Genomic DNA, 40,527 nt, shown 5'->3' on the forward strand with positions numbered 1-40,527 from the left:
CAATCAGATCGTATTATTCGCGGACACCGCTTTATGGGTGAACAAGAATTTACCATTGATAATGCTGACCAATATCCTGAAATCCTTGAACAACGAGGCAAAGTTATTGCTGACTATAACAAGCGAAAATCAATCATTAAGCAGCAAGCTCAAGAAGCTGCTGAAAAACTTAATGGTAAAGCAGATTTAACTGAAAGCTTACTTGAGGAAGTTTCATCATTGGTTGAATGGCCTGTAGTATTAACAGCAAAATTTGAAGAAAGATTTTTAGAAGTTCCAGCTGAATCATTGGTATATACGATGAAAGGCGATCAAAAATATTTCCCTGTCTATGATAAACAAGGAAAACTATTACCAAACTTTATTTTCGTTGCCAATATTGAATCGAAAGATCCTCAAGTTGTTATTTCTGGTAATGAAAAAGTAGTTCGTCCACGCTTAGCTGATGCCGAATTTTTTTATAGAACAGACTTAAAACAACGTTTGGAAGATCGCCTTCCTCGCCTTGAGACGGTTTTATTTCAACAACAACTTGGTACAGTTAAAGATAAAGCACTTCGTATTGAGGCCTTATCTGGATTCATCGCTGAAAAAATTGGTGCTAACACTGAACAAGCCAAACGTGCAGGGAAATTAACTAAATGTGATTTAGTTACTAACACGGTGTTTGAATTTCCTGAAACACAAGGCATCATAGGTCGATATATAGCGATTAAAGATGGTGAAAGTATTGAAGTCGCTACCGCTATTGAAGAACAATATAAACCTCGTTTTTCAGGCGATGAACTACCAAGTACTCCTGTGTCTAGTGCGGTATCTATTGCCGAAAAAATGGATACATTAGCTGGTATTTTTGGTATTGGTCAACATCCTAAAGGTGATAAAGATCCATTTGCACTTCGCCGTGCAGCTATTGGTGTATTACGTATTATTGTTGAAAAAAGCTTACCTCTTGATTTAGTTGAGCTAGCAAGTTTTGCCACATCTTTATATGGAAATAAATTAACCAACAACAATGTTGTTATAGATATTGTTAATTTTATGCAAGGTCGATTCCGAGCATGGTATCAAGAAAAAGGATTTGCGATAGATACCATTCAGGCTGTCTTGGCAATTAATTCAACCAAGCCTGCAGATTTTGATACCCGCGTTAATGCGGTAACACATTTTAGAACGTTACCTGAAGCTTCTTCATTAGCAGAAGCAAATAAACGTGTATCAAATATTTTGTCTAAAACTGAAAATGCTATCCCTGAAAATATTAACGCTTCACTTCTTGAAACGGGTGCAGAAAGCGAATTAGCTATGCAAATAGCAATATTGACAGATAAGTTAGCACCTTACTTTACTGAAGGTCGATATCAAGATGCCTTAATTGAATTAGCATCACTTAAAGCACCTATTGATACTTTTTTTGAGAAAGTAATGGTAATGGTTGATGACGAAAAAATTAAACTAAACCGATTGGCTCTTTTGAAAAAATTACAAAATTTATTTTTAAAGGTTGCCGATATTTCTATACTACAATCATAACTTTTGAATTAAATATAAAGACCGTGGTAATACTAGTATTACCACCCATAAGGAAAAACGATGGACTCACAAAACAATTTATCATTTTTAGTTACTTTTGAAAAAACAGTTAACTTTATTCGCAATAGATTCCCACTAATCGCAATCGCAAGCGTAGTGCTTGCATTAGCTAGTTCATTATTATCGTATCTTATTTTTGATCCAGCTGCTCTTGTAGCTAGCATGGTCTATTACTCAAATCCAGCTCAAGTTCTTGGTGCATTATTTGGAAGATTATTGCTTTTAACAATTGTCTTCATCTTTATTGGTGCCGTGGCAATTGGTATTATTTATAATTTAACTGCTAGTGACAAATTAGATACGAAATTAGTGTCACAACGCATATTACCTGCTTTTCTAAATCTTGCAGGATTTACCGCTATTTATTTTATTATATTTATTATAGCAGGAATTTTGCTTTCTTTAATTATGTGGATTATCGGAATGATATTACCCCAAAAGTTAGTTGTATTATTAACTATATTGATAGGTTTTGCTATATATCTTATCATAAGCATCATTGTGAATTACTTTTGTGCTTCATTAATAGTTCCAGATTCAATAGGATTTTTTCAAAGATTTGCTGGAAGCCATAAATTAGCTGTAACAAAATGGAAAGCACCTTTACTAATGGTATTAATTTCTTTTGGGATTACTATCGTTCTAGGGCTTATTAATTATTTATTGGGTAATAATATTATTGTAGCGACTATTACTTCAATAGTATCTATGTTTATTAGTTTCTTTGTATATAGCTTCTTCTATCGCTTATACAACGTATCTAATAATGTTGAATTACCGAAACTAGATGATAATAATCAAAACAATCAACAAATCATCTCTTAATTTTTTTATGTAGTATAGTTTAGTTTAATCCTAAAAATCCCTATTAATGGCAATTAATAGGGATCATCATTCTCACTTATAATAATTCTTACTATTATGACGCCAGCCATTAGATTGCTCAAAAAGCATAAAATTAAATTTAATATCCATCAATATCAACATGACGCACAACAAACCCATTATGGACAAGAAGCTGCGGATAAACTTGGATTAGAACTAAATGTTGTTTCAGGTCAGATATTTAAAACACTGATTGTATGCATAAATGGGGACAATAAATCATTAGCAGTCTGTGTATTACCGGTTGATTGTACATTGGATCTTAAACAAGCCGCTAAAATTCTTGATTGCAAAAAAGTAGCATTAGCTGACCCGAATCTAGCACAAAAAACAACAGGTTATTTAGTCGGTGGGATAAGTCCTCTCGGGCAAAAAAAGCTATTACCTACACTTATTGATGATAGTGCTAAACAATATGCAACGATGATGGTATCAGGGGGTAAAAGAGGATTAGAAATCGAAATATCACCGCAAGATTTAGCTGATCAATTAAATGCTAAATTTGCTAAATTAACGGTTTAGATAATAAGTAAAATCGTTTCTAAAAACTCAAGAAAAAATAGATTAAAAAGTTGGAGTTAAAAATAAAGCCATAACGATTAGTTATGGCCTTAAAAAATTCTCTAATAGAAAGCAATAAAATTATTTGATTGCTTCTTTTAAGCTTTTACCAGAAACAAATGCTGGTACTTTGCTTGCTGCAATTTTGATTTCTTTACCAGTTTTTGGGTTACGACCAGTACGAGCTTTACGAGCATTAACTTTAAATGTACCGAAACCAACTAATTGAACTGGCTCACCAGATTTTAATGATTCAGTGATTGAAGCTAAAGTTGCTTCTAAAGCAGTTTTTGCTGCAACTTTAGTAATATTAGCTTTGCTAGCAATAGCATCTACAAGTTCTGTTTTATTCATGGAATATCCTTACATATTTATTTTATTGTTAAAGTTAACATTAATAAACAAAGTTAAAACCCAACTTTGCTTCTGTAAACTTGATTTAGATTACATTGTTGTTAAATGTAGTCTATATTTGCCTAATGTTAAAGAAAAATTTAATAAAAATTAAAAAAATCACGCTTTAACCGATTTAATTGCTCAAAAAAACACCAATATTGCTAGTTTCTGCAGACCGAATGTCCATTTTCAAGCCTTTAATCAAGTCTAACATTTCATTATTTTCATCACTCAATAAGCGAAAAATTTCCCACTGCAAATCAAATTCATCAATTACACTAGGCAAAGTTACTTGTTCATCTTCTGAAAGTTCAATATTATCTTTTGTCATTTCAAATTCAGCTACAGTAGTTGCGGAAATAGAGCTAACTTTGGCTGAGTGTTCATCCATCTCACCACTTATATAAGAGTGTAGAATTTCACTAAGAGCCTGACAAGCATCAATAGCAGGGTAAACCATATATGGGCTATCTTCCTTAATGACTGGAATTAACGATTCAAGTTTCTCAAGTTGTAAATCAAAATTAATTTTCACATTCTCAATCAATAGTGATTCCCAAATAAGATCTAGAATTTTTTTATATCCTATTGCTGATTGTTCATCTTGTTGTAAATTGCAATAATAAATAAAATTTGGATACATTCGTTCGCATAGACAAACCATAAATAAACGCTGCTTCCAAACTGGCAATTTTGCTATTCTTAATTGAATAGGATTTTTAATCATGAATGAAACCTTTTTGACCGTGTGTGTACTGATTCAACTAAATATTGTACATGCTCAATGGGAATATCTTGGTGAATACCATGTCCTAAATTAAAGACATGACCATTATAATAGCCAAATTCACATAGAACTGACTCAACGTTAGACTCAATCGTTTCCTTATTGGCATACAATATAGAAGGATCTAAATTACCTTGTATGGCAATCTTACCTTTTTGTTCTATCTGATTCAAATCCACTGTCCAATCAACACCGATGGCATCAGCCCTTGATTTAGAAATCGTATCGAGCCATAAACCGCCACCTTTTGTAAATAGCGTCACAGGAACATAAGAAGTGATATTCTGGCTTTTCTTACCCCTTTTTAGTTGAGATAAGATAAGTTCCATATAATGCAAAGAAAACGCTCGATAACTTTCATGGCTAAGCACCCCGCCCCAAGTATCAAATATCATAATCGATTGGGCGCCAGCTTCAATTTGAGCATTTAAATACAATATTACACTGTTAGCTAATTTTTCTAGCAGCAAATGTAATGCTTTAGGTTCACAATAAAGCATCTTTTTTATTTTAGTAAAGGTTTTACTACTACCGCCTTCAACCATATAAGTTGCCAAAGTCCATGGACTACCAGAAAAGCCAATTAATGGAACTTTGCCACCTAACTCTTTTTTCGTTAACCCAATAGCATCCATTACATATTTGAGAGATTGTCCTGGATCAGGTATAGGCAATTGTGCAATATCATCTAAACAAGAAATCGTTTTTTTAAATTTAGGCCCTTCGCCTGTTTCAAAATATAAACCAAGTCCCATTGCATCGGGAATGGTTAAAATATCTGAAAAAATAATGGCAGCATCAAGATCAAATCGCCGAATGGGTTGTAAAGTTGCTTCACAGGCAAGTTCTGGTGTTTGGCACATCGTCATAAAATCACCAGCTTTAGCCCTAAGCTGCCGATATTCAGGTAAGTATCGACCGGCTTGGCGCATCATCCAAATTGGCGTGTAATCCACAGGTAAACATTGTAATGCACGTAAATAACGATCGTTTTTCAATTGGCTCATCTTTTTAGCTCTATAAATTATGAGATAGGGTAAATGGGACAGTTCTACATTTAGCTCAAAATAGCTAATTTGACAATTATTTCCGATCTTGAGGCTGCGACAATATACGTTGAGCGTAACAAATCAATGTTTCAGAAATATTTTGCATCACGCTACTTTCTGGAGCAAAGCGATGCCAATACAGCATACGTCTTTGAAATAAGCCTTCCGTTAAATTAACCAATTCACCATTTTTTAACTCTTGTTCAACTTGTAACATTGGTATCATACAACATGCAGAACCTTGTTTAGCCAATTGGACAAAAGCTTCAGATGAACTAGTAATATGGCAAATAACACTACCTGGTGTAAGACTAAAATTTTCTTGCAAAAAGGCTTGGTGCATATCATCCAAATGGTCAAATGCCACTGCAGGCGCTTTTAAAAGCGATGAACGAGTAACACCATTAGGAAAGTATTTTTTAGCAAACTCGGGAGAAGCAACAAAAATATAATCCAATGCACCTAATAAATCAGATAAACATCCCGGTAAAGGATTGGGTTGAATGCTAATTGCAGCAACGACAGTACCTAAGCGTAGAAGTTCTAACGTATGCTCTTCATCTTTGACTTGAATATCAAAGCGTAAAATATTTTTATCTAAAACTGGTTTTAAAGCGGGTAAAAACCAAGTTGCTAAAGAGTCAGCATTAATTGCAATTGATAATGACAATGGCGTAGTATTTTGCTCATTGTCACCTAACCATTGTTGTTCTAATAATTCAACTTGATGCAATAATCCTAAAAGATGTTCACCTTGTTTAGTCGCTTTTGGAGGAATCGTTCTTACTAATAGTTGCTGACCAAAAAAGCTTTCTAATTGCTTAATGCGTTGCGATACTGCTGGTTGCGTAATACACAATTTGTCAGCTGCTCGTTCAAATCCTCGTTCTTTTATCACTGCATCTAATGCTTGTAATGCTCTATAATCTGGACGCTTCATAATCTCTTTACTAATGATTTGATCTTCGCTTGGTCATTCAAGCTATTTTAATTTTGCAAAAAATTTGAAATAGATCTAAAACCTTATAGATTTTCTTAAAATACTAATGATTTTTGCTTCCCAATTGGGTACTATGCCATATCTTAAACAATTTTGCTTTTAAAATTTTAATTTTTTGATCAAAATTATATTTACACACGGTGATATCATGACACAAGATGAACTAAAAAAAGCAGTAGGTTGGTCAGCCCTTAAATTTGTTAAACCAGATTCATTAGTAGGCGTAGGCACAGGTTCTACTGCGGCTCACTTTATTGATGCTCTTGCAACAATAAAAGATCAGATAAAAGGAACTGTCTCTAGTTCAGAAGCGTCAACCCAAAAATTAAAAAGCTATGGTATTCCAGTTTTAGACTGTAATGACGTTGATAGCTTAGATATTTATGTCGATGGAGCAGATGAAATTAATCATAATATGCAAATGATTAAAGGCGGAGGAGCCGCGTTAACACGTGAAAAAATAGTATCGGCTCTGGCAAAACAATTTATCTGTATCGTTGATGAGTCAAAAGTGGTCGACGTTCTCGGGAAATTTCCACTTCCAGTAGAAGTCATTCCGATGGCCCGCTCTTATGTTGCTCGAGAATTATTCAAACTTGGCGGCAAACCTATCTATCGTCAAGGAGTGGTTACTGACAATGGCAATGTTATTTTAGATGTTCACGACCTTGTAATTGCAAAACCAATGGAATTAGAAGATAGGATTAATAGTATCGCCGGTGTAGTCACAGTAGGGTTATTCGCTAATAAAGGCGCTGATATCGCTTTGGTAGGCACGAGTTCTGGTGTGAAAGAAATAAAAAAATAATAAATTACTTTTTTAATTAATAACTTTGCATGACAAATTGTTTTAAATATTAAAGATAGAGAGGAAGAAATGGTTGTTCAAGCGTTAACCAAAGATGAAAACAAGTTTCTATTACTTGAAGGTGTCCACCCTAGCGCGATTGAAACACTTAAATCGGCAGGCTTTAACAACATTGAATATCATAAAGGTGCGCTATCCAAATCCGAACTTGAAGCGGCAATTAAAGATGCAAGATTTATTGGTATTCGCTCAAGAACACATTTAACAAAAGATATAATCGATGCAGCCCCAAAACTTGCAGGAATTGGTTGTTTCTGTATTGGAACCAATCAAGTTGAACTTGATGCAGCAACCGTTAAAGGAATTCCTGTTTTCAATGCACCGTTTTCTAATACGCGTTCTGTTGCAGAGCTAGTATTGGCTGAAGCGATTTTATTACTTCGCCGAGTACCTGAAGCTAATGCCAAAGCTCACCAGGGGAAATGGAATAAATTAGCCACAGGTTCTCATGAAGCGCGTGGTAAAAATTTAGGTATCATTGGTTATGGCCATATCGGTAGTCAATTAAGCGTATTGGCTGAATCATTAGGCATGAATGTTTATTTTTATGATATCGAAACTAAATTACCATTAGGCAATGCCAAACAAATTTCATCCATGAAAGAATTACTTGCCATGAGTGATATTGTAAGTATGCATGTTCCAGAAAACTCAACCACAATTAAAATGATTGGCAAATCAGAAATCGACATGATGAAATCAGGCTCTATATTGATTAATGCCTCTCGCGGTAGTGTGATTGATATTGAAGCCTTAACTCAAGCGTTGGAAAACAATAAACTTAGTGGAGCAGCTATTGACGTTTTCCCTAGTGAACCGGCAACTAATAGCGATCCATTCGAATCACCACTGTGTAAATTTGATAATGTCATTATTACCCCACATATCGGCGGTTCAACTACTGAAGCTCAAGAAAATATCGGTATTGAAGTTGCAACCAAGTTGGCAAAATATTCTGATACAGGCGCAACACTTTCAGCGGTTAACTTCCCTGAAGCATCATTACCGATTCCGGCAAAAGGATCTAGTCGATTTATTAATATTCATCACAATCAACCCGGCGTGTTGACTGCAATAAATACGCTATTTGCAGAACAAGGTCTAAACATTTCAGCTCAGTATTTACAGACTGATTCTAAAATTGGTTATGTTGTGATTGATATTGATAGAGTAGAACAAAATAAAGCAGAAGAGTTATTAGTTAAACTAAAAAATGTCGCTGGTACAATTCGAGCAAGATTATTGTTCTAATCCACTTTGCTAAGGCGTTCGGGCAATTATTTCCATGTCCGAACGCATAATATTAGGTTTAGAAATTATTCAAGTGTTTCAGATAGATCGTTAATATCAAACCAATTTTAATAAAATTACCACTATTATTAACGTCAAAAACCCCGTTCCTCAACTTTTTTTATATTTTAATGTCTTTTTACTTATCTAAAGGTTTTACTTTTATAACTTTAATACCTTTTTGAATTAATGCGTCGTAATATTTATCATCTAAATTATTGTCTGTAATAATCGTATCAACTGATTCTATATCACAAACGACATTTGGGCTACGTCGCCCAAATTTGGTTGAGTCAACGAGTAAAATCAATTTTGCAGCGGCTTTACTCATCGCCACACTACCATGATAGCTTTCGTTGAATGTTGTCACACCACCAACTACATCAACACCATCAGCACCCATAAATAATTTATCAAAAGTATAAGATTCAAAGGCCGCAATTGCTGATGCATGATTACTATGGAAGGAAGCTGATTTTCGGCGAAAAGTGCCACCTGTTAAAATAATGGTTTGATCGTTATCATTAGCTACCAGTTCATTAACCATATGTAAACTATTGGTCATAATAGTTAAATTATTAAACTGGGCTAACATTGGAATCATCTGTGCGACAGTACTGCCTGCATCGAAAATAATTGAATCACCTTCATGGATCAATTTAGCGGCTTCTTGAGCAATCGCTTTTTTAGCAGCAGTATTAATGTAGGTTTTATGATCAATAGCTCTGTCACCGATTTCTCGATTTAGCATTGCTCCACCATAAGTCCTTAAAACTAATCCACTCTCATTAAGTTGAGTAAGATCTTTCCTTATAGTGGTTCCAGTAGTCCGAAAATGTGCGACTAATTCATCTACACTAACCTGTCCATGATTTTGTAAATATTCTAAAATTGCGGTTTGCCTTTGTTTAACTTTCATGCCAAGATTCCATTATTTTCACAGTAAATAAGATCATTTACTTTGCAAGATAGTATACTTCAATATAAAAGAAAATACTTTTCAAAATAAAAGTTAAATACTATTTATTGCTCGCGGTTAACGCAACTGATAATGCACTTCGCGAAGCAGGATCATTTGGGTAAATCGTTTCAGGTATAATCTCTTTTGCATTAAGTCCATGTAATTGAGGAATAGCTTTAGGTAATGCAAATACTGTAATGCCCTTCATTTTTACTGAATCAATTACATTTTGGTTTTCATCTAATGAGATAGCAATTAAGACTCTTGGCTTAAACCATTTAGTTTGACTACGACCAACCCCCAAATATCGCCCTTTTTTCATCGCTAAAAAGGTTTGATTAAATCGGCGAATTTGCAACCAACTAAATATGATTTGGACACACCAAGCCATAAGCGCAAAAATAATTAAAGTTGTCGTCATGTTCATGGCTATCTCCATTAATAATTTAGGCTAAATAAAAATGCGAAAGTGATAACAAACACTTTCGCACTTTAATTTTAATTAGAACATTACTTGGCCACCAGTAATATTAATTGATTGTCCAGTACAATATGAAGCCTTATCACTTGCATAAAATAATAAGACATTAAGCACATCTTGATAATCACAACCACGTTTAAGTGGCACCTTATCAATATAAACTTGCTCAACTTCGTTTTCTGGAATACCTAATTTTTTAGCGTATTGAGGAATTAATGATTGGAACATTGGTGATTTTAATAAATTACCCAACATTAATGAATTGACAGTAATACCATAATCTGCAAGATCAAGTGCTAATGATTGAGTTAAACCAACACCACCAAATTTAGCAGCACTATAACCAGAATTATGTTTACTACCAACTTTACCTGATTTTGAATTTATTTGAATAATTCGTCCAGCCGTTTTATGTTTGAGCATTAATTTAGCAAACTCGCGAGCACACAAAAAGTAACCAGTAAGATTAACATTTACTGATAATTGAAAATCGCTTAAAGCAAAGTTTGTAATAGGAGCTGCTTTAGCAACACCTGCACTATAAACCATTAAATCAGCTCGGTTAAATGTATTATCAACATCTTGTGCAAGTTTAATCACACTCTCTTCATTTGTTGCATCAACACCAAAGCCTTTTGCGGTACCGGCTCCATGTTTCTGATTGATAGCATCTGCTACTTTATTTGCATTTTCAATATTTAAATCAGCAACAGCTACATTATAACCAGCATCAGCAATCCCTTTACATAAAAACTCACCTAAAGTTTGTCCTCCACCTACAACAACTGCAACTTTTTTCATTCTTTGTTCCTTAATTAGTTAAAATTTTAATTTCATCACCCACAAAAAGTTGATTTGGAATGTCACCTTTTACATGGATAGTTCCCGGTAATTCTGCTTGGCTACTACCGTCAAACCTTAATGTGATATGCCCTAATTCACGAAAATTAGTGCTAGCAACATCGCCAACGGAGGTAATTTGAAAAGTATATTTGCCAATTTGAAATACTTGCCCTACTTGTAGATCTTGTTTTAAATCATCATGACTATGTAAAAAACAGTAATCAGCTAAGTCTGATGGCGCGCCATTTTTAAATAGTATTAGCATGCCATCAGCCAATGCATCTGGGGCAAACTCACCAATTTGATTAATTTTTGATTGATAGATAACATTCGACATCGTTAACCTTCTTTAATTTTTAGTTGAAGCGAAATTTTCAAATTTCACTGTTTGCTAAAGAGGGATGATGTTCATCCCTAAATACTTAAATATGTCTATTGATAGATAAATAATGACACTGCCCAAGCGATTAATACGGTTGGTGCACCAGTTAAAAATCGACTTACTAGAACCGAAGGAACACCTACACGAACAGTATCTTGTTTTGCTTCTGCTAGTGATAAACCGACAGGGATAAAGTCACATGCAGCTTGAGCATTTATGGCAAACAATGCTGGTAGTGCTAAATGAGGTGGAATATTACCTAACCCAATTTGTACACCAACTAATGTACCGATAACTTGCGCGATTACCGCGCCAGGACCTAAGAACGGTGAAAGTAATGGGAAAGAACAAATTAATGCTAATATTACTAAACCAAGTGGATTATCTGCTAAAGGGACTAATCCATGGGCAATGAAGTCACCTAATCCAGATGCAATAATGATCCCGATTAAGGCTGAAACAAATGCCATGAAAGGTAAAATCGTTTTGAGAACAGTATCAATAGTATCTCGGCCAGCTTGGAAAAAAACTGCTACACCAGACCCCATACCGATACCAATTTTGGCTAATAAGCCATCACTTTGTTCAGTGATTTTTTTACTACTGTCATAATCTTTAAATTCTGACGCTTTAGTATTTGCTTGAGCTGTTTCTCCTACAACATCACCCTCTTTTTCAATTAGTTTGATATTATTTGGCTTAACAGCAGAAACATAAATGTCTTCGACAATATATTGTGCAAGTGGTCCTGATTTACCAGTTGCGTGAATGTTGATAGTTGGTATTCGATTTTTTGGATAAATACCACAACGGAGAGTACCACCACAGTCAATTACAGCAACGCCTATTTCGTCTTTTGGTGGTTCACCTTCTTTAAAACCATCAATTGCTTCCCAACCAGTTAGTTCAACTAAAGTATCGACTATTGCTGGTCTAGTACCAGCTGCAATGTAAACAATTTTTTTACCAGCAACAATTGGAAGCTCTAATGGACCACCCCAACCTGCTTCACCTTTTTCAATATGAATATATTTAGCCATTTTATTTTCCTTATATCGTGATAGATAATTGTTATAAATGAACTTTTCTATCTAGTTTAATTCCCATTTTTTTCTCAAAAATGGCTGTACAAAAGTCAGTAATCCAACCTCTAAAGAAGTTAGTAACTAAACCGACAAGGAAATAACTAACAGCTAATGGACCTAATGGTAAATTTAATGTAGTTAATCCAGCAGCAACCCCTAAATAAACAAAAAGTTCGCCAGGATTTACATGTGGAAATAAACCATTCATTGAGTGGCAGCTATAAGAGGATGCTGCATAATAGCTAGGTTTGTAAAACTCTGGCATAAAGCGGCCTAAGCTTAGTGTCATCGGATTACAAAATACAAATGTACCAATTAAAGGAAGTAATAAATAACGTGAAACAGGGTTACCCGCACAAGCTTGAGCTAAACGTTCAATGCGGTCTTGTCCAATAAATTTAATGACCGCATTCATAACTACTAACAATGAAATTAATAAAGGTAAAATCGAGGTGACCATCCCGACTAACACTTTACCGCCTTCTTGGAATAAACCGATAAACCACTCGGCTCCAAATGAAATTGTATCAATCATATTTTCTCCTATTGATTTAAATTGCAAAGAAATATTAACAATTATGAAATAAAAAAACTTTAACTAGATCACAATTTGAAACATTTTCTTTTATTTTGAAAGAAATATTTTAAACAATAGAAAAAAATAGGGTAATTAATCATTCATAGATAGTTGATATAGCAGTAATAGTTAAAAATAGCTCATTTTGATTGGACTTTAATAAAGAGTTGGCGTAATTTGGTGTTAGTTAAATAATCATTTAATTCACCTATAGGAGAATATTACATGGCTAAAAGTACTACAAAAAAAAGCACAACGGCTTCGAAATCATCAACAGCTCCAAAAGTTTTAAAAAATGTAAGTTCTGCCAAAAGATTACAGCAATCTGCAATTTTATTTCCAACTGATTTAGGCCAAAAAGCTTCAAAAGATATTTCTGGCGCAATGAACTCTGTATTAGCAGATGTGTTTGCTCTATATTTAAAAACTAAAAACTTCCACTGGCATGTCAGCGGTCCACATTTCCGTGATTATCATTTAATGTTAGATGACCATGGTGAAGAACTATTTGCAATGACAGATCCAATTGCTGAACGTGTACGTAAATTAGGTGGAACGACTTTACGTTCAATTGGTCATATTTCTAAATTACAAAGTATTTCAGACAACAATGCTGATTTTGTTGAACCATCAGATATGCTTGCTGAACTTTGTCAAGATAACATCAAACTTACAGAACGTATGCGCGTAGCACATGATATCTGTGACAAATATAACGATACCGCAACAGCTAGTTTAATTGAAGAGTGGATTGATCAAACTGAAAGACGCGCATGGTTCCTATTTGAAACAGGTCGTAGAATGGACTCATCAGGACACTAAAGCTCTGTGAAGTTCTGTAATTATCATAAATAAGAGACATTCATGGTGTCTCTTATTTTCAATTTAAGAGGAACCAAAAATGAGTAAAAAAATTGCAGTACTTGTTGGTAGTTTACGTAAAGATTCCTATAACTTAAAAGTAGCCAAAGTTTTTCAACAAATTGCGCCATCATCACTTTCACTAAATATCATCCAAATCGGTGATTTACCTTTATACAACGAAGATATTGATACTGATACACCGCCACAATCCTATAATCGTTTTCGCCAAGAAATTGCCAATTGTGATGGTGTGATTTTTGTTACACCAGAATACAATCGCGGGTTACCCGCTGTCATAAAAAATGCACTTGATGTTGGATCACGCCCTTATGGTAAAAGTGTTTGGTCTAAAAAACCAGCTGCTGTGGTCTCTGTATCACAAGGCGCTATTGGTGGCTTTGGTGCAAATCATCATTTACGACAATCTTTAGTTTTTCTTGATATGCCTACCCTACAACAACCGGAAGCTTATATCGGTAATATTGGTACAGCTTTTGATGAAAGTGGCAATATTAACGAAAAAACCAAGTCTTTTCTTTCATCAATCATTGAAAGTTATGCTAAATGGGTTGAACAGCTAAGTTAATAATGATTTATTTTAATATCCACAACCAATATAATTGATTGTGGATATTATTAAATTTATTCGAAACAGATGCTAAACTTTTATCCTTCTAATGAACAAGAGTTATTGAATCGAGCAGAAATGGCCGCTGGCTATAGCTTTGCTGAGATAGCTAAATATGTCAATATTCCTATCCCTGCTAATCTTAATAAACAAAAAGGATGGGTAGGCAATCTGATTGAAACTTATCTTGGTGCGAATGCCGGCAGTAAAGCAGAACAAGACTTTTCTAATTTAGGCATTGAACTAAAAACAATTCCAGTCAATAAAGAAGGTAAACCATTAGAAACTACCTTTGTTAGTGTTATTCCTTTAATGGCAAATCACGGTGTGATTTGGGAAACCAGCCATGTTAAATACAAGCTTAGCAAAGTACTTTGGATCCCGATTGAAGGGGAAAGAAGTATACCTCTTGCAGAAAGAAAAGTTGGAAAACCAATACTTTGGACACCAACTTTAGAACAAGAGCAACAACTTAAACAAGATTGGCAAGAATTAATGGATATGATAGCACTTGGTCAAGTTGAAAAAATCACCGCGCGGTATGGCACCTATTTACAGATCAGACCTAAAGCTGCCAATGGAAAAGCTTTAACTGAAGCCATTGGTGAAAATGGCGAGATTATTTTAACTCGCCCAAGAGGGTTCTATCTTAAAAAGTCATTTACTTCACAAATCCTACAGAATTCCATTGATCATTTAAGTTAAGAAGAAATGATCATTTAATTTCGATCACCCTTATTTTTTTAGCCTTACAAAATACTCCTTTTTTCGTTAAGAAAAAAACCATTTCTTTTATTTTGCAAGAAAATCAAATCTACGTCACATTTTTGCACATTAGTGATTTACTTTGAGCATTTGTGCATATAAATTCATTTAAACATTTGTGAAGAAACAAGAGAATTTGTGAAAGAGGTGTGAGATGAACTTTATATTAGCGGGTCATGGAAACATTGCCGTGGAAATGAAAAATAGCATTGAAATGATAGCTGGTGAGTATCCAAATGTACGGGCTATCACTTTTCAGTTAGGTGATGGTATTGAGACATTAAAAGACAAATATCTAAAAATTATTAATCAATCAACTGAGCAACCATTCATCATTATTACTGATATTTTTTCAGGTAGCCCTTATAACGCAGCGGCAATGTTGGCAATGCAATCAGAAAACATCGAAGTCATCAGTGGTTTATCTTTACCACTTTGTTTAGCGTTATTACATCTTGATTACTCTTCAATTAGCCTTGAAGAAACTTTTGAACAACTTAATGACATGAAATCCGATTTCATCAAATCTTTCAAAAAAATAGCTAAAAATATCGCTGAAGAAGAGGAACTCTAAATGATTATAAATTTAGTACGCATTGATGACCGTTTAATACATGGTCAAGTCACAACAGTTTGGACCAAAGAAGCAAAAGCAGAAAGAATCATTGTTGTTAGTGATGAAGTTGCTAATGACGAAATCCGAGCCACATTAGTTAAACAAGCTGCACCTCCTGGAATTAAAGTTTCTGTTGTGAGTATTGAAAAAGCGGCAGCGGTTTATAAAAACCCAAAATATGAAAACGATACCGTGTTTTATCTTTTTACCAATCCAACCGATATTCTGCGATTAATCGAACAAGGTATACCAATTAAGAGTATCAATATTGGTGGTATGTCTTTCAAAGCAGGTAAAAAGCAGATTACTAAAGCGGTGTCAGTGGATGAAAACGATGTATCGGCATTTAGAAAGATGCATGAGATGGGAGTTGATCTTTGCTTAAAAGTGGTAATTACCGATCCTAACGTCGATTTTATCAAGCTGCTTGAACAAGAATTCCCTATTAATTAATAGGAATAAACAAGGAGGCAAAAAATGGAAATTTCATTATTTCAAATTGTATTAATATTCATCTTCTCTTGTATAGCAGGTATGGGAAGTGTGCTTGATGAGTTTCAAACTCATCGCCCATTAATTGCCTGTACCGTCATAGGCTTAATATTAGGTGATATAAAAACAGGTATCATTTTAGGTGGTACGCTTGAATTGATTGCACTAGGCTGGATGAATATTGGTGCGGCACAATCACCTGATTCAGCACTGGCTAGTGTTATATCCGCGATATTAGTTGTAGTAGGTAAACAAGATATTCAAACTGGAATCGCAATCGCCCTCCCCGTTGCAGCAGCGGGTCAAGTTCTAACGGTATTTGCAAGAACAATCACGGTTGTCTTCCAACATGAAGCTGATAATGCCGCAGAAAAAGTTCAATTCAAAAAAATAGAACTTTTACATTATAGCGCGCTTTTTGTACAAGCTTTACGAGTAGCAATACCAGCAACATTGGTCGCCATTTATGTTGATGCCAATACCGTTAACACCTTATTAAGCATGTTGCCAGATATTGTTACTGGTGGTCTTGCTGTTGCGGGTGGATTTATTGTGGTAGTTGGTTATGCAATGGTATTAAACATGATGATGGTTAAATATTTAGCACCTTTCTTCTATTTAGGCTTTGTTCTTGGAGGTTACTTAAACTTCAGTTTACTCTCATTCGGTATTTTAGGTGTTATTTTTGCCACCATTTATGTCCAATTAAATTCAAAGTTTAACACGACTAAAAATAGCGAAAAAAGTATTGTGGCAAATTCAATCATTGCTGATGACGAGTTAGACGATTAATAAATAAGGATTCTATTATGAAAGAAATGTTAAATACCATTCAAAAGAAAGATATTGTTAGTACATTTATTCGATCTAATTTTCAACAAGCATCTTTCAACTATGAACGAATTCATGCCTTAGCTTTTTGTGTGGATATGATTCCTACAATCAAACGAGTATACAAAACCAAAGAGGAGCAACGTGAAGCATTAAAAAGACATCTAACGTTTTTCAATACGACTCCAGCAATGTGTGGACCCGTTATAGGCGTTACCATGGCAATGGAAGAAGCTCGAGCAAATGGTGCTGATATCTCTGATGGCACAATTAACAGTTTAAAAGTTGGTTTAATGGGACCGTTAGCGGGAGTGGGTGATCCATTAGTATGGGGAACCTTACGTCCAATAACTGCAGCGCTTGGGGCATCACTAGCACTAACCGGAAATATAGCTGGGCCATTACTGTTTTTTATCTTATTTAACTTAATTCGACTTGCCATGAAATGGTATGGATTAACGTATGGATTATCTAAAGGAATCGGAATTGTTAAAGATCTTTCAGGTAATATTCTTCCAAAATTAACAGAAGGCGCAACAATTTTAGGCCTATTTATCATGGGTGTCTTAGTCACAAAATGGACCTCCATAAATGTCCCACTTATTGTATCACAAACGACCGGCATGAATGGAGAAGCGGTCATTATGACAGTACAAGGTATTCTCAATGACCTTGTACCAGGATTATTGCCATTAGCGTTAACACTTTTGATGATGAAATTGTTAAGGAAAAAAGTCAGTCCAATAATTTTAATCTTTGCATTATTTGCGGTAGGTATTATTGGCTATGGTTTAGGTATTCTTGCTAAAGGTTAAAGCGTTAAAGAAATAAAAAATTGACCGTTGAAAATGAATAAAAAGGTTTAAAGCAATTACCGAGAACTTTATTGATAGTAATTTGATTTCTTGAAATAAAAACGCTTTAAACCTTTTCCTAAATAAATTTAACCAAATTAGAGAATTAGAGGAATATATGAAAACTCAAGCAGTTAGACTGTATGGAAAAAATGATTTGCGATTGGAGTCATTTCAACTTCCTGAAATTACTGATGATGAAATTCTAGTTACAGTCATTGTAGATAGTATGTGTATGTCTTCATTAAAATTAGTCAATCAAGGTGAAAATCATAAGAAAACGCCACCCGACTTAAAAAATAACCCCATTATTATTGGGCACGAGTGCTGCGGCGAAATTATAAAAGTTGGAAAAAAATGGCAACATAAATTCAAACCAGGACAAAAATATGTCGTTCAGGCCAATTTACAACTTTCTGATAGCCCATATTGCGTAGGTTATTCTTATCCTTATACTGGTGGTTGTGCAACTTACATGATAATTAACCATGATGTACTAAAACAAGACTGTTTGATTCCTTATGATGGACAAACTTATTTCGAAGGTGCATTAATTGAACCATTGTCGTGTATCATTGGGGCATTCAATGCTAATTTTCATTTAAAGCCAAATAGTTATGAACATATTATGGGCATAAAGCCTAATGGTAATCTGATTATTTTAGGTGGTACGGGCCCTATGGGTATGCTAGCAATAGATTATGCATTAGGGGGACCCATCGCACCTAAAAAGGTTGTCGTAACTGGTCGTAGCAAAGAGAAAATAGAACATCTAAAAACCCTTTATCAATCTCGTAATGGTATTGAATTAGAATTTGTGGATATTTCTAATGTCGATGATCAAGCGAAATTATTAAAAGATAAATCCACCACAGGAAGTTTTGATGATGTTTTTGTTTTCTTACCTTCTCAAGAGTTAATTCAACTCGCCTCTCAACTATTAGCGATTGACGGTTGCCTTAACTTTTTTGCTGGACCCCAAGATAAAAACTTTTCGGCTGAAATTAATTTCTACGATGTTCATTATAACTTTACCCATATCGTTGGCACTTCAGGCGGTAATACTAATGATATGCGAGAAGCGGTGAAACTAATCGAATCAGGTTCGGTAGATGTGGCAAAAATCGTAACTCATATTATGGGTATAGACCAAGCAAGTAAAGTCACTCAAATACAGGATCAGATTAAAGGTGGAAAAAAATTAGTTTATACCCACAAAAAGTTTGATCTTAAATGCATAGAATCATTAGATAAAAATGCGGATGATATTACTTTACAAAAAATACTCTCTAAAAATAATGGTATTTGGTCAAAAGAAGCTGAAGATTATGTTTTAAATTATTTTCCTGATATTGATTCTTGATTTATACTCTATTCAAATCAAGATGACATTTATTTGTGACATCTTGATTTGAATAAAAATATGGAGTTTTTTAATAACTAAAGATAATAAGATAACGCTACTATGATTAATCAAAATTTTAGCAACGACGAGTTTGAACAGCATAAGATGTTAATTAAGATTGCTCAATTGTATTATGAAGAGAATAAAACACAGTCCGAAATAGCAAAAATAGTTAACATACATCGTTCAAGCATTAGTCGAATGTTAAAAACAATACGCGAGCTAGGCATTGTTTCAATTTCGATTAATTATAATCTGTTACCTGATATAGCGTTAGAAGAAAAAATTTGTAATAAATATCATTTAAAACAAGTCATTGTTGTACCCGTCAACACTGATATAGACAATGAAAGTAAAAATCAGATTGTTTGTAATGTGGCAGCAAGTGTCCTACTCAAAAATATTACCGATAATGATGTGATTGGTGTGTCCTGGGGACGCTCGATCAATTATATTGTGAATAGTCTAAAAAATGATAATGCTACATTTGAAAATGTTACCATCGTACCAATGATTGGTGGCCCTTCTGGCAAGATCGAAACAAAATACCACGTAAATAATATAGCTTGTAAACTTTCCGATAAACTTAAAAGTAAAGCAATATTAATTGATTACCCCGCTATCGTTGATACCGCTAATTTAAAAACTGAAATTGAAAAAACTCAGCACATGAAAGAACTCAATGATTGGTGGAATAAGATCACAATTGCTTTATTTAGTATTGGTTGTCCAGCTATATCCAAAAGCTCAATTTGGTATGGTTTTTATGGTGAACTTTTTCAAAAAATTACTAACAGAAAAATTGTCGGCGACATTTTATCGCGATTTTACGACAAAAATGGTAAAGAATTACAAACACCATTCCATGATCAAATTATTGGCGTGACGTTAGAAAATTTAAAAAAAATCCCTCTAAAAATATGTGCAAGTGGCGACGCTGAAAAACTTAACAGTTTAATCGCTGCATTAAATGCAAATTATATTGATGTATTAGTCATTAGTGATGAAATGGCAAATCAATTAGTTAATTGATCTCATAAAAAAGCCGACACTTGCGTAAATTAAAACGTCATTTCAATTTTTATAAATTATTTTTTAAATTTGTGACTCTATTAACAGATTCTTAGACTATTAACCTAGATAATCATTTTTATACTTCATCTTTTTTATTCTTCATTAAGGAAAAAACATGTATCGTTTAATTATAAAAAATGGATTATCTATTAGTTTACTCACGCTTACCGCCAGTTTCGCTGTGATAGCTTCACCACCATTTGTTCCAGTTACTTTGGACAAACTTAATATTCCTAATAAACAATGTAATGTCAGAGATTATGGCGCTGAAGCAACAGGTATTTGGTATGATACAAAAGCATTTCAAACCGCTATTAATGATTGTGCGCAAAATGGCGGTGGTAAAGTTATTGTTCCTGCGGGTTATTACCTATCTGAACCGCTATTTTTAAAAAGTAATATTGAATTTCATTTAGAAAAAGGGGCGGTAGTACAAGCTTCAGCAGAGGAAAGTGCATATCATCCTTCAGAAGAACAAAAAAAATGGTCATCATCAGATGAATCATTACCACTAACAAAACAATGGATTGGGTTTATTAATATAGCAGAAGAGAAAAATATTGCTATCACCGGTGAAGGAATTATTGATGGACAAGGTTCAACGCTTTTAGAAAAATACCGCGCCGAGACTCGTCAAGCCGGAAAAAAGGGACCAACAAATCGCCCACGTCTACTTTTATTTAAAAACGCTAACAATATTTTAGTTGAAGGCGTCACAATACAAAATTCGCCAAGTTTTCATATTGTTTTTAAAAATGTGGAAGATATTACAATTAATAAAACAACAATATCCGCTCCAGCTTGGTGGCAAAACACGGATGCCATTGATCCAATGGATAGTAGAAGAGTCAGTATTACAAAAAACACAATAAGTGTGGGTGATGACCATGTTGCCATTAAATCAACAGTAAACAACCTTAGCCATGATTTTTATATTGCAGATAATAACTTTATGCTCGGTCGTGGATTATCTATTGGTTCAGAAACATATGGCGGTGTGAGCAATTTACTTGCAGAAAATAATACCTTTACCGATGCGATGTATGGTATTCGAATCAAATCGCCAAGAGGCAAAGGTGGTGAAGTTAAAGATATTGAGTATAACAATACAACAATGGTCAATGTAAAAACGCCAATTGTTTTGTCAGCTTATTATAAAGGCGGCCCAACAACAAAAGATGCAAAAATTAAAGCGTTGCAAGAAGGTGAATTTGCTGGTGGATTTATGTTAGGCGATCAGATTTATCCTGCGGATACTGAACAACCAAAAGAGCATAAACAAACCCCATACTTCAATAACATTAGCTTCAATAATCTTACTGTAAAAGGTAAAAGTAATTACGCTGGTTTTATTATTGGAACACCAGAAAAACCATTCAATAATATTAGATTTTCAAACATCAATATTGAAGCGGAAAACGGTTTTAAAATTCGTAACGCATCAGTTGAGTTTAGCCACACTAAAATTAATGTAGAAAAAGGATCAGATATTATTAAAGAAAAAGGAAGTCATATTACTCATCAATATTAATTTGGTGGCTCAGATTTGAGCTAATAAAAAATTCACAAACTAGAGCGTTACCAATTGAAACTGTCAAACCGACAAACAAAACAGGTAACGCTTATTTTTCTGACTCAAAATTAACGCAATAAATAGTCTTATTAAATTTACTTGAAGAACTACAGAATATTTCATTGATCTTCGCTAAAAAGTGCATTATCTATCATTAATTTCCGTGAAATCAATACCGACTAAGCGCAAGCAAGATATCACGCTTTTGTTCATTATGCTGTTTTTTAATGTTTCTTTTTACCACAACGTGATCTCTCATTAATCGTTTTGACTTTAAAAGCTCGCCTCTAAAATGATTTTTATCCGTTCAATGTAAATTAAGTAATTGAATATAGAACTCAAAACTTAATGAAATGGTATAGACTCCTCAATTATTTTTACAAATAAACGTCAATCAACCCAGAAAATCATCAACTAAAAAGTTTAATTAATGTTCCATAATCAAGATCAATAATTTGCTACCAATTGATTATTTACATATTTCATTTGTTAATTTGTGATCCAAAACACAATTTGGAACGCTGTTTTAATTATAATGATCTTTAGTTTTGTTATTAAAATTGGAGCAAAAACATGGATCTTTTTCTAAATATATTTGGTCAGCCTGCTATCATTATTGCATTAGTTGCGTTCATAGGATTGGTACTACAGAGAGCAAAACTTTCTAAAATTATTACTGGCACCCTACTTTCATTTATTGGTTTTGTGTTAATTAAAACGGGTGGAAAAATCTTAGGTGGCGTGTTAATTATGTTCAGTAACATGTTTACTCATGCATTTGGAATGCATGGGGTCGTACCAAGTAATGAAGCCATTACCGCATTGACGATGGAATCACTTGGTACTAGTGCCGCCTTTATCCTCTTTTTTGCGATGATAATTAATCTACTATTAGCAAGATTTACCCGCTTTAAATCGATTTATTTATCATTGCATTTAGTGCTATTCATGGCATTTTCATTTACCGCAGTTTTACAAGGTATGGGCTATAATGGCTATATCATTGTTGCAACTGGCGCAATGATTATTGGCCTTTATATGGCGATATTTCCAACTTTACTCTCTAAATTTAGCCGTACAATAATAGGGAATAATGATTATTGTATTGCCCATGCTGGTACAGTTTCATACTTATTAGGTTCCTATTTAGGTAAATGGCTAGGAAATAAAAAAAATGATATCGAAAAGATTAAAATAAATGATCGTTTTAGCTTTTTAAGGCAATCAGATGTTGCGACTTTTATTACCATGTTTGTTTTACTATGCTTATCCGGTGCTTTTTCATCCGCTGAGTATTTGAATGAGATACTTAAAAACAATACGTTTATTATTTTTGCGTTGGAACAATCAGCTATTTTTGCCGGAGGACTCTATATTGCCAAAAAAGGGGTCGCTATTTTTACTGAAGAAATCATCCCAGCTTTTAAAGGATTTGCCCAAGTTGTCGCACCTGGTTGTGTGCCGGCGGTCGATCCAATGGTGTTATTTGATAAAGCACCAAATTGTGTATTAGTTGGTTTTATTGTGAGTTTCTTTACTGAAATAGCTTGTGTGGTCGTTTTCCCTTTTATTGGTTTACCTATTATCATTCCCGGAATTATGGCAAGCTTCATCACTGGTGGAACAGCAGCAATATTTGGTAACTCAACAGGTGGAGCAAGAGGAGCGGTTATTGCCTCTTTCGTTAATGGTTTACTTTTATGTGTGTTGCCAGCCCTCGCATTACCTCTCTTCAAATTTTTAGGTGTTGAAGGTGTAACCTTTGCTGATCCTGATTTCACATCCTTATCGTTAATCACTGAATTTATTGTTAAGCTATTTAGTTAATCAAAAAGTCCGTTGCTATAACGGACTTTTTCTCGATAAATTTAAATTAAATCAAACATTAATATTTTTGAATTTCTTTGATAATTATAGAGTTGTTTCTTTTTAATCGGTAGATCATCCACTTCAGCTGGATTAAAACCTTTTTCACGAAACCAATGAATGCTTCGAGTGGTAAGCACAAAGATTTTTTCTAATCCTAAATTATTAGCACTTTCTGAAATTTTTTCTAATAATAAATCACCGCGTGATGAGTTTCTATATTGTGGATGAATCGCCAAACAAGCCATTTCACCCATTTTTTCTTCTGGATAAGGGTAAAGCGCAGCACAGCCAATTGTCATATTATCACGTTCAATAATAGTGAATTTATCAATTTCCATCTCTAATTGTTCTCGTGAACGTTTAACTAAGATACCCTGCTCTTCAAGTGGTCGAATCAGCTCCAATATTCCACCTATATCATTGATTGTTGCCAAGCGAACTTGCTCTGAATGTTCCATAGCAACTTGTGTACCAATACCATCACGAGAAAACAGTTCTTGCAAAATAGAGCCATCTACTAAATAGCTAACTAAATGGCTACGACGGACGCCATTACGACATGCTTTGGATGCCGCACGCAAAAAACGAGCCTCACTAGATAGGTGTTTACCACATTCTTCTTTGCGATTAACATAATTATCAGCATCCACTGGGAACAGATCAGTTATTACATGATTTTGTTCATCAAGTACACCTTGTTCTGCACAAAAACTGATTAGTTTATCGGCTTTAAGTCGAATAGCTACTTCGGCTGCAACATCTTCTGACGATAAATTAAAACTTTCACCTGTAACTGACACACCTACAGGACCTAATAGTACAATCGAACCACGATTTAATTGCTCATCTATTGCTTCGTTATTAATTCGACGTATTTTACCTGTATGGCAATAATCTACACCATCATCAACACCTAATGGTTGTGCTATAACAAAATTACCACTAACCACATTAATATGTGCGCCTTGCAAAGGTGTATTATTTAAGCTCATTGATAAGCTGGCGGTAATATTAAGTTGTAATAACCCTGTTACCTGTTTAACTACATCTAGAGTTGGGCCATCAGTGATCCGAGTATTTTTATGGTATTTAGGTTTAATATTATGATTTTTCAGTGATTCATCTATTTGGTTACGCGCACCATTAACAATGACCAGTTTAATACCCAAGCTATGTAATAAACCAATGTCACTAATGATACTTGCATAATTATTACTTTTTAAAACTGCACCAGTTAATAAAATAACGAATGTTTTGCCTTGATGTGCATTAATATAAGGTACTGAATGCCTTAAACCATCAACGAGTTCAGTTGTTCTTTCTTTCATCGCACCACCATTCAAAATGAATATTTATTCATGTTTTTTGTATTTTTATTTATTTTTTATCCAATGGCAAGTCTTTTTTGAAAAATTCAAGAACATAAAATAGATAAAAACTAATTTATAAAAATAGCTTAGCGAATAGTTAATGGAAGATAATGAAAGAAGTAGAGTTAATGATTTTTCAGTTTTTCAATCATTTGATTTAGAATTAAATTTTCATCTTGATCAACATCTACAATATGATGAGCAGCATCATGATATAAAGGTAAACGTTCAGCAAGAACTTTCTCCATTTCGTCAGAAATTGATAAACCCGTTAATGATGGTCGTTGAGCAATATTAGGATCTTTCATCAAACGAGCTGCTAATATTTCAGCAGGTGCAGATAGAAATATGACGACACCATTTTGCTTCATAAACTGTCGATTTTTCTCAGCTAATACCATACCGCCACCAGTTGCAATAACGCGATTTGGCTTAGCGGTATCAATAAGGACTTGGCTTTCTCTAGCACGAAAACCTTCCCAACCTTCTTTTTCTACAATCTCAGCAACCGTTTTTTGCGTGGTTTCAAGTAAATGACAATCTGTATCGATAAAAGAAAATGATAACTCTTTGGCTAACATTTTACCCATTGTTGTTTTGCCAGCAGCTCTTGCGCCAACTAAAAAAATTATTTTTTTCATTTTGGGCCCTTCTTGATATACAGATCTTAAAATAAGTTATTTATGTATGCTAGTGATTCATTTTTATTTTTGCAATATTTTTTTACAATTTGATTTTATTATCCATATGATTTAATGAATAATAATATCCAAAAAAGTGTAAATAATTTAATGCAATTTACCTAGCATTCTTTAAACATAATCTAGTGTTGAGCATAACAATCAACACAACTTTTCTAAACCTCTAAAATAAAGTTCAGTAGCAATCGATTGATGCAATCGCCATTGAATCACATCTAATTCAGGATTCACTTTTTTAAACTCTTGGTATGTCATGAAATATCGAATGGTATTACTTCCAACACGATCATTAATACTATTGATAATCAGTTTTATTTTTTCACTACGAATATTTTTTAATTCTTTCATTGTAGTTGCGACATTTTCAGGTACAGGTAAAACTCCGTTTTCCCAATCATGCCAAGTTTTTACGTCCGTTTTACCGATATACTCACTTGCCTCTGATACTTTTAGCATCAGAAAACGGCGAAATGCTTGTAACTCTAAATTAGTCATAAATACTCCTTTTTAATCACATTTTAAATTTATTAATCACTTTAACAATCTTAGCCGATTTAATAAATTTTTAAGATGAAGATTAAATATTCAGTCACCATCCCAATTGAATGAGATGGTTAATTTTTAGCTTTTATTTACCTGATAAAGCATCAATCACAGCTTGTTTTGCTCTATCTGAAAGCTCTTTTCCTGTCCAAATTTTAAATTGAGCATTTGCTTGACCAATAAACATCTCACGTCCAGAAATCGATTCCCATCCTGCTTTTTCAGCTTCTTGTCTAAACTTCGTGTTATATGGTGTGTACACAATATCGTAAGCTATGCCTTTACCTTTAAACCATGCTTGTTCATAAGGCGTTTGATCTTCAAATTTACCTTGCATACCTAATGGAGTAGAGTTGACAATAATTTGTGCTTCAACTTTATCTCTATCCGACCACGCTACCGTTTTAAGATTAAATTCTTTAGCTAATGCTTCGGGTAAATCAGTGACAATATCGGTAACTGTTATATCACTATATCCAAGATCTTGTAATCCAACAACCGCCGCACGTGCTGCACCGCCCGCCCCAAGTATTAACACTTTTTTATATTCAGCTGGTAATTTTTTTTGCGCTAGTGGTTGCATAAAACCAATAATATCGGTGTTATCGCCACAAAGCTTATCACCATCCCAATAAACTAAATTAGCTGCACCCGCTTTTTTAACATGATCAGTGACTTCATCTAAATAAGGAATAATAGTTTGTTTGTGAGGGATCGTAACGCACAAACCACGGATATTTAGTAATCGTACTGATTTAAAAAGTGTCGCAATTTCCTCTGGTGGTGTAGGAAAAGGTACAAGTACGGCAGGAATACCATAATCTTGGAAAGATGTAGTATGAATAAGTGGGCTCATACTATGCCCCAAAGGATAACCGATAATGCCATAGATGCTATATGGCGTAAACTGACTCATACTATCTCCTTGAAAGTAAATAAATTCAGACTAATAGATGAAATTTAAAATCCATAGTATTAAAACACAATTATTATAAGATTAAATCGTTTTATATTGAACAAAAACAATCTAAATTATGAGATAATTATTTCGTCATCATAATCAATTTAGAATTATTAATCTTTTTCAATTAAAAACTTATTTTTAAGCTTAGATAAGATAATGCTTGAGAATTTACCTGTAAAAGCGTATACTTCGCTACCTCATTATTATGGGTGTAGTGTGAGAGGTTAGACTGCTTCTCAAATAGAACTGCAGCAAACTAAAAGCCTGACGAGGTTAATTCCATTAACATATTACGCCCAAGGCTTAAGCATAGAAATTTCGGAGAATTATTGACATGTCACGAGTATGCCAAGTAACAGGAAAAGGTCCTTTAGTGGGAAATAATCGTTCTCATGCGATGAATGCTACTAAACGTCGTTTTCTACCAAATCTTCAAACTCACCGTTTTTGGGTTGAGAGTGAAAAACGTTTTGTAAAATTACGTATATCTGCTAAAGGTATGCGAACTATCGATAAAAAGGGTATTGATGCAGTTTTAGCTGAACTTCGTGCCCGTGGTGAAAAGTACTAATAAGGAAACCATATCATGGCTAAAGGTGTACGTGAGAAAATTAGATTAGTTTCTTCTGCTGGTACCGGTCATTTTTATACCACTAGCAAAAATAAAAGAACAATGCCTGAAAAAATGGAGATCAAAAAATACGATCCTGTTGTTCGTCAGCACGTTGTTTATAAAGAAGCTAAAATTAAATAATTTTACTTTTAAATAAAAAACCCAGCTTAGCTGGGTTTTTTTATATCTATGATTGTGATAATTAGATTAAATTAATAAAAAAGCTCCAGTTTCAACTGAAGCCTTATAAATTAAATGATGTCTTATTTTAAATATTCTTGCTCATATGCTCTTGCTTTTTTATCATCAAAAGCATGTTCCCAGCGTGCAATAACAATAGCTGCTAAGGCATTACCAACCACATTAACCACAGTGCGTCCCATGTCTAATATACGCTCAACTCCCATGATATAGCCAATATAATCAAGCGGTATATCAATACTGCCCAAAGTCGCAGAAAGTACCAAAATTGAGGCACCTGGTACACCAGCAATCCCTTTTGACGCTATCATCAATGTTATAACGATGATAATTTGATTTAGAATGCTTAATTCCATACCACATAATTGCGCGAGAAAAATAACAGTTATACTTTGATATAATGTTGAACCATCAAGATTAAATGAATATCCAGTAGGAATAACAAAACTCGTAATTGCTTTCGGTGCACCATAAGCTTCCATTTTTTCAATGATCTTAGGCAAAGCTGTTTCAGAGCTTGCAGTTGAAAACGCAATGACGAGTTCTTCTTTCAATATTTTTAATAAGGTAAAAATATTAAATCGGCATAATTTACAAACTAAACCTAATATGACCAAAGTAAATATAATCATTGCTGAATAAACGGTTAAAATCAATTTCAGTAATGGCAATAATGAAGCGAATCCATATTTGGCAACAGTTACCGTGATTAATGCAAATACCCCAATAGGTGCGTAACGCATAATCATATTAGTGACTTTAAACATTGTATCTGATACCACTTTTAACAAGAATAAAAATGGATCACGCTGTTTATCCGGTAGCGACATTAAGCCTAAGCCAAAAAAGACACAGAAGAAGATAACAGGTAAAACTGCACCATCAGACATTGCTTTAAAGATATTAGCTGGAATCATGTCTAAAATCATAACAATTAAACCGTGAGGTTTACCGCTAAGTTCTTCAGCTGCTTTAGTATATTTACTAATATCTGCTGAGGCTAACGTTGAAGAATCAATTCCCGCGCCAGGTGCAAAGAAATTTCCCCAAAAAAGACCTAATAAAATGGCAATAGTGGTAATAATTTCAAAATAAAGAATAGTTTTAAAACCAAGCATTCCTAAACGTTTTGAACCACCAATGCCTGCTATACCTAACGTTAAAGTACTAAGAATAATTGGTAATACAATCATCTTAATTAAGCGGATAAAGATATCACCTGCTGGTTGGAAAATATTAACAATTGCAAATTGATAATATGAATGTAATTCATGATTAGGATCAGTTAATTCATATAGAAAAGCACCTGCCACTACACCTAAGACCAAGGCAATTAAAATTTGCCAAGCAAGATTAGTTACAACTTTTTTTATAGAGAAAGACATGTAATTCTATTCCTTGTCGTGGTTTTCGAAAACAAAAAAGGATTAGTCTGTGTGGCTAATCCTTTTTTATAATTAAAAATTATTCTTCGGATTCTTGAGCGGAATCATCACTATCATAAGCCTCTTGGGACAATTCCGATTCATCATCATCTTCCGTTTCAGCAATTCGTTGTAATCCGACCACTTTTTCGTTTTCGGCTGTTCGAATTAAGGTTACCCCTTGAGTGTTTCGACCAACAATGCTTACTTCAGATACACGAGTACGTACTAAGGTACCCGCATCAGTAATAAGCATGATTTGGTCAGTTTCTTCAACTTGTACTGCACCAACTACTGCACCGTTTCGTTCACTCACTTTAATAGAGATAACCCCTTTTGTAGCGCGTGATTTAGTTGGATATAATTCTTGTTCAGTACGTTTTCCATAACCATTTTGAGTTGCAGTTAAGATTGCACCATTTCCTCGAGGAACAATTAGTGATACAACTTTATCATCACCTTCTAATTTAATACCTCGAACACCTGTCGCTGTTCGTCCCATGCAACGAACTTTATTCGCTGGGAATCGAACCACTTTACCATTAGCAGAGAATAACATAATGTCTTCGGTATTAGAAATTTGAGAGACTTCATCATCACCATCTGTCTCTTCAACAACCACATCATCGTTTAGTTCTTCATCATCAACGATATCAGATGTTTCATTACTTGTTAAATCAACACCAATAAGTTCATCATCATCACGTAAGTTAATCGCAATTATGCCACCGCTTCGAGGACGACTAAATTCAATTAGAGAGGTTTTCTTAACAGTACCTTGTGCTGTTGCCATGAATACACAATGTTCATCATCAAATTCACGAACAGGTAGAATTGCTGTAATGCGTTCATCAGCTTCTAGCGGTAATAAATTAATAATTGGACGACCTCGAGAACCTCGGCTGGCTTCTGGTAATTGATACACTTTCATCCAATATAAACGGCCACGGCTAGAGAAACAAAGTATAGTATCGTGAGTATTCGCAACTAATAACTTCTCAACAAAATCTTCTTCTTTAATTTTTGTTGCCGATTTACCTTTACCACCTCGACGTTGCGCTTCATAATCAGATAGCGGTTGATATTTCACATAACCTTGATGAGAAAGTGTAACTACAACATCTTCCTGAGCGATTAAATCTTCAATATTGATATCAGCGCTGCTTGCAGTAATTTCTGTTCTTCTTGCATCTTGGAATTGATCGCGAACCGCTTCAAGCTCTTCACGAATAACTTCCATTAATCTTTCAGGGCTTGCAAGAATATGGAGTAAACCACTAATTTGAATTAATAACTCTTTATATTCATCAAGAATTTTTTCGTGTTCAAGTCCGGTTAATCGATGTAAACGAAGATCTAAGATAGCTTGAGCTTGAGCTTCTGAAAGATAATAATGGCCATCTCGAATACCAAACTCTGGCGCTAAATCTTCCGGTCGAGCAGCATCATTACCAGCTTTTTCAAGCATTGCAGCAACATTACCTAGTTGCCAAGCTTGCGATAATAGTTTAGCTTTAGCTTCCGAAGGCGTAGCCGCGGCACGGATTAATTCAATTACAGGATCTATATTAGCTAATGCAATAGCTAAACCTTCCAATACATGCGCACGTTCACGAGCTTTACGAAGTTCATAAATAGTTCGACGCGTTACCACTTCACGGCGGTGAAGAACAAACGCTTCGATCATTTCTCTTAATTTTAATAGTTTTGGTTGGCCTTTATGTAAAGCCACCATATTAATACCAAAAGAAACTTGTAGTTGAGTTAATGAAAAAAGATTATTTAGAACAACTTCACCAACGGCATCGCGTTTAATCTCAATAACAATACGCATACCATCTTTGTCTGATTCATCGCGCAGTGCTGAAATGCCTTCAATTTTTTTATCTTTGACTAACTCTGCAATCTTCTCGATTAATTTTTTCTTATTAACTTGATAAGGAATTTCATTAACAATAATCGTTTCACGACCAGTGTGATCATCAACTTCAACCGTTGCTTTAGAACGAATATAAATGATACCACGACCAGTTCGATAGGCATTTTCAATACCTTTACGCCCATTAATTAATGCTGCGGTAGGAAAATCTGGACCTTTAATATACTCCATTAAACCATCGACAGAGATATTTTCATCTTCAATGAATGCCAAGCAGCCATTAATCACTTCAGCTAAATTATGAGGAGGAATATTAGTTGCCATACCAACTGCAATACCCGATGAACCGTTAATGAGTAAATTAGGAATTCGAGTTGGAAGGACATCAGGGATCATTTCTGATCCATCATAGTTTGGCGAGAAGTCTACGGTTTCTTTATCAAGATCTGTCAACAATGCACCTGCAAATTTTTGCATACGAATTTCGGTATAACGCATTGCAGCAGCAGAGTCGCCGTCAACAGAACCAAAGTTACCTTGACCATCAACAAGCATATAACGTAATGAGAATGGTTGTGCCATACGAACGATAGTGTCATAAACAGCAGAATCACCATGTGGATGATATTTACCGATTACATCCCCGACAACACGAGCAGATTTTCGGTAAGGTTTATTCCAGTCGTATCCAGCTTCATGCATAGCAAATAAAACTCGTCTGTGGACGGGTTTTAGTCCGTCACGTACATCAGGCAAAGCACGCCCGACGATAACAGACATTGCATAATCAAGATAAGAGGATTTTAATTCGTCTTCAATATTGACGGGAGTTATTTCTTTGGCTAGTTCGGTCATAACACCATGTTCTCTTATTAATTTAAATCTTAAAATAGCTTATAATTATAGCACAAAAATAGCTATTAATGCAGAACTAAACTGTTTTTATTTCAACTTATTCTGTATGAATAAACAAAGTATTTTCAATTAATTGGCATAAACAGTTCAAAATCATTGTGTGCATTTCGTAGGCCATCACCTTTTTGTAAGATGGAATTCTGATTTCAATATCATTCTGACCAAGCAATCCGATTACTTCACCGCCATCAAATGCGGTTAATGCAACAATTTTCATATCTTTTATCACAGCTTCTTGGACGGCACGAATAATTGAGCGACTATTACCTTCACAAGTGGATATAATCAAAATATCACCTTGTTGCCCTAAAGCTTGAATTTGCCGCGCATATATCTCTTCATGATTTGATATCGCACTTAACAAAACATTATCCGAAACTAAAGCAATAGCAGGAATACTTGGCCTTTCAATGTCAAGACTTGTAATTAAGCGTGAAGTAAAGCTTTGTACATTCGCTGCCGCAGCCCCATTACCACATCCCATAATTTTATTACCATTAAGTAATCCACCAACAATAATATTAGCTGCTTTTTCAATTGAAGAGCCTAGTGATTCCGCCATCACTATTTGAGTTTGAATACTTTCAGTAAAATAATTTTTTATTAAATCTTGCACGTTTTTCACCTAACCATTAAAACGCATTAACTATCCATTTTTGATCTTTGCCCGTTATGGCAAAAACATCAAATCTAAACTCTGTTTCTTCAATATTAAAGTTATTCTCTAACATCCAAAGTTGTGCAGCTTGTTTAATTTTAGATTGTTTATTAAACGATATTGTCATTTCAGCTTCACCAAAATGGGCATTTTTTCGATATCTAACTTCAATAAAGACCAAGCAGGTTTTGTCTCGCATAATTAAATCAATTTCACCAATTTGGTATAGGCTATTTTGTTCCAATAATACAAGTCCTTGCTTGGTTAAAAATTGGCAAGCTAATTGTTCATAATACTTACCAATTTTTTTACTATTCGCTTTGCTGTGAGGACTGATCAGATGCTTCATAAACATATTCTTGCCAAGAAAGTGATCGCGTTACTTCGCATTGATTACTTGTTGACAATTTACCGGTCATACCATCTAAAAAATTAGGTTGATAAGAATCCAATTGATTGAAACGATTAGCGAGTCTCCATGCATCAATACCCATAGCGTATAATCGAGTTAAAGAATAATCTTTTTGAATATTGCCAGGGATAAGGGAAGACATTCTATCAGATGACTTAATAATCAATGGAATATCAGCATACTCAGTTTTATTCATATCATAGTTAAAATCATTTGAAGCGCTTGCTACATGGCTTTTAGAACTAGAATAAAGCGTAACTGATGATGACCCATTACCAATAGTTTTGCCCGCTCCCAAATCAAGCATTGGTTTTATTAACGTTAATTCGTCATATGATGCATAAACATAAATCGCGTCAAAACCAGCGGAACTTGATGATGTTGTAGCACTACCATCATCAAAAGAGACTGGACGGCCAGTTAAACTTATTCCACTATTATGATTCATATTGCCCCTCAAAGTACCGATACTACCGACATATTGGACATAAGCTTGAGAACCATTAGCAATTTGTGACCATTGTTTAGCAAAACTTTTAGCAACTCGTCTACCTAAATCAGTTTGTGGAACAATTAATAGTGGTTTTTGCTTATTTTGAGCAAAAATATGGTCAGCCGCATCTTTTGCTTCATCTTCAGGAGATAATGCGAAGAAACACATCTTATTAGAGGAAACAGTACCATCATCCACTTTATTTAATGCTAAAACAGGAATAGAAGGTGCTAACTGTTTTATTTTAATGACTTCTTCTTTCAACAATGGACCAACAATTAATTCAACATTTTGTGCTTGAGCTTGTTCAATTAAGCTTTCCATTGGTAATGATGTGGTATCTAAAACAACAACATTTTGTTGCGGTTCTTGTGGATAAAATTTAACAGCATCAACATAACCTTGACGAATTGTATTACCAAATATACGAGAAGAACCATTTAAAGGTAATAATAAAGCAACTGTTTTCGTATTTACATTATCAACTGAAAGCTTTTGGCCACCTACTAGCGCCGAAACAATCTCTTGGGCTGGATGATTTGGATATCTTGATGACCAATCTTCAATAGCTTGTTTTAATTGTGCACTTTGACTACTATTTGTTGCATCAACAACATCAGTACTATCACCTGACTGAGCTAATGCTTTTTTATTATTACTTTTATATGTATAACTTAAATCAATCCAACCTTTTAATATTACTTCATTTTCAAGGGCAGAAATTTGGCTTATTTGACTTGCAGATAGTTTGCTAAAGAATTTCCAAGTATTATTTAATATCTGCTTTTGATGTTTCTCAGGGGCAAATTTTTGTAAAGACAAATAATCATGAGCTTGTTCATTTATATTTCTAGCTTTGCGATCTAAAGCTAATTTTATTGAATAATAACGATATGATTGTGAATCATTTAATTTATCAGCAGATAGTTGATTAAGATTAAATGGCTGTCCTTTTCTGACCGCTATTTCGCCTTGAGATAATAATTGGTCTTTTTGTTGTTCAGCATTAAGATTCGCAGGAAGCTCAGATAATAATTTGTTTGCTTGAGACAATTTATTCTCATTTATTAAAGCCCGCACAGCTAACAATTGCCAATCGATTTTGGCATTTCCTGAACTTGATTCAGCTTGCGACAAATAATAATTGGAATCTTTAGTCTCATCATATTTACCACTTTTCGATAAGCTGAGATTACAGCCAATTAAAAGCGAAAATAATGCTAACATAACAATAGCATAAAAGGATTGTTTTAATTTCATACCCATTCTCTTATAAATTTTCATCCCCAAATTCGTTGCACATGAACAGTAACTTCCTCACGATCGTGATAAAGCTGCTTAGCCTGAATTTGTACATTGATTTGATTATTATTTAGTTCTTTTATTAGTAATTGTAAATTTTGTTTTACTTCTTCATAACGTTTTTTCATTGGCAACTTGAGATTAAAAATTGTCTCTCGGCACCAACCATTAATAAGCCACTTGGCAATTAATTCTGTTACTTTGGCTGGTTTTTCAACCATATCACACACTAGCCAATAAATATTATGCTTTTTAGGTATAAATTTGAAGCCATCTTCACGATAATGTTTAACTTGCCCTGACTCCATAAGTTTTTCATTCATCGGTCCATTATCTATAGCATATACCATCATGCTTCTTTTGACTAATTGATAAGTCCATCCTCCAGGACACGCACCTAAATCAACTGCATTTAAACCACCTTTTAGTCGTTCATCCCACTCTTCATAAGGAATAAAAATATGAAAAGCTTCTTCTAGTTTTAACGTGGAACGGCTTGGGGCATCAGCAGGAAATTTTAATCTTGGTATTCCCATATAAAAAGGCGAATTATTTTGACTTAAGGAATATCCTACATAACAACTATTATTGTTAATGAATAATAGATGAATTACTGGCCGTGATGGATTTTGAACTTTTAAAAGGATGCGCTTATTTCGTAAAGCTTGTCGAAGAGGAACTGTAAATTTCCGACAAAATCCTGCTAATTGTTTACCTTCATTCGTATCAGCAACTTCGACACGCAAATCACCTGCTTTATCAACAATACCAGATAATGCCTCGATTATAGGAGTGATACGATCTTCTGTTGGTAAATTATCTAATAAATCACCTGCAATAAACATTTGTCTGGCAAAAATCAGTGTTCGAAATGAAATTTCTTTAATCAATAATTGAGCATCACCATCTTGGTAACATTCAAATATTATATAACCACTATTTTCTTTAACTTTCGCAAATCCAAATATCTCTTTTTGTGCGGCCCTATCTGTTATTTCTGCCGCACATTCTTTTTCGAATCCAGGCCGGCAATACAAAATTATTTTATTTAGTTTTTGCATATCGTATCTTATCGTTTTTCACAATCGAATTTGTTAAATTAATCTGATTGAACTTTATCAGTATATAAAGGTGCATCCCCTTTGGGACGAGTTTTAAATCGTCGATGCAACCACATATATTGTTCTGGTGCTTTAAGAATTTCTTGTTCAATTGCTTTATTCATAAACATGGCTGCTTGAACATCATCATCGATAGGATATCCCTTAAGTTCAGGAGTCACATAAACGGTATAATGACCTTTTGTTTCACGTTTAGGGGTGAAAGGTATAATTGCTGGTTGGCCTAATTTAACTAAAATTCGAGTCCCTATTGTGGTTGCGGCTTTTTCGACAGCAAAAAGTGGAGCAAATACACTATTTTTAGGTCCATAATCATGATCAGGAGCATACCATAACAATTCACCATTTTTTAGTGCTCTAATCATGCCTTTAGTATTATGGCGATCCAACATATATTTGTTGGATTTTAAACGTCCTTTTAATTGAATATAATCCATAACCGGATTATCGTTTGGTCGATAAACACCAACACCAGGATGACTCATTCCTAAAATACGTGCACCTAGCTCTAACGTTAAAAAATGAATCCCAATTAATAGAACACCTTGTCCAGATTGTTGTATGCGAGTGATATGCGAATCACCTACAATTGAAGAGTGTTTAGCAAGTCTTTTATCTGACCAAAACCAAGCCATACCCGTTTCAAATATAGCAAGTCCAGTTGAAATAAAATTATCTCTTAATATTTTATCGCGTTCTTGATCGGTTTTTTCAGGAAAACATAGTTTCAAGTTCTGTTTTGCGGTTTCTTTACGCTTACCGATTAACTTCATTGAAAGCAATCCTAAGCCTTTTCCTATTTGATAAATTATTGGATATGGCAACAATACGATTAGATATAAAACACTAATACCAAACCACGTTAACCAGTAACGAGGATGTAATAACCGTTTTGTAAAAGTAGGATGAATTTCTTGACTCATATTAAGATTAAATAACAATTTAAACAAAGTGAATTATTATATACCAATCTTGAATCAAGCGGCAGAAAAATAAAATAATTAAGCATGATGGAACATCATTTTATTAATAGATTTTTTTGTAAAGATAATGTTTTAAAAAAGATGTTAGGGATTAAATTGATTAATCCCTATTCTATAATTTTTAGTAATTATTAAATTGAAATATGCTCAAAAAGGCCGCTCCTCAACTTTTTTTTATTTTAAATAGCTACTGGCGCTTTAATTGCAGGATAAGGGTCATAGCCAACAATTTCGAAATCTTCAAACTCATAATCAAAAATTGTAGGTGGCTTACGTTTAATAACCAGTTTAGGCAATGGTTTCGGCTCACGACTTAATTGTAAATGGGTCTGTTCCATATGATTAGAATAAAGATGTGTGTCTCCACCAGTCCAAACAAAATCACCGACTTCTAAATCACACTGTTGAGCTATCATATGAACGATTAACGAATAACTGGCAATGTTAAATGGTAATCCTAAAAATACATCACATGAACGCTGATAAAGTTGACACGAAAGTTTACCTTGAGCAACATAAAACTGAAAAAAAGCATGACATGGCGCTAATGCCATCTGATCAAGTTCGCCAACATTCCATGCAGACACGATCATTCGTCTTGAATCAGGATCATGTTTAATTTGTTCAATTACTTGAGAGATTTGATCTATCTGACGACCATCGGCGGCTCCCCAAGCACGCCATTGTTTACCATAAACCGGGCCAAGATCACCATTTTCATCCGCCCATTCATCCCATATCGTTACTTTATTATCTTTTAAATAATTAATATTGGTATCACCTTTAAGAAACCAAAGCAATTCATAGATAATTGAACGTAAATGACATTTTTTTGTTGTTACCAACGGAAAGCCATCTTGCAAATTAAATCGCATTTGATGACCAAAGATCGATAATGTACCTGTCCCTGTTCGATCTGATTTAGGTGTTCCCTCATCTAAAATTTTTTGCATTAATGCTAAATATTGTTTCATTTTGAGATAACCTTATTGTTAAATCTATATGCATATAAAAGGATCAAAATTCCACCGATAATCATTGGTAGACAGAGAATTTGCCCCATACTAATAAAATTCAAAAATAATCCTAACTGTTCATCTGGTTGTCTGAAGAACTCTATGATGAATCTGAATATTCCATAGCAAACCAAAAATAGCCCTGACACAGCACCTGTTGGACGTGGTTTACGGATAAAAAGGTTCAAGATAATAAATAAGACTATACCTTCAAATACCATTTCATAAAGTTGTGATGGGTGTCTTGGTAAAACACCATTTAATTGGCTATATAAAGAAAACCATTCGGGATGTGATTGTACAAACATAAAATCGGCATGAGTCGAAGTCGGAAATAACATACCAATTGATGAGTTAGTTACACGTCCCCAAAGTTCACCGTTGATAAAATTACCAAAACGGCCAAACATCAAACCGATCGGAACTAACGGTGCAACAAAATCGGCTACTTGCATAAATGTTTTTTGGGTCTTTTTAGCAAATATAGCAATAACGCAAATTGCACCAATCAATCCACCATGGAAAGACATTCCTCCTTCCCAAACTCGAAATAAGATTGCAGGCTCATCAATAAAAGCATCAAAGTTATAAAATAATATATAGCCTAATCGTCCACCAATGAAGAGACCTAAAAATCCCCAGAATAGTAAATTTTCAACTTGTTGCGATGTCCAATTACTATTTGGTTTGTTAGCTCGTCGCTTAGCTAAATATAAGGCGCCAAGTATGCCAAATAAATACATTGCACCGTACCAATGTAAGGAAATAGGTCCGATTGAAAAAGCAATTGGATCAAAATTGGGGAATTGTAAAAATTGATTCATTTTTTAACACGCTGTTTATTTTTTCGTTTATGAGTAAAGAAGTTAAATCGTTTTTTCTTAGAAAGATTTGTTATAGGATCTTCTATGTCAGATTGTATAGTTAAAACAGGCAAAGAAAACTCTTTCATCGCCTTACGATATACATCACGCTTAAAAGCAATAACCTGCCTTATAGGATACCAATAACTTACCCACTTCCAATCATCAAATTCTGGCGTTGGTGAAATATTTAAGTTTATTACCGATGTATCAGAAATTAATTCTAATAAAAACCACTTCTGCTTTTGGCCGATACATACAGGCTGATTATCCCAACGAATCATTCGTTTAGGTAGTTTATACCTTAGCCAGCCATTGGTAACCGACAAAATTCTTACATCTTTGGGTTGTAATCCTACTTCTTCATTAAGTTCACGAAACATTGCTTGTTCAGGTGTTTCGTTTAGTTTTATTCCGCCCTGAGGAAATTGCCAAGAGTTTTGCCCATAACGTCGAGCCCAAAGTACTTGACCATACCTGTTACAAATAACGATTCCTACATTTGGACGGTAGCCATCATTATCGATCACTGACTACCTCAAAAATTTATTTTTTATATAGCTGAATTGTTTCATACATACACTAATAAATAAATAGGAAAATGATATTAATCGTCTAAATCTAATATTATATGCGAGATTTTTGGGATAATTTAATAATAGTAATAATATTAATTAGCGCAAATGTAATCTCTATCGCTAGGCTTCCTAAAGAGCCTATCCATAAACTATAAATGATCCATAAAGCACTACTCAATAATATAAGTAATCGCATCTTTTGTTGTTCAAATCGAAATAGCGCAATGGTTACTAATGTCGTTCCAATAACCGAGAAATAATTAATGAATTGCTTCCAATCCGGCGTTGTAAAAAAATAAAATATCCACATCAATGCAATAAAGAAAAACATTGCTAAAAAATTCTTAGTATAAGTAGAAGTCACATTCCTAAAAATATTTACAATATTGAGTATAGCAGCAGGATAGGATTCAGGACCTAATAAATAAAAATGCAGCGTCATAATGACGTTAACAATCGTTAATTGCCATCGGAATGCATTATCATTACGTTGCAAAAAGGCACTAACACCGACAAGATAACCTAATATACCAATTAGTTGAGGGACTGTTGTGTATTTTTCAATAAAATCTGAACCAAAAAATTGATATAAAAAGTTTAAATTATCCACTGTTTACTCCTTAGACAAATGGATCTGAATAATAAATGATTCATGAATATACTTTTACTAATTGTAGAATGCAAAAAAGCCCAGCATTGCTGCTGGGCTTTCGCTCTAATTTAAAAGTCTGGCGGCACCCTACTCTCACATGGGTAATACCC

The 40,527-nt window shown here is 34.2% G+C and carries 43 protein-coding genes (1 of these 43 cut by a window edge); 18 read left to right on the forward strand and 25 right to left on the reverse strand.

Annotated elements, in window-relative coordinates; all coding sequences use genetic code 11:
• From glyS to ybaK, 3 genes are all read left to right on the forward strand, one after another.
• Positions 1-1,533, forward strand: partial view of a glycine--tRNA ligase subunit beta gene (gene glyS / locus J3U18_RS11220; protein WP_416380418.1) — the 3' portion only. 540 nt of this gene lie to the left of the window's left edge; the window shows 1,533 of its 2,073 coding nt (coding positions 541-2,073); its start codon lies beyond the left edge, outside the window; the stop codon is at positions 1,531-1,533.
• A 60-nt stretch (positions 1,534-1,593) separates the two neighbouring features.
• On the forward strand, positions 1,594-2,418 hold the full coding sequence (locus tag J3U18_RS11225) for a hypothetical protein (RefSeq protein WP_065562008.1): 825 nt from the start codon (positions 1,594-1,596) through the stop codon (positions 2,416-2,418).
• Positions 2,419-2,514: 96 nt separating this feature from the next.
• Positions 2,515-3,000, forward strand: a complete 486-nt coding sequence (gene ybaK, locus J3U18_RS11230; protein WP_065562007.1) for a Cys-tRNA(Pro) deacylase — start codon at positions 2,515-2,517, stop codon at positions 2,998-3,000.
• A gap of 120 nt (positions 3,001-3,120) precedes the next feature.
• Here the strand turns inward: ybaK and J3U18_RS11235 are convergent, their stop codons facing one another.
• The 4 genes from J3U18_RS11235 to J3U18_RS11250 all read right to left on the reverse strand — a co-directional run bounded on the left by J3U18_RS11235 (position 3,121) and on the right by J3U18_RS11250 (position 6,211).
• The gene (locus J3U18_RS11235) at positions 3,121-3,393 is read right to left on the reverse strand and encodes an HU family DNA-binding protein (protein ID WP_065562006.1); all 273 of its coding nucleotides are present in this window, start codon (positions 3,391-3,393) and stop codon (positions 3,121-3,123) included.
• 175 nt (positions 3,394-3,568) lie between these two features.
• On the reverse strand, positions 3,569-4,162 hold the full coding sequence (locus J3U18_RS11240; RefSeq protein ID WP_267354135.1) for a YjaG family protein: 594 nt from the start codon (positions 4,160-4,162) through the stop codon (positions 3,569-3,571).
• Complete coding sequence (gene hemE / locus J3U18_RS11245; RefSeq protein ID WP_267354137.1) at positions 4,159-5,229, reverse strand: uroporphyrinogen decarboxylase; 1,071 nt, start codon at positions 5,227-5,229, stop codon at positions 4,159-4,161. The genes J3U18_RS11240 and hemE overlap by 4 nt, the downstream gene beginning before the upstream one ends.
• Before the next feature lie 76 nt (positions 5,230-5,305).
• Positions 5,306-6,211, reverse strand: coding sequence for a LysR family transcriptional regulator ArgP (locus J3U18_RS11250; protein WP_220225573.1), 906 nt, complete (start codon positions 6,209-6,211; stop codon positions 5,306-5,308).
• Between the two features lie 208 nt (positions 6,212-6,419).
• On the opposite strand from J3U18_RS11250, the gene rpiA reads away from it, so the two are divergent.
• Together rpiA and serA are read left to right on the forward strand one after the other, a co-directional pair.
• Complete coding sequence (rpiA, locus tag J3U18_RS11255; RefSeq protein WP_065562002.1) at positions 6,420-7,079, forward strand: ribose-5-phosphate isomerase RpiA; 660 nt, start codon at positions 6,420-6,422, stop codon at positions 7,077-7,079.
• A gap of 69 nt (positions 7,080-7,148) precedes the next feature.
• Positions 7,149-8,390, forward strand: coding sequence for a phosphoglycerate dehydrogenase (gene serA / locus J3U18_RS11260; protein ID WP_065562001.1), 1,242 nt, complete (start codon positions 7,149-7,151; stop codon positions 8,388-8,390).
• 178 nt (positions 8,391-8,568) lie between these two features.
• Here the strand turns inward: serA and srlR are convergent, their stop codons facing one another.
• The 6 genes from srlR to srlA form a co-directional block, all read right to left on the reverse strand.
• Positions 8,569-9,348 (reverse strand): glucitol operon DNA-binding transcriptional repressor SrlR, encoded by a 780-nt coding sequence (srlR, locus tag J3U18_RS11265; protein ID WP_065562000.1) that lies wholly within the window; start codon positions 9,346-9,348, stop codon positions 8,569-8,571.
• Between the two features lie 100 nt (positions 9,349-9,448).
• A complete protein-coding gene (locus J3U18_RS11270; RefSeq protein ID WP_267354139.1) occupies positions 9,449-9,817 on the reverse strand; it encodes a transcriptional regulator GutM in 369 nt (122 codons plus the stop codon).
• Between the two features lie 75 nt (positions 9,818-9,892).
• On the reverse strand, positions 9,893-10,672 hold the full coding sequence (gene srlD, locus J3U18_RS11275; RefSeq protein WP_065561998.1) for a sorbitol-6-phosphate dehydrogenase: 780 nt from the start codon (positions 10,670-10,672) through the stop codon (positions 9,893-9,895).
• Positions 10,673-10,682: 10 nt separating this feature from the next.
• On the reverse strand, positions 10,683-11,051 hold the full coding sequence (locus J3U18_RS11280) for a PTS glucitol/sorbitol transporter subunit IIA (RefSeq protein WP_267354141.1): 369 nt from the start codon (positions 11,049-11,051) through the stop codon (positions 10,683-10,685).
• A gap of 95 nt (positions 11,052-11,146) precedes the next feature.
• Positions 11,147-12,136 (reverse strand): PTS glucitol/sorbitol transporter subunit IIB, encoded by a 990-nt coding sequence (locus J3U18_RS11285; protein WP_065561996.1) that lies wholly within the window; start codon positions 12,134-12,136, stop codon positions 11,147-11,149.
• A gap of 31 nt (positions 12,137-12,167) precedes the next feature.
• Positions 12,168-12,716, reverse strand: a complete 549-nt coding sequence (gene srlA / locus J3U18_RS11290) for a glucitol/sorbitol-specific PTS transporter subunit IIC (RefSeq protein ID WP_065561995.1) — start codon at positions 12,714-12,716, stop codon at positions 12,168-12,170.
• Positions 12,717-12,983: 267 nt separating this feature from the next.
• Between srlA and J3U18_RS11295 the strand changes: the two genes are divergently transcribed.
• From J3U18_RS11295 to J3U18_RS11345, 11 genes are all read left to right on the forward strand, one after another.
• The gene (locus J3U18_RS11295) at positions 12,984-13,580 is read left to right on the forward strand and encodes a Dps family protein (RefSeq protein ID WP_081299444.1); all 597 of its coding nucleotides are present in this window, start codon (positions 12,984-12,986) and stop codon (positions 13,578-13,580) included.
• Between the two features lie 79 nt (positions 13,581-13,659).
• On the forward strand, positions 13,660-14,208 hold the full coding sequence (locus J3U18_RS11300; protein WP_065735025.1) for an NADPH-dependent FMN reductase: 549 nt from the start codon (positions 13,660-13,662) through the stop codon (positions 14,206-14,208).
• A 69-nt stretch (positions 14,209-14,277) separates the two neighbouring features.
• Entirely contained in the window at positions 14,278-14,955 is a 678-nt protein-coding gene (gene mutH / locus J3U18_RS11305) for a DNA mismatch repair endonuclease MutH (RefSeq protein ID WP_220225570.1), read from the forward strand.
• Positions 14,956-15,169: 214 nt separating this feature from the next.
• Positions 15,170-15,589 carry a PTS sugar transporter subunit IIA gene (locus J3U18_RS11310; protein ID WP_065561992.1) on the forward strand — a complete coding sequence of 140 codons (420 nt, stop codon included), beginning with the start codon at positions 15,170-15,172 and terminating at the stop codon, positions 15,587-15,589.
• On the forward strand, positions 15,590-16,084 hold the full coding sequence (locus tag J3U18_RS11315; RefSeq protein ID WP_267354143.1) for a PTS system mannose/fructose/N-acetylgalactosamine-transporter subunit IIB: 495 nt from the start codon (positions 15,590-15,592) through the stop codon (positions 16,082-16,084).
• A 24-nt stretch (positions 16,085-16,108) separates the two neighbouring features.
• The gene (locus tag J3U18_RS11320; RefSeq protein WP_065561990.1) at positions 16,109-16,915 is read left to right on the forward strand and encodes a PTS mannose/fructose/sorbose transporter subunit IIC; all 807 of its coding nucleotides are present in this window, start codon (positions 16,109-16,111) and stop codon (positions 16,913-16,915) included.
• 17 nt (positions 16,916-16,932) lie between these two features.
• Positions 16,933-17,769 (forward strand): mannose/fructose/sorbose PTS transporter subunit IID, encoded by an 837-nt coding sequence (locus J3U18_RS11325; protein WP_267354145.1) that lies wholly within the window; start codon positions 16,933-16,935, stop codon positions 17,767-17,769.
• Between the two features lie 157 nt (positions 17,770-17,926).
• Positions 17,927-19,171 (forward strand): zinc-binding dehydrogenase, encoded by a 1,245-nt coding sequence (locus J3U18_RS11330; protein WP_267354147.1) that lies wholly within the window; start codon positions 17,927-17,929, stop codon positions 19,169-19,171.
• Between the two features lie 102 nt (positions 19,172-19,273).
• Positions 19,274-20,245 (forward strand): sugar-binding transcriptional regulator, encoded by a 972-nt coding sequence (locus tag J3U18_RS11335; protein WP_267354149.1) that lies wholly within the window; start codon positions 19,274-19,276, stop codon positions 20,243-20,245.
• 157 nt (positions 20,246-20,402) lie between these two features.
• Positions 20,403-21,818 carry a glycoside hydrolase family 28 protein gene (locus J3U18_RS11340; protein ID WP_267354151.1) on the forward strand — a complete coding sequence of 472 codons (1,416 nt, stop codon included), beginning with the start codon at positions 20,403-20,405 and terminating at the stop codon, positions 21,816-21,818.
• A gap of 615 nt (positions 21,819-22,433) precedes the next feature.
• Positions 22,434-23,687, forward strand: a complete 1,254-nt coding sequence (locus J3U18_RS11345; protein WP_267354153.1) for a PTS ascorbate transporter subunit IIC — start codon at positions 22,434-22,436, stop codon at positions 23,685-23,687.
• A 41-nt stretch (positions 23,688-23,728) separates the two neighbouring features.
• Here the strand turns inward: J3U18_RS11345 and argA are convergent, their stop codons facing one another.
• The 4 genes from argA to aroE all read right to left on the reverse strand — a co-directional run bounded on the left by argA (position 23,729) and on the right by aroE (position 27,259).
• Positions 23,729-25,057 carry an amino-acid N-acetyltransferase gene (argA, locus tag J3U18_RS11350; protein ID WP_065735021.1) on the reverse strand — a complete coding sequence of 443 codons (1,329 nt, stop codon included), beginning with the start codon at positions 25,055-25,057 and terminating at the stop codon, positions 23,729-23,731.
• A 167-nt stretch (positions 25,058-25,224) separates the two neighbouring features.
• On the reverse strand, positions 25,225-25,740 hold the full coding sequence (gene aroL / locus J3U18_RS11355) for a shikimate kinase AroL (RefSeq protein ID WP_065561984.1): 516 nt from the start codon (positions 25,738-25,740) through the stop codon (positions 25,225-25,227).
• Between the two features lie 201 nt (positions 25,741-25,941).
• Positions 25,942-26,295, reverse strand: a complete 354-nt coding sequence (locus tag J3U18_RS11360) for a DUF1870 family protein (RefSeq protein ID WP_267354155.1) — start codon at positions 26,293-26,295, stop codon at positions 25,942-25,944.
• 133 nt (positions 26,296-26,428) lie between these two features.
• On the reverse strand, positions 26,429-27,259 hold the full coding sequence (aroE, locus tag J3U18_RS11365; protein ID WP_267354157.1) for a shikimate dehydrogenase: 831 nt from the start codon (positions 27,257-27,259) through the stop codon (positions 26,429-26,431).
• A 382-nt stretch (positions 27,260-27,641) separates the two neighbouring features.
• Between aroE and rpmB the strand changes: the two genes are divergently transcribed.
• Positions 27,642-27,878, forward strand: a complete 237-nt coding sequence (gene rpmB / locus J3U18_RS11370) for a 50S ribosomal protein L28 (protein WP_025314527.1) — start codon at positions 27,642-27,644, stop codon at positions 27,876-27,878.
• Between the two features lie 15 nt (positions 27,879-27,893).
• Positions 27,894-28,061 (forward strand): 50S ribosomal protein L33, encoded by a 168-nt coding sequence (gene rpmG / locus J3U18_RS11375; RefSeq protein WP_034884348.1) that lies wholly within the window; start codon positions 27,894-27,896, stop codon positions 28,059-28,061.
• 122 nt (positions 28,062-28,183) lie between these two features.
• On the opposite strand, the gene gltP is transcribed toward rpmG, so the two are convergent.
• From gltP to J3U18_RS11430, 11 genes are all read right to left on the reverse strand, one after another.
• A complete protein-coding gene (gene gltP, locus J3U18_RS11380; protein WP_416380419.1) occupies positions 28,184-29,494 on the reverse strand; it encodes a glutamate/aspartate:proton symporter GltP in 1,311 nt (436 codons plus the stop codon).
• Between the two features lie 91 nt (positions 29,495-29,585).
• A complete protein-coding gene (gyrA, locus tag J3U18_RS11385) occupies positions 29,586-32,279 on the reverse strand; it encodes a DNA topoisomerase (ATP-hydrolyzing) subunit A (protein WP_267354161.1) in 2,694 nt (897 codons plus the stop codon).
• A gap of 97 nt (positions 32,280-32,376) precedes the next feature.
• Positions 32,377-32,955 carry an SIS domain-containing protein gene (locus J3U18_RS11390; protein WP_065561979.1) on the reverse strand — a complete coding sequence of 193 codons (579 nt, stop codon included), beginning with the start codon at positions 32,953-32,955 and terminating at the stop codon, positions 32,377-32,379.
• A 16-nt stretch (positions 32,956-32,971) separates the two neighbouring features.
• Positions 32,972-33,346, reverse strand: coding sequence for a YraN family protein (locus tag J3U18_RS11395; protein WP_065735146.1), 375 nt, complete (start codon positions 33,344-33,346; stop codon positions 32,972-32,974).
• A complete protein-coding gene (locus J3U18_RS11400) occupies positions 33,309-35,162 on the reverse strand; it encodes a penicillin-binding protein activator (RefSeq protein ID WP_267330936.1) in 1,854 nt (617 codons plus the stop codon). The genes J3U18_RS11395 and J3U18_RS11400 overlap by 38 nt, the downstream gene beginning before the upstream one ends.
• A gap of 20 nt (positions 35,163-35,182) precedes the next feature.
• Positions 35,183-36,265 carry a 23S rRNA (cytidine(2498)-2'-O)-methyltransferase RlmM gene (rlmM, locus tag J3U18_RS11405; RefSeq protein WP_267354162.1) on the reverse strand — a complete coding sequence of 361 codons (1,083 nt, stop codon included), beginning with the start codon at positions 36,263-36,265 and terminating at the stop codon, positions 35,183-35,185.
• A gap of 38 nt (positions 36,266-36,303) precedes the next feature.
• Positions 36,304-37,248, reverse strand: a complete 945-nt coding sequence (gene lpxL / locus J3U18_RS11410; RefSeq protein WP_267354164.1) for an LpxL/LpxP family Kdo(2)-lipid IV(A) lauroyl/palmitoleoyl acyltransferase — start codon at positions 37,246-37,248, stop codon at positions 36,304-36,306.
• 239 nt (positions 37,249-37,487) lie between these two features.
• On the reverse strand, positions 37,488-38,282 hold the full coding sequence (thyA, locus tag J3U18_RS11415) for a thymidylate synthase (RefSeq protein ID WP_065735010.1): 795 nt from the start codon (positions 38,280-38,282) through the stop codon (positions 37,488-37,490).
• Entirely contained in the window at positions 38,279-39,148 is an 870-nt protein-coding gene (gene lgt, locus J3U18_RS11420) for a prolipoprotein diacylglyceryl transferase (protein WP_267332364.1), read from the reverse strand. Before lgt ends, thyA begins: the two co-directional genes overlap by 4 nt.
• Positions 39,145-39,717, reverse strand: a complete 573-nt coding sequence (rppH, locus tag J3U18_RS11425; RefSeq protein WP_267354166.1) for an RNA pyrophosphohydrolase — start codon at positions 39,715-39,717, stop codon at positions 39,145-39,147. The genes lgt and rppH overlap by 4 nt, the downstream gene beginning before the upstream one ends.
• A gap of 97 nt (positions 39,718-39,814) precedes the next feature.
• The gene (locus tag J3U18_RS11430) at positions 39,815-40,375 is read right to left on the reverse strand and encodes a YgjV family protein (RefSeq protein WP_065561971.1); all 561 of its coding nucleotides are present in this window, start codon (positions 40,373-40,375) and stop codon (positions 39,815-39,817) included.
• Between the last annotated feature and the right edge of the window lie 152 nt (positions 40,376-40,527).

The organism is Gilliamella sp. B3482, assembly GCF_026536805.1.
Lineage (GTDB): Bacteria > Pseudomonadota > Gammaproteobacteria > Enterobacterales > Orbaceae > Gilliamella > Gilliamella apicola_E.

Bases quoted from the DNA above. Each gene is read 5' to 3' on its own strand.
- J3U18_RS11225 (WP_065562008.1), top strand. From the start codon at position 1,594: ATGGACTCACAAAACAATTTATCATTTTTAGTTACTTTTGAAAAAACA.
- ybaK (WP_065562007.1), top strand. From the start codon at position 2,515: ATGACGCCAGCCATTAGATTGCTCAAAAAGCATAAAATTAAATTTAAT.
- J3U18_RS11235 (WP_065562006.1), bottom strand. From the start codon at position 3,393: ATGAATAAAACAGAACTTGTAGATGCTATTGCTAGCAAAGCTAATATT.
- J3U18_RS11240 (WP_267354135.1), bottom strand. From the start codon at position 4,162: ATGATTAAAAATCCTATTCAATTAAGAATAGCAAAATTGCCAGTTTGG.
- hemE (WP_267354137.1), bottom strand. From the start codon at position 5,229: ATGAGCCAATTGAAAAACGATCGTTATTTACGTGCATTACAATGTTTA.
- J3U18_RS11250 (WP_220225573.1), bottom strand. From the start codon at position 6,211: ATGAAGCGTCCAGATTATAGAGCATTACAAGCATTAGATGCAGTGATA.
- rpiA (WP_065562002.1), top strand. From the start codon at position 6,420: ATGACACAAGATGAACTAAAAAAAGCAGTAGGTTGGTCAGCCCTTAAA.
- serA (WP_065562001.1), top strand. From the start codon at position 7,149: ATGGTTGTTCAAGCGTTAACCAAAGATGAAAACAAGTTTCTATTACTT.
- srlR (WP_065562000.1), bottom strand. From the start codon at position 9,348: ATGAAAGTTAAACAAAGGCAAACCGCAATTTTAGAATATTTACAAAAT.
- J3U18_RS11270 (WP_267354139.1), bottom strand. From the start codon at position 9,817: ATGAACATGACGACAACTTTAATTATTTTTGCGCTTATGGCTTGGTGT.
- srlD (WP_065561998.1), bottom strand. From the start codon at position 10,672: ATGAAAAAAGTTGCAGTTGTTGTAGGTGGAGGACAAACTTTAGGTGAG.
- J3U18_RS11280 (WP_267354141.1), bottom strand. From the start codon at position 11,051: ATGTCGAATGTTATCTATCAATCAAAAATTAATCAAATTGGTGAGTTT.
- J3U18_RS11285 (WP_065561996.1), bottom strand. From the start codon at position 12,136: ATGGCTAAATATATTCATATTGAAAAAGGTGAAGCAGGTTGGGGTGGT.
- srlA (WP_065561995.1), bottom strand. From the start codon at position 12,716: ATGATTGATACAATTTCATTTGGAGCCGAGTGGTTTATCGGTTTATTC.
- J3U18_RS11295 (WP_081299444.1), top strand. From the start codon at position 12,984: ATGGCTAAAAGTACTACAAAAAAAAGCACAACGGCTTCGAAATCATCA.
- J3U18_RS11300 (WP_065735025.1), top strand. From the start codon at position 13,660: ATGAGTAAAAAAATTGCAGTACTTGTTGGTAGTTTACGTAAAGATTCC.
- mutH (WP_220225570.1), top strand. From the start codon at position 14,278: ATGCTAAACTTTTATCCTTCTAATGAACAAGAGTTATTGAATCGAGCA.
- J3U18_RS11310 (WP_065561992.1), top strand. From the start codon at position 15,170: ATGAACTTTATATTAGCGGGTCATGGAAACATTGCCGTGGAAATGAAA.
- J3U18_RS11315 (WP_267354143.1), top strand. From the start codon at position 15,590: ATGATTATAAATTTAGTACGCATTGATGACCGTTTAATACATGGTCAA.
- J3U18_RS11320 (WP_065561990.1), top strand. From the start codon at position 16,109: ATGGAAATTTCATTATTTCAAATTGTATTAATATTCATCTTCTCTTGT.
- J3U18_RS11325 (WP_267354145.1), top strand. From the start codon at position 16,933: ATGAAAGAAATGTTAAATACCATTCAAAAGAAAGATATTGTTAGTACA.
- J3U18_RS11330 (WP_267354147.1), top strand. From the start codon at position 17,927: ATGAAAACTCAAGCAGTTAGACTGTATGGAAAAAATGATTTGCGATTG.
- J3U18_RS11335 (WP_267354149.1), top strand. From the start codon at position 19,274: ATGATTAATCAAAATTTTAGCAACGACGAGTTTGAACAGCATAAGATG.
- J3U18_RS11340 (WP_267354151.1), top strand. From the start codon at position 20,403: ATGTATCGTTTAATTATAAAAAATGGATTATCTATTAGTTTACTCACG.
- J3U18_RS11345 (WP_267354153.1), top strand. From the start codon at position 22,434: ATGGATCTTTTTCTAAATATATTTGGTCAGCCTGCTATCATTATTGCA.
- argA (WP_065735021.1), bottom strand. From the start codon at position 25,057: ATGAAAGAAAGAACAACTGAACTCGTTGATGGTTTAAGGCATTCAGTA.
- aroL (WP_065561984.1), bottom strand. From the start codon at position 25,740: ATGAAAAAAATAATTTTTTTAGTTGGCGCAAGAGCTGCTGGCAAAACA.
- J3U18_RS11360 (WP_267354155.1), bottom strand. From the start codon at position 26,295: ATGACTAATTTAGAGTTACAAGCATTTCGCCGTTTTCTGATGCTAAAA.
- aroE (WP_267354157.1), bottom strand. From the start codon at position 27,259: ATGAGTCAGTTTACGCCATATAGCATCTATGGCATTATCGGTTATCCT.
- rpmB (WP_025314527.1), top strand. From the start codon at position 27,642: ATGTCACGAGTATGCCAAGTAACAGGAAAAGGTCCTTTAGTGGGAAAT.
- rpmG (WP_034884348.1), top strand. From the start codon at position 27,894: ATGGCTAAAGGTGTACGTGAGAAAATTAGATTAGTTTCTTCTGCTGGT.
- gyrA (WP_267354161.1), bottom strand. From the start codon at position 32,279: ATGACCGAACTAGCCAAAGAAATAACTCCCGTCAATATTGAAGACGAA.
- J3U18_RS11395 (WP_065735146.1), bottom strand. From the start codon at position 33,346: ATGAAGCATCTGATCAGTCCTCACAGCAAAGCGAATAGTAAAAAAATT.
- J3U18_RS11400 (WP_267330936.1), bottom strand. From the start codon at position 35,162: ATGAAATTAAAACAATCCTTTTATGCTATTGTTATGTTAGCATTATTT.
- rlmM (WP_267354162.1), bottom strand. From the start codon at position 36,265: ATGCAAAAACTAAATAAAATAATTTTGTATTGCCGGCCTGGATTCGAA.
- lpxL (WP_267354164.1), bottom strand. From the start codon at position 37,248: ATGAGTCAAGAAATTCATCCTACTTTTACAAAACGGTTATTACATCCT.
- thyA (WP_065735010.1), bottom strand. From the start codon at position 38,282: ATGAAACAATATTTAGCATTAATGCAAAAAATTTTAGATGAGGGAACA.
- lgt (WP_267332364.1), bottom strand. From the start codon at position 39,148: ATGAATCAATTTTTACAATTCCCCAATTTTGATCCAATTGCTTTTTCA.